Source organism: Dissulfuribacter thermophilus (assembly GCF_001687335.1).
In the GTDB taxonomy this organism is placed as follows: domain Bacteria; phylum Desulfobacterota; class Dissulfuribacteria; order Dissulfuribacterales; family Dissulfuribacteraceae; genus Dissulfuribacter; species Dissulfuribacter thermophilus.
Map to the genome: position 1 here is coordinate 1 of NZ_MAGO01000001.1, position 57,671 is coordinate 57,671.

Genomic DNA, 57,671 nt, shown 5'->3' on the forward strand with positions numbered 1-57,671 from the left:
CATTTCCATCTTTTTCAAACCATCTTCGATCATAGTGGGCCATGAGGCCTGTTTTAACCAGGTTCTAATTGATTCAATATCAAGATCTCTGATAAATGGTCTGATTTCCTCTTTTATCTCCAGAAGTTCTTGTATTGCCACTCGCTCCTTGTAGCCCAGGTAATTGCATTCCTTGCATCCGCTTTGAGATCGTTTAGATATTGTTTTAGGTCTATAAGAAAATTTTCCCATCCATTCTTTTTCAATATCTTCCATATCGTGAATTCCAGTCCTAGCACAAGCAGGACACAGACGTCTAAAAAGCTTTTGGGCCATTACACACAAAAGGGCCTCTGAAAGGTCAAGGCCAGTCACCCCCATATGACTCAGCCTAACCAATGCCTCTAGAGCACTTCCAGTGTGAAGTGTCGATAGGACTAGATGCCCTGTTAAAGCTGCCCTAACTGCAGTCTTTGCAGTTTCAGGATCCCGTATCTCTCCCACAAAAATGACATCTGGATCTGCCCTCAAAAAGGCCTTAAGCGCCTCTGAAAATCCAAAAGCCCTCGATGGCTGAATCTGAATCTGGCTAATCCCATCTTGTACTATCTCAACAGGATCTTCTGCAGCCCAGATCTTCAAGGTAGAATCCTTTTTGATAAACTCAATAGAGGCATGAATTGTGGTGGTCTTGCCCGAACCGGTTGGTCCAGAAACTATTATCAGGCCACTAGTCTTCTTTAAAAGCTTCTTCCATAAAGCTAAATTCTTTTCGGAAAGCATAAGATCATCTAAACCAATAACTGCTTCCCTCTTTAGTATCCTTAAAACCACATCTTCAAATCCGTCTCCTCTGGGTAGCGTGACAATGCGGACATCTACAGGCATCCCCTTGTAGCGAAACCGTAGGCGCCCATCCTGGGCAATCCTCTTTTCCGCTATATCAAGGCCTGAAATAATCTTATATCTGGCAACAAGCGGTCTAAAATACTTCTTCTTTATACTTAGTTGTGGCCTCATCTGGCCATCAATCCTAAACCGCACTCTGCCCCTTTGCCTTACAGGCTGAAACTCCACGTGTATATCCGATGCCCCAAGTCTCAAGGCGTCTAAAAGGATCTTCTGGGCAAGCCGAACCACAATATTGTCTTCAGATGAAACTTGCTCAGTGCCGTCATGTATTGGAAAGTTTGTATCTGAATCTGGTTCAGATACTGCTCGAATGGATTCGAGTTCAGAAGGACGGAGGAGTTCTTCCTTTCCGCCACCTTCAAAGCAACTTTCTATAAAACGTAATATTTCCGATGGAAGGGCTATCTTGATTTTTAGTTTTCTGTGGGGGAAAAGGCCAGTTAAAAGACTAGATATATCCTGAGTAATTGGATCAGAGACGGCTATTTGGACTTCATCTCCCTCACTAGATATGGGGACGACAAAGTGTTTTTTTAAAAACTTTGGATTTAAACGTCTAAAGTCCCCTTTCAGCCCTCTGGGATAATGGGAAGTCAGTGTTATGAATTCAAGCCCTGTCACCTTGGAAATCGCCTTTGATACCGTTCTTTGATCAATGCCATATTCCTTATTGAGGACTATGGTAATTGGAACACCCAGTTTGAAACTCGTCTTTAATGCGTGGTCATAACAGAACTGATCGATTAATCCTTGTCCCGTAAGCACCTGTCTTAATCTATCTTTGCGATCCCTTTCCTCAACAATTAATTTTATGTCATAGATGGCCTTTATCACATCAGAACCAAGGTCTTCTACCAGACTTAAGGTGTGACGAGAAAAACCATGCCTTTCTTCCTCAGAAAATAACAAGATGGCCCCTGGGCCCCTATCTGCTCTCTTTTCAAAAGGTGCTATAAGAATCGATCTCTTTGAAAGTATAGGGTAAATTAAAGACGCAAGCTCAGGGGGGATAAACGAATAGTATTTCTTTAAATCTTCAATTGTATTCAATAGGATATTCTTCCTGAGCAAAAAGAATAGTTTCTTTGCTTCATCTTTTCTAAAATCCTCGTATGCACCTGATTTAAATTCTTTGGAGTCCAAAATATCATTTATATTGGTCAAAATTAATATGGTATTGGCAGAAAAAAGCCGTCTAAGATGCGGAATAGCTGACATCTTTAGTTCTGCAAAAGACCTTGAAGTAAAAAGCCTCTTGGCTACCTCAAGAAGAATGGTCCTATTTTGAGTGAGAATCTCATAATTCTTATTAATGCCTTCATTATATGGATGGTCCTTTGAGCCATAGTGATATTCTAGAAATCTATGGAATCCACCTGCACCTTCAAGCCGTGGTGCCAGCACAGAATCATAGAACTCTAAAATATTTAAAAGCAGGTCCTGATAACTTAAAAATTTTGGGGCCCCTTTTTTTTCAAGGAATTCTCGTGATTCGTACTCATAAGCAGCTTCAAGCTCCTCCCAAAGATGCCCAAGTGAGGCCAAAATGTCTGGATGAGCGGCCTGAGAGAGCAGATCTGCTGAGGATACAATCCCGGAAACGATCATATCTTCAGGCCTTGCTGGCCTGAACTCTGGTGCATCTCCGTAAAGTGCTGTTGAAGCAATTGAGAAGATTACAGAACTAATGAGTGGTTGATCGGCATTGATGCTTTTTAAATATGAGGAAACAAAATCGATTCCACGTTGTATATGCCTAAAGGTCAAGGCCCCTTCTTTTAAGGGACGTTCCTCCTCTCCCCTTCTCAAAAAGCCAATATCGTGAAGGAGACTTGAGATGAAGACTGCAATGCGTGATTCACTGTCTATGGAAAACTCGCCGCTTTTTAAAAGCCCGTCTAATATTCGACCTGCTGTTTGCGCTGTAAAAATAGCATGATCAAAATTGGAATACGGGGCCTCACACGGCAAAAACCCTTCCTTTTCACCACGGAAAAATGCCCTCACATCGTTGAGTATCCCCTTTGCGAAGGCACATTCGTTCTCTTCCAAATGGTATAAACAAAGGAGTTCCTTTTGATCCAACCTATGGATTTTATTGAAATTATCAAACATTATCAAATCCTTTATCAAAAGTCTCATAACAAGACTTTGACTGGATGTAGCCCGACACCCTCTATCCCGTCTCTGAACAGATTAGGGACTGCCTTTCTCAAGATGTTTAAAGCACCGTTGATGCCTGAACCCACTCGATATGCTTCCTCGCTCCTGCTTAGATCCCTTTCAAGGTCTTGATGAAAACCTGTCTGGCACTATAGTTGAGCTAGGTGTAGAGATTCTTGGACTTCCAGCACAAAGCATCTATGACAATCCAATTAGGATTGGATTTCACCATGTAGTAAGTACTACACGCTCCATCTTTTGCCCAAATTTTTCAATATCCTGCAGGGCTCTTTGGGGTTCTCAAATGAAATCTCACTGACTACGTCCTGGTAAATCGGGTTGATTTTGCAGCTGTTTTGAAAGCAGAATTGTTTGAGAACGTGAACTTGGTTTTCAAGGCTTTTTTCTGCGTGCGGATGGGAACACCAGCAATAAATAACCGTCTGTCGCTAAAGATCTATGCATAATTATAATGATCGTTAGACATCTTAGTTGCCTTGATATAACTCTTTTTGACATACTGTCCGATGGTCAGTCCCGCTATTCCCAGTAATTTTCCAATTTAACTCGCTTTCATACTTAAAGCATAAATATGTTTTAATAAAAATAAAGAGATAGTTTTAATGTTTTAAGCTTTTAAATTAAACATATTGCCCGTAAGCACCATTGTCCAAACAGTGCCCTAAACCCTGAATTTGCGAACATCTTCTTCAAATTCACGGGCAAGCTGAAGAAGCTTCTTTATATTTTCAAGATTTTGTCTTGCACCCTCCACTGCACTCCTAGCGGCTTCAGCGGCGACTTTTGCCTCCTCTACGAGATTTTGTGCCCCCTGATTCTGTTCATCAACCTTTGAGGCAATATCGGTAATGACTGCGGTCTGTTCCTCAACTGCAGCAGCTATAGCACTTATCAACTCATTTATTTGACCTACTATCTCTATAATCTCTCCTGTAATATCTATAGCTGCCTGACTCTCTGTTTGAATGGCCCTTATCTTATTGGTTATTTCTTCAGTTGAATCCGCAGTCTGACGGGCAAGCTCCTTTACCTCGTTGGCAACTACAGCAAATCCTTTTCCTGCCTCACCGGCCCTAGCAGCCTCTATGGTGGCATTAAGAGCCAATAAATTCGTCTGCTCTGCAATATCGCCTATGAGCTTAATAATCCCCTGAATGTCTTCAGAAACTCTGCCAAGACGATTGATCGTATCCCCTGCTACCTGTGCTTTCTCCACGGCATTATTGACAATCTCATTGGCCCTTGTAGTACTCTGGCTGATCTCCTGGATCGCACTGGAGATCTCATTAATACTTTGCCCCTCCTCTATTATACTCTGGACAATACCTTCACTTACCATAAGCATCTTGCCTGCCCTATCAGCTGCCAATTCTCCCCCATGGGCAGCATTTTCCGAATAGGCTTCAACTGTTGCTGCTTCTTTCTCTATGACCTTGGCTCCATCAGATATCTTTTTGAGTAGTGGCCTTAAATTGCGTAACATTCCATTTATTGCATGAGCTACCTCCCCTATCTCATCTCTACCCTTTATTTCAATATCTTTGCTGAAGTCACCTTGAGCCAGGTGATTAATGCCCTCTTTAAGAGTAAGCACAGGCTTTGTAATAGACCTTGCAATCCAAAGCCCAAATACCACTGCTGTAAATAACATTAAAAAGTTGAGTGTTATGGAAAGGGTCCGCGTAATTGATGCCCACTTCGATGCGGCCAAAATAGCATCCTCAGCACGCTTATCGTAAATTTTTTCTAATCTATCTAAAAGCTCAAATACCTTTTTTGAGGTCTTATTGATGTCTCTGTTATAAATATCAGTCATGGCATCGAATACGTCGTCTACTTCAGCGCCGGGCCTAAAAAGGGCCTGCATTTTGTAAGCCCCTTGATGCATGTTTTCATGGATCGAACTCAATGAATTGAGGATTCTCTTTTCTTCTGGATCAGTGGCAGAGACTCGGTTTAAAAACTTGCCGAGTCTACACAATGATGGATTGACCTCTACCCTAGGCATCTTTTCATTTAAAATGGCTACCAATACATTTACCTTCCACCGTATGTGATCAGCAACGATTTGTTTCAATGTAAGTTGTTTCTCTACTGCATCATCGACTCTATGTTGAAGTACCTCCTGTTTCTGTTCTTGATACATTAGAATTATAAAATTCAGTATGTTAACCATTATGATCACAGAGAAGCCTACTGCAATCTTTTGCCATAACTTCATTGAACCCTCCGATAAATCGTGCCTTTATACCTTTATTAAGGCATCGGACAATTAAATTCTATACTTTAATCCTTTTTTCACATTTGCTAAATTAACAATTTGGCTTAAGCACAGCGGCTCCTCTGATTTTACCCTCTTTTATCTCTGAAATAGCCAAATTTGCGTCTTTTAGATCATACACCTTTATCTGTGTCCTCACTGGAACTTTTGGGGCAATGGCCAAAAACTCCGAAGCATCTTTACGGGTAAGGTTCGCAACAGACATGATCACCCTCTCGCCCCACAGAATGGAATAAGGAAATGATGGAATATCACTCATATGGATTCCAGCACAAACAACTATGCCACCCTTTTTGACAGCTTTTAATGCTTGGGGGACCAAAGGACCAGAAGGAGCAAATATGATGGCTGCATCAAGAGGAACGGGTGGAAGCTCATCTGATCCACCGCTCCACTTACATCCTAAATCTTTGGCAAAAGACTGCTTTTCAAGATCACCTGGACGAGTGAAACAGTAGACATCGTGACCTTCAAAAACTGCGACCTGGGCAATGATATGTGCAGCGGCACCGAACCCATACAGGCCGAGGTTCTTTTTTCCCCTTACCATTGAATAGGACCGATATCCAATAAGCCCTGCACATAAAAGAGGAGCTGCATGTTCTGGGCAGTAGCCTTTGGGCATGTGGAAGGCGAAACTTTCATGGGCAACAGTATATTCTGCAAAACCGCCTGGTCTTGAAAAACCAGTAAACTCAGGAGAGTCGCAGAGGTTTTCAAGGCCCCTATTGCAATATTCACATACCCCGCAGGTCTTCCCAAGCCAAGGCACCCCCACTCTGTCCCCTTCCCTAAATTTTGTCACTCCATCACCACACTTTGTGACTATCCCGACAATTTCATGACCCGGTATAACTGGATATGAGGGGGCAGTGAGATCTCCATCAACTATGTGTATGTCAGTCCTACATACCGCACACGCCTCTACCTTGATCAAGATCTCACCTTTCCCAGGTACTGGGGTGGGTAGCTCTTTTTGAACCAACTCTCTATTAGGGGAATCTAGGACCATGGCTAACATGTTAATTCTCCTTATTGCACCAACCTCTTTCAAAGTGTATATATTACATTCCTTATTTGACAAGCTAAATTCCAAATTATGTATCTTAAATGCCTGAGAAGAAGTACCCAAGTACGTCTGCGTACCCTCCGCCTTGCATCTTCGGCCAACTTGCGAGCTACATAATTTGGGATAATATTACCATTGAGTGGGGATGTAGCTCAGTTGGGAGAGCGCCACGTTCGCAACGTGGAGGCCGGGGGTTCGATCCCCCCCATCTCCACCATTTCTTTGAAACCAGCTAATATCCAACCCCTATAGGTGTCGAGTTTTCCAACGATGGATGATTATATACTTTTTTGGCATGACGGTGCGCTCGGAGACCTTTTAATCTCTGTCCCATGTATTCTTACAGTAAAAGAGTTAGAAAATAGTTTTAACTCCACCCTGATAGCACGTGGGGAACAGGCTCGTCTCCTCACTCAATTGGGCGTGGTAAAAGACTTTATTCCCTCTAACTCTAGCTGTCTCTTATCATTGTTTAATAATCAATCAAATGAAATTATCGAAGGAGCAAGGGCAGTAATCCTGTTTACAAGAAATCCGAATTCTGATCTATCAGCCACTTTAAAAAGATTAAAAGGAAGCAGTTTCAAAATTATAAATACAAATCCGTACACCTCAAATAATGGACCAAGGTCCCTGTATATTTATCAAATAGAACAGGCAAAGAGTCTCTATGGAATAAAAGATGGAAGGACTATATTAAATAGAGTGCCTTGTGAACGATCCCCTTCAAACAGCATCATTATTCACCCTGGAAGTGGAGGCAAAAGAAAGTGTTGGCCTTCAGAAAAGTTTAGAGAACTGGCTCTTGCTCTTAAAAGACATTTCATTGACATTAGAATCAAAATGATAATCGGGCCAACTGAGGAAGAAAGAATCCACGATTTCAGACCACTATTTGACATCACAGGTATAGAATTAATCAGGAATGCCGCTCTAATCGACATTTATAATGAACTAAAATCTTCACTCCTATACATAGGAAACGATTCCGGCATTTCGCATCTAGCAGCGTTCACCGGCATTCCAACAATCATCATATTTGGCCCTACTGATCCGGCTATTTGGGCACCACCGTATCCATGGGTAAAGATAGTCTCACTTAGAAACGCACACAATCTGGGCCAAATGCAAGAAAAAGGACCCGAAAGGCTGTCCCCTGGACCTCAAACGCCTTACCACCAAACAGATGGAACGCTATGTGAAGGCCCATGTCCCTTGGACTACTTTAATTGCCAGAATAGAGAATGCCTTTTAAACATCTCTGTAGAAGATGTGTTCAATGCGGCAATTAAAACCATTTCCATGTAGGAAGCCTTTTGCCGCGCTCATCAGGTTGCTCCACTTTAGCCTGCTCCCCACTTAGATGTCCTAGATCCTGTCTTGAAAATTCAGTTTCTTTTTTCTCAAATTCCTTCTTGGCCTTCTTTGTTTCTTTTTCTCTATGTTGTTCTAGCGCCATTAGCTCTTCAGGGGTAGGCACAGGAAGGTTTGACGTATAGGCAGGAAGGCCCTCAACATCTTTTGCCTTGGCTTTGTCTCTCCACTTAAACAGAGAAAAGATCCCCTCTGACTCTCTTAAATTTTTTTCGTCCTCAGGTGGCAGATCAGGCGAGAGCTCAATTTCCATCTCGCTAGGCCGACCTCTTTTCTCTACATGCAACTGAGATGATAATTCCATGGGCCTAGTCTCAACCTGCTTTTGAGAAGGCCCAGGGGGGATTGGGCCTTGGGAAAGATAGTCACGATCTGTCTCTAAATAGCCTACTATATCTTTTGAAAGCTCATCAATTGCCGTGATAAGACCGTCCTCACTTTCTACCTTCCTTTCAAACTCCCTCTCCACTGCCTCAGCATCCTTTTTTCCTAGCCTCCTCAAGACCAAATGGACCAGTAACTCTTTGTTCCCAACCTTTTTAAGATAGCCAGTTAGACTATATTCTGTCTCACTTGAAGTTTTTTCTGCCTTATAGGCCCTAATTCCAGCGCTTGACAGCCTTGAAAGCAAAATTTCTTGTATTCCCCTTGAAAGATAGGCCCTGTTAAGACCACCTTTCAAATCAATGGATTTGACCTCAATTGAAGAGGCATAGGCCATTGATTGCGAATAGAGCCCCAACAAGAAAACTGCAAAAATAAACATCATCATTCTTTTTAACTTCATATATGCCTCCTATGGCTGCGCAGAGCCTCTTAAACTCTCAAGAATGAAAAAACTACCCTTAGACCATTCCCAATTTTTTCATCTTCTCAATAAGGGTAGTACGTTTTAATCCAAGCAACTTCGAAGCCTTACTCTTAACCCCTCCTGTGCGTTCCAGTGCCTGTTTTATCATTGAAATCTCTAAGTCTTTGACAAGCTGTGGGAGTGAAATACCCTCTTCAGGCAAATAAAATTTTAAACCTCTTACATCTGTTGCATCATGGGTTTGACTATCTACTTCTTTGCCTTCATTAAATTCTTCATCATCCAAAGTCTCAGGCAAGGCTTCAAGTATACGAACTGGCAGGTCATTTGGACAAATGATATCCCCGTCTGTGAGCACTACCAGCCTTTCCATGGTATTTTCCAATTCTCTAATATTTCCCGGCCAATTATATGCCATCAAGGCCCTCAGGGCACGGTTATCTAGCCTGAGACAAGCTCTACCATTTCTCTTAGAAAAATGTTCAATAAAGTGTTGGCACAATAGCGGGATATCCTCTTTTCTATCTCGCAAAGGGGGCACTCTAATTGGAATTACATTCAATCTATAATACAGATCTTCTCTAAAACTACCTTCCTTTACGGCCTGCTCCAAATCCCGATTAGTTGCAGCAACCACCCTTATATCAATATTAATCTCCTTTATGCCACCAACCCTTTCAAAACATCGTTCCTGCAGCACCCTCAAAACCTTAACCTGGAGGTCGGGACTCATATCTCCAATCTCATCCAAAAACACAGTGCCACCATTGGCAATCTCAAATCTTCCAGGTTTGGTCCTATTGGCACCTGTGAAAGCACCTTTTTCATATCCAAAGAGTTCAGACTCTAATAGCTCCTTTGGAATGGCTCCACAGTTTATAGGTACAAAGGCCTTGTCTTTTCTAGGACTCAGCTGGTGTATCTTCCTAGCCACAAGTTCTTTGCCAGTACCGCTTTCCCCAGTGATCAGGACAGTGCTGTCTGATCTGGCGACTTTCTCTATTAATTGCAGAAGTTGTTTAATTTGAGGACTCTTACCTATCATAACTCCTAAAAGGTATTCAATTTCCACAAAAGACACAAGAAGGGTTTTATCAACGCAGAAAAAGAGTAAACTATAAATGAAAATTATTTTCAATAAGAGGTATTATATGAAACTCGTTAAAAAAGCCCGATTTACCAGGGAAGAAATGGCCGAATACCTTTCCAGGCTCTCACAGATGATTGCCAATGGCATTTTGGAATTCGAAACAGGTCCTGAAAAAATTGAGGAATTAGTATCTTTTGTCCTAGAAGTCAAAAGAAAAAAAGGGAGTTTAGAGTTAGAATTGTCATTTAAGTCTAAGATTCCAGATGAAAAAGAAGGCAAGATAGAGGGAAAACTTGAAAGATATGCCAATAAGAAAAAATCAGCCTCTAAAAGATACCGGCCATATAGGGCAAAGCTATTAAAAAAGACTCTGGCAGCAGTATGGAAAGAGTTTAAAAGGTCATCAACTAACGGAGAAATAGTGGATAGTGACCTTATGGATCAGCTAAGAGGGCTTTTAGCACAATATGACGAATTTGTAGAAGCCGAGTGGAAGGAACAGTGGGTAGCATGTAAAAACGCGGTAGAAAAGGCCTTAAATGCGGCTAAAACTCAAGATAACGATGCAATCAAGGCGTCTGTGTCACAGGTAGATGATTTAATAAAGGCATGTCACAAGGCATATAAATAGTGAAGCTATGGGAAAATTCGTCTTATCAGACTCTTTGCTCTTCCCTTTAATAGTCGAATAGGATTAAAACTCATAGACTTTAGCTTCCGTGGGAATGTGAAATCAATGGGCCTTAATTCCTCTGGCTTCAGCAGAGGGAAATCGATATTTTCAATGAAGGCCCCTCGTTCCCCCAATTCTCTCGATATGGACCACAGGGGGATCTCCTCAGGCCTTGCCCCAACCAATTCGTATACTGCTGTGTCCATTGAAAATGGATCCATGGACGCCCCAATAAAGCCAGTCTTTTTAGGGATGCCGCCACTGGGACCTGTTGCCGACATGGATAAGATACCGTCAAATATAGTCAAGACAGGCGGAAGTACCTTGGGTATATCCGCTATTATCTGCCCGAACAGATGATGATTTTCACCATGTAAAAAGTGAGCCAAGGCCTTTCTCATCCCCACTACACACCCGTAAAGATTTTTTACAGACCCTGTTATGCCAAATTGACAATGGGCCTTGAGTCTTGGCACATTGACAATGAAATCACACTCCAGGGCATAACGAGATAGACCAATCCTGACGCCACTAGGCAAATTTACCCTCTTGGCATCCTTTAAAGATTGAATCTTGAGACCACGGTGCTTCAGATACTGGAGGTGTCCATTTTTTTGGGCGACCCCTTCTGCCGATCCAAAGGCTGGACTATCTGCAATCATTATTGTCGCGCCCTTTGAGCAAAAAATCTCCACCACTGCCGCTAAAAACACCGGCTCAGTAGTAGCCAGCACCTCTCTCGGTTTTAAGAGATTGGGTTTTATTAAGACCTTCTTTCCCCTGACTTCAGGGAGATTTATAGGTCTAAGAAGTTTTTCTATAGAGTGCTTAAGCAGCTTGACACCTTGATAATCACACTGTTTTAAGAGAGAGACTGTATTATCCAAGGGTTGACACTAATGAAATTGTACTGATTCCTTCTCTAAACCTAGATCATGCAATTGGCAAGTTTGCCCAATAGAAAAAATCATTTTTGCCCCCTTTTGCAGTACATAATCTAGGATAAAGAGAGGTGAACAATGAGCTTTTTTGCTACCTTCCACTTATTTAAAGGGCTGATTATGTAAAGACCGTGAACAATCTTTAATATGGATTCCACCAAATTAAACGTCATTTCAAAGGCGACCTTCCTTTGGTCCTCTACCTTTTCATATCTCCAAAGCCTGTCCCTAATTGATTTGGGCACACTTATTCCCGGCACTTCATTGTGCAAAAACTCTGCGTTTCTAGCAGAAATTAGGGGGAATATACCAGGGAAAATCACAAGACCCATGTCTCCCACCAACTCCATCATGGATTCTATCTCTCCCTTGTCAAATAGAGGCTGAGTCATAACAAAGTGAGCCCCTTGATCACGCTTTCGTTTTAGGCGCTTCAGTTGTAGTTCAGGATTCTTGGGTCTGTAGCTGAATGCAACTCCAATGGAAAAATCTGTTTTTACCTTGACAGACCTACCTGCAAGATTGATCCCCCTATTGAAATTTTGAATCGTACGTACTAACCCAATTGAATCAAGATCAAATACCCCTGAAGTACCTGGCTGGTCACTAGCTGTTGCCGGATCGCCAGTAATTGCCAAAATTCCCTTTATCCCCAAAAGGTGTGCCCCCATTATCCTATTTTGAAGACCAAGGACGTTTCGATCCCTGCATGTCATATGGACTACAGTGTCAATCCCTGCCTTTTCCTGTATCAGTCTGGCAAGGGCAAGGTTATCTGTCCTCAATATTGCCAAAGGATTTTCTGCAAGGGTTACGGCATCTACACCAGCGGCCTTGAGTTCTTTTGCCCCCAAGATAATATCCCCACAATCTAGGTGTGTTGGAGGATCGAGTTCCACAAGGATGGGAATCCTTTTTTTAGGAAGACTTCTAATTAAGGCTCCAGGGGCGTTGCTTGCCGCCTTTTCTTCAACTCTATTCTCTTTTGTGCCAACAAAAATACTAGCACGTCTAGAGGGTCCTTTTAAATGGAGACGCTTTTTAAACTCTGCAATATGCTGAGGGCTAGTACCACAGCATCCTCCCACAAGCCTCGCCCCCATTTTTATCATTTCAGCAATTCCACTGGCCATATAAGAAGGCTGTGCAGAGTAAATTGTCCTGTGACCTACTATTTCGGGTAGGCCGGCATTTGGAAAGGCGGAAAGAGGTACCTCACCATTTAACGGTTCAAGGAGAGAAAAGGCCTCGAGCATTGATTTGACGCCTCTACCGCAATTCGATCCAAATCCATTGGCCCCTTCAGCAAGGGCCTTTTGTGCACAGAAAAAGGCATCATTTCCATCAACTGCAATTCCCCTTGAAGGGAACACCATCTGGGCAAAAAGTGGTATATCAGCTGATTGTTTACGACACGCCCTTATCCCTAGAAGGAGTTCTTCAAGAAAACCAAAGGTCTCAAGGAGGATGAGATCAACCCCTTCTTCAAGCAGAACACAAATCACTTCACTAAAACTCTCGAAGACCTCTTCCTTGGATACCTCACCTCCTTCTTCCATGGGAAAAGCACCAGTTGGTCCTATGGAACCGGCCACGTAGAGCCTTTCCCCAGCCACTTTTTTGGCGATCCTTACCCCTTGCGCAACCACGTCCTCCACACTGACCGTCTTTTCTACGTGGCCCTTCAATTTAAATCTATTGGCGCCAAATGTGTTTGTCTCAATGAGTTGAGATCCAGCTCTAACGTAGTCCTCGTGGGCACTGGCAACCAGATCTGGGTCCTGGAGATTCAAAAGATCCAGATTCGCGCTTAAGGGCACTCCATTTTCATAAAAATAGGTACCGAGCGCCCCATCTCCTAAAATCACTCTATGGGAAAGTAGCTCAAGAATTGACTCTTTCATAAAGGACATCATACAATAATTTCTAGGAAATTAAAACTATACTGGACAATTGCGCGCCCTAAGGCAGGGTCTTACTAGGGCTATGTCAAAGTTTTGAGTTTTGAGTGTTGAATTTTGAGTTGAAGGAAGAGAACTTTGCACCTTTAACTTTTTATAACGTCTTCGCCCTTCGGCATCTGGCTTTTGTGCATGCAGGGCTTGCTTCTTCCTTCTACCTTCTACCTGTTATATTAGGCAAATTAGCCCAACGGGTATTTTCACGGGAAAAATTTGATTCTAGTGGCCTTGCAATATTGAAACCATGACTTATGGTGAAACTTGGGAATCCTTAAAAGGAGGTTAGGAAGCCGTGCCCATACAGGCTGCCGTTACAGTTGGATTGATTGCATTTATTGTGCTCGTGGCATTTCTTATTTTTGCAATAATTAAAGTCAAAAATTTTCTAGAAAATGCTCAATTGGCACTTAATAAGGTTACGGACATATTAGACGATGCCAGAAGCGAGGTTAAATCGTTAACAGACAAGGCAGAAAATCTCCTTGATACCATTAACAATGAAATTAGCACATTAGAAAAAAGAATTGACATAATACAGACTGAAATATCAGGTACTATACAGGAAGTGAATTTGACCCTACAGAGTTCAAGAGAACTGGAAAAAACAGTGCAAGAAACCGTAAAGGGGCTTGAGCCAATTTTATCCAATGCACAGAATATTACTAAGGATCTCGAACTTCTAAGTTATGACATAAGAAAAAAGGTCGGACAGACATCTGACTTTTTCAACGCTGCTGAAGATGCTGCCAAGACAGTGAGGTCCGTCACCGGCATAGTTAGAAGCGGACTATCGGGGGTAGCAATTGAAGTGGCAAGCCTGGCCACCGGCGCCAAGGCCACAATTCAATATTTAACCAAAAAAATTGAAAAAGGAGGTAAATAAAATGAGTTGTGATGACGGAAGGTTTTCAGCAGGAACTCTTATAGTTTCTTTCCTATTGGGTGGGGCAGTAGGTGCAGCATTGGGCGCACTTTTAACCCCAAAATCCGGCCCTGAGACTAGAGAACGAATAAGAGAGCAGGCCTATTACGTTAAGGGCGAGGCTGCCAAGGTAGCAGACGAGGTTAAAGACAAGGCCTGTGAACTCCTTGAAAAGAGCAAGGAATTGGTAGAACAGAAAAAGGCCGTACTGGAATCGGCTCTCGAGGCTGGCAAAGAGGCAATGGAGAAAGAAAAAGAAAAACTTCTCTCTAAGATAAAAAAAGAGGCAGAAGAGGAGTCTGAAGAGGCTATTTCGGGGTAACCGTTCTCTGACACCAAGTTTTGTTTATTCCCGGGCGCTAGAAGGAAGGGTATAGCATCTGCGGACGCCCAATAGGGGAAAATTATGGGTCAGATTGATGTAAATGCCCTGCCCAGCCCAACTTTTCTCTTAAAATTTTAAAATAACCTGAAGATGGTGAACTTATAAGTTTTAAGTGCCCAGGGGCCCTTTTAACCACAAGTTTATATTTTGATTTTACACCATGGACAAGCTTTCCATCGATCTCAACATAAAAGGGTGGAGATTGGGCTGATGCACCAACTCCACCCTCACTACCAAAACCCTCCATACAAACTTCAAGTTCTGAATCCGCCGGCAAGATAATAGGCCTTGCACTCAATGCAAAAGGGCAGACTGGAGTAAGGATCATTGCCTCCATTCTTGGATGAAGAATTGGACCACCTGCAGACAGATTGTAGGCAGTTGAACCAGTTGGTGTCGAGATTATGAGACCATCCCCTCTATATGTGGTAAGAAAGGCCCCTTCGGCCCAGGTAGGTATATTTATGACCTTGCCATAAGATCCCCGTAGGATCGCCACTTCATTTAAGACGCAATACGTGGCACAACTTTTACACTCAGAATCCAACACCTCTACCTTAAGGAGCATCCTCTTTTCTAGATCTGCCACCCCCCTAATAGCGGACATGATAACTTTTTCTATTTCTTCTATCTGGATCTCAGTAAGATAGCCTAGTCCCCCAAGATTTACTCCAAGAATTGGTGCGTCAGCCCTATAAGCGCTTTCTGCTATATGAAGAAGAGTACCGTCACCCCCAAGGACTATTACCAAATCGCAGTCTTTTGGTACCGTTTCTTCAATAACTTTTATCCCTTGTCTCACAAGGAAAGAATGGACTTGCCTCCCTAGCTCTTGAGCACGTTTAGAGCCCCTTTTTTTTACGAGACTGACCACTCTGAGGTATTGGTGCATGTTATGGACCTACAGTTACAAGCACATAACTATCTTGACTCAAATATTTTTTAGCCACGCTCATACAGTCTTCAGCTGTAACCTTTGAAATGGATTGCACATATTTAGTGCTAAAGTTATACCCTAGCCCATATAATTCATTTAATGCCATGTCCATGGCCTGTGCGCCATTTGTCTGGAGACCAATTTCATAACGGCCTATTAGCCAGTGCTTGGCCCTCTCTAATTCTTCCTGACTGATTGGTTCAGAAAGTACCCTATAAATCTCCTTCCAAAGACCTTTTAAGGCCTTGTCTTTCTTCTCCGGAGCACAGGCAATGTACAGAGCAAAAGAGCCGTAATCCAGACCAAGACCCACCATTGAAGTCACAGTATAGGCTAAGGCCTTTTGTCCCCTTAGATCCTGAAATAGTCTTCCACCCATGCCAGAGAGGACGGCGCTCAATACTTCCATGGGATAACGGTCTAGCCCTGAAATGGTAGGACCAGCAAAACCAAGTACAATATGTGTTTGCTCCTTTTGTTCCCTCTTAATAGTGGAAATTTTGGGAGTTTCTAACGGATCTGGACTGGGAAGCTCTGGCAGGATTTCCAGTTCCTCTTTTCGCCATCCTCCCAAAAGGGTCTCTAGGGTTGCTATTAGTTCGTCGGCATTTACATCTCCTACAATGGCGAGTACGCCCCTAGAGGGAATGGCAAATTTTTCGTATGTTTCCTTTAAATCCTTGGATGAAACCCCCTGTACATTCTCTATGGTGCCAAGTGGATCCATAGCATAAGGATGGGGACTAAAGAGAAGCCTATTAAATGCCCTCATGGCCACAGAGGGCAGATAGTCATCTTGACGTCTTATTTGAGAAACAATAATTGGCTTCATCTTTTCCACTTCTTCCTGAGGGAATGTGGGAGTCATCAAAATTTCTGCGAAAAGATTCAAGCCCTTATCAAAATTTGAGCTCAAAAACCTACCCTGAAGGCCAAAGGTATTTTTCCCAGAAAAACCGCTTATTCCAGCTCCAAGCCCTTCAATCATCTCAGCGAGCCCCTCTGCACTATGAGTCTCTGTCCCTTTTGTCCATGTAGTCGCAAGAAAATGAAAGATCCCATTGTTTTTGGGAGTTTCATACCTAACTCCACCTGGAAAAACAATTCTCATGCCCACAGTGGGGACCTCTGGGACCTCGCGAATGAGGACCGTCAGTCCGTTGGAGAGCTCTACCTTTCTGACAAGTCGAACTGTACCAAACTCTCCTGTAGGACTAATCCCACCTGCCTGAAGTTCTGCCTCTTGAATCAAGAGAGATAGATCCTCTTTGTTGACAATTCCGCTTTTTCCTTCAGGCATAATCATAGAAATAGTTATATCTTTTGTCGTAAAAATTTTTGAGGCTACCCGCTTAATATCCTCAGGTGTGACAGATCTGACTTTTTCAAGATATTGACTCACCTTGTCTGGACTCCCTGCAAGGAATTCAAAGACACCAATCTTCCTTGCCTCCCCTTCCATTCGCTCCTGACCATAGACAAAATCGGTTTCTACCAGGGTCTTTGCCCGCTCGAGTTCTTCATCCAGGACTCCCTCCTCTCTCAACCTAAAAAGTTCTTGAAAAACCTGGCTTAGAGCATCTTTAACTTTATCAGGATCAAGGGTCATATTAATTTCGAAGAGTCCGTTTAATCTGGGAGTAAAGGCATATGCATCTATTGCGTTTACCAAACCCAGCCGGTTTTTTACCTGACGAACAAGCCTTGAACTTTCACCATCCCCTAAAATGGCCCCTAGCACGTCATATATTGGAGCGTCTTCATCAGAAAAACTTGGCACTCCATTGAAGGCTATGGCAACATAGCCTTCTTTTGTATCCATAGTATCGATTGCAAACCTTAGCCCCCTTGGATGCTTGGTTCCTGATGCTGGGGAGAGAGCTGAAGCTTTGGTAGGTGCTGAACGGACAAATGTCAAAAAATCCTCTTGAACTGCGGGAAAGACCTGTGAGCTTTCCACATCTCCTACTACGATTACTGCCATATTCTCAGGAGTGTATCTCTTTTGCACATATTTCCTTAAATCAGAACGGGAAAATTTGGACACTGTCTCAGGAAAACCTATTACTGGATGGCCATAGGGATGCTCTGGGCCGTATGCCTCTTTCATAAGCATCTTTGAGAGCCTCGAGGTGGGTTGATCATCGCGCATCCTGATCTCTTCAAGTACCACCTTCTTTTCTCTCTCCAATTCCTTTTGATCATAGGTGGCATGTAAAACCGCATCAGACAAAATATTTAGCGCTTTTCTCCAAAACTGTTTTGGCACTACACAATGATAAACAGTATAATCCAACGAGGTGTAGGCATTTATAGTACCGCCAACAGCTTCAATGGCCCCACCAATGTCTTCAGCTCCCCTAGTATCAGTTCCTTTAAAGATCATATGTTCGATCAAATGTGTGATACCCCACTCATCTTTGGCCTCATAGGAGCTTCCAGCCTTCACCCAAATCTGAATTGCCACAACCGGACTTCTAGCACTTTCTTTGACTATAACTGGTAATCTGTCTCCTATCTTTACCTTATATAATCCTGGAGCTAGCTCTCTAGACAGACAAACTCCATGCATTGAAAAACAGAAAAAAACGACAAAGAAAATCACCATAACAAGTTGGATTTTGGGGTAACACATAATGATTTCTCCTTTTTCAGCAGCATACCAGTTTTATTATTCTCTTACATAAGCCAGTAAATTTGTTAAATATCCTGGTGAATCCCCATTCATTTCAGGTCTTGACACCATAGGTGAATTTTGATACAGGGGATTAACGTGAACCGTTTCACACTATTATACTTGTAATTAGACTATTTTAAAAACTAGGTTCATGCAAGAGTATCAAACATAATGGAAAACTGAGGAGGGCTTATACATGGGTACATTCGCGGAAAAGGCAAAGAATCTGTACAAGAATCTGTGCCAGACAGAGTGGAATGCAACAGTTACAGGTGTCATTATTGCGATTCTTAGCATCTTGATAATGGCATGGTGGCGGCCATGGGGTGCAGTAGGTGCAGTTCGAAACTGGGGGGAATGGATCCTTTATGGTTTAGGAGTATTTGATACACCTCCTCCAAGTTTCATCATCAATTCTGGCTCTGTAATCGGCATAGGATTTGTAGCAGGGGCTTTTGTATCGGCATGTCTTGGAAATGACTTCTCATTCAAATTCCCACCACCATGGGAATTGTGTAAAGCCGTAATGGCTGGAATTCTCATGGGGATAGGCTCTGCATTTGCAGGTGGCTGTAATGTGGGTGGTATGTACAATGCTATAGGAAACCTTGCAGCCAATGGTTTCACCATGTGGATTGGCCTTGTTATAGGGGTCATTATGGGATTGAAGTACATCTACTGGGAGATGGAACACGTAACATGGGGGACCAGCGGAGGAAAAAATATTGACTTTCCATTCGCCTTAAAGATTATCTTGGCCATTATAACAATATTGGCCTTGGTTTGGGGCGCATATACTTATTCAGCTTCAGATGACTCATATGTCGCTTCCCTGAGTGGCATACTCCTTATATCTGCAGGGCTAGGCTATGCAATGCAGCGCGGAAGATGGTGCATGGTCCAGGCATTTAGAGAACCTCATATGACAGGTGATTGTACACTGGCCAAATCAGTGGCACTAAGCATTATGATAGTCGCTATCGGTGCCGCAGTTCTCAAATATGCTGTTCCCCAAAGAGGTTCTGCTGTAGCAGTAGAGACTACGGTAGTTTCTGCCCTTGAAGATCTTGATGTAGATGAAATTAGCGACGAAGAACTAGCTGATACCTTGGATGATGTCATTGAGGCAAGTCAGCAGGCAGTTCATGGAGCCCAAAGAGTACTTGACCCAGTAAATTATGTTCGCGGCACATTTGGCTGGGGCGGCATCTTGGGTGGCATTCTGTTTGGTCTCGGCGCAATGTTAGCAGGTGGTTGCGGTAGTGGAACCCTTTGGCGAGTAGGCGAAGGGCAGATGAAACTCTGGCTCGTAGTCCCATTCTTCGGAGTTACAAATGCCTTGATGGTACATTGGTTCAAGGCCATACATATGGAAGGTGTTGGGCCAATGCATGTGGGTAGCAAACTAGGTAAACACATTTATCTACCCGATGTGTTTGGCTACGGCGGAACATTACTTCTCATTGCAATTATTATGGGACTCTGGTATCTCATAGTTGATTGGAACGAAGATACCAACAAATTTATTGTAAACATGTAGACGTCACTTCCGCCTTAGACGGAAGAAATCATGAATAAAAATAAAATCATTAAGGAGGAACCATGAGTGACTTTAAAGTAGCCCCAGATGGTCTCGAAGTTGCTAGGACATTGGACGCTAAGGGCCTCAGCTGTCCAATGCCACTTCTAAGAACCAAAAAGGAAATCGAAAAGATCAACTCTGGCGAAATTCTTGAAGTCCTTGGTACAGATCCTGGCTCAAGAAATGATATCCCCGGATGGTGTGCAAGGGCCGGTCACGAGTATCTCGGAGAAAAAGAAGACGACGGTTTCATGAGGTTCTACATAAGGAAAAAGTAAACAGATATTGGAGTCAAAGTAGGTAAACTCCTCGTGTTGTAATCACTCGCAAGATACCCCAGATGCGAGCAGTGAGACTAAAGGCAGTCTCTACTGCACGCAGATGGGGTATTGTATGGGTGTCTACAAGAACTAACTAGTAAATTTCACTCTTTGTAGGAGGTATAAACGGATGGCTCAGGATCCGAACAAATTAGGTATATTTGTCACCTCCCCACAGCACATGAGGCACCTCTTAGGTATAGTCAGTGCTGCTGTTAGGGCAGGCAAAAAGGTAATGGTATTTCTTACATTCAAATCAATTCATCTTACAAAACACTCAGACTTTATTAAACTCGCCAATATGTGCGAAGTAGAAAATCTTGCCATCTGTGCAGATAGCTATACTTGCGAAGGTTATGATGTTGAAAAAGATGTGCCCAAAGGACTCACACCAAAACAGATGAGGACCCAGGCATTTCACGGTGGGATAATTGACGAATGTGGAAAGTACTTGGTTTTATAGGAGGGTCAGATGGAATCCAAAAAGATATTTATGCTACTTCCTAATCGTATGTATGCAGGGGATGGAATTCGCTCCACCCTTGGACTGGCAATAGAAAATCACTTTGCATATGCAGTCATAATGAATGGGGAATTCCCACGTTTCTCAGAATATGTCAAGGAAAACATAGACTGGATCAGAGATATGGAGGGAGACGTCTTCACCTGTGGAGCAGACGCTCCAGAGGGAGTTGAGCTCACACCTATTACCTTGGAAGAGCTCGGAGAGAAGATGAGAGAGGCCGATTTCATCATTCCATACGGCCTACCAAAGCAGAGCAAGACTCCACCACCTGCATGTGCAGAGGAATAAGGGAGGTTAACCATGAGTGAAGAAAAAAAGAAAATCCTGCACGTCTATAGGTCTGAACCCAACGAAGACGTAAAAAAGCTTGTAGAAATATTGAACCGCGACAGAGACGCTAAGGAATTCAAACTCTATGACGGAGATCCAAATTATGATCTCCTTGTGCAAATGATTTTTGAAGCTGATCAGACCATTAGCTGGTGGTAAACGGCGAAGAAAGCGGGGGCTGTTAAACTCTCTCAGCCCCCCTTTTCATATCTCAACCTCCAACTGCTCCTGCCATTTGAAAAATCGGAAGATACATCGCTATAATAATTGAACCTATTGTACCCCCCAAGAAGACAATCATTAGCGGTTCAATAGCACTTGTCAACGCGTCTACTGCAGCGTCAACTTCCTCATCATAGAAATCTGCTATCTTATTCAACATGTCGTCTAAGGCACCTGTTGTCTCTCCAACAGATATCATCTGGACCACCATATTAGGGAAAATACCACTTTCCAAAAGCGGCTGGGCAACAGTCTTACCTTCACTTATACTCGATCTTACCTTGTAAATGGCGTCTTCGACAATCTTATTACCAGCAGTGCCAGCTGCTACATTGAGGGAGTCAATAATTGGAACACCACTGTTCAACAATGTTCCAAGGGTCCTGGTAAATTTTGCAACGGACACCTTTCTTAAGAGAGGCCCTAGGACAGGCACCTTTAAAATAAACCTATCCAAAATCCTTGCCCCCTTTTCAGTTGAATGAAACTTTTTTAAGGCAACTATAAGGCCAATAAGCGCCGCTATAATGTGGAGTATATAGGCTTTAACAAATTCACTGATATCTATTACAAGCTGGGTAGGAGCTGGAAGGGCATGCCCTGATTCTTCAAACATCTTTTGAAAGACGGGTATGACGAAGATGAGGATAATGGCCAAAACAACCACTGCTATGGTGAGCACAATCGCAGGATACATCATTGCACCCTTGACTTTTCTTTTTAACCGCTCTGCCTTTTCCATATATGTAGCGAGACGTTTCATTACCTCATCTAGTATACCTCCGATCTCACCGGCCTGAATCATGTTACAATAAAGCCTATCAAAGATCTTAGGGTGCTTTTTCAGTGCATCTGCAAACGTAGAACCACTCTCCACATCCTGCTTGATCTCATGGAGGATCTTTTTGAATGTCTTATTTTCCTGCTGCTCAACCAGGGCATCAAGCCCCTGAACCAGCGGAAGGCCTGCATCTATCATGGTGGAAAGTTGTCTTGTAAAGACCACCACATCCTTTGTCTTCACCTTGGGCTGAAAAAAGCTGATATCAGCCAGTAAATCCCTGGGCTTTTTCTTTATTTTTGTAACCCTAATGCGCTGGCGTCTAAGAATTAACCGGGCAATTCGTTCGTCTTTGGCCTCAATCTCTCCCTTTTTCTTCTCTCCGGTTGAGGTTACGCCGTGCCAGACATAGACAGGCATCAGGGAAGTACCCCCTTGTCAATAAGCTTTTTTACATCCTCTAGCCCAACACCCTCTATAAAAAAGGTCTTTTTTCTGGAACTTTGACCTGCCTTCAGCAATATGTGCTTCTTGGGGACTCCAAATACCTTTGATATCACCTTGATGGCCTCTTCATTGGCCTTACCGTCAACAGGCGGGGCCTTTAACCTGAGCTTCACTGCATCACCATAAAGACCTGCGAATTCAGAGCGCGAGGCACGTGGCTGACAGTGTACCTCTATGAGAATACCACCTTTGTACCCCTTAAAATATCCCATTTTCTAACGCCCAAAACTCTGAACCTTTTTAAAAACCTCTATAAACCCCTTTCTGTCACCAGACTTAATGATGTCATAAAGTCTCATGGCATGATCCATAAAACCACCCAATGCCTCCAGGGTATGTGGATTAGAAAATTGAATGGTTGCATATAGCTCTGGATCTTGGAGTCTCAGTCTTTCAACGATGTTCATCTGACGCTCAAAACTTGGGGTCGCAAGCCCAAAGAGGGTTTCTTTATCAGTATATGAATCCTCAAGACTCATACCCAGCGTAACAAGTAGGAAATGATTTAAGGCCTGTACCCAGGCCATCACTGTATCGTGCTCCTCTGGAGACACAAAAAAGGTCTTGGCACCGGCATTTCGTAAGAGCTTGTCCCACCATTCAGTCCATTCCTCTCCCCTACCTGGACAAATTGCCAAGCGCCTACCTTCGATACTCTCTTCAAAAGGGCCAAATAATGGGTGAGTACCACAGACTTCACACTTAGTATGCTCCAGCATACATGCCACCTGGGTCTCTTTGAGAGAACATAGATCTGTCAAAAAACTGGACTCTGGGATGTGTGGACCAATTTCCTCAATAATTTTTGGAAAAACCTCCATGGGGACCGAGACCACAATTACGTCTGCCTCTTTTGCCACGTCCACAGATGTGACAGGAGTGTCTACATCTGAAATCATTGGCGCGTATCCCTGTTCCTTGAAGAAATTTGCAAACCACTGCCCCATCTTTCCCTTTCCGCCAATGATACCTATAGTCTTAGGCGTTTTTTCCATGCTGCTTACTCCACATGCTCTTCAGCTTTCACCTTTATCTCTTGGCCTGAGCATTTACCATTTGTCTAAGCAAATGATCTGCCAGCACAAGCCTTACCATAGCCTCACACACAGGCACTATCCTAGGAATTGCCGAAATATCATGCCTTCCACCAATCTTAATAGTTGTGGAGCGCCCCTCAACATCTATGGTCTTTTGCTCCTGAGCGATAGAGGGAATAGGTTTAACAGCAGCTCTCAAGATTATTTCTGCCCCATTAGAAATTCCCGCAAGTATTCCTCCTGCATTATTTGTGAGAAAACCTTGAGGAGTAATAGGATCATTGTTTTCTGAACCCAAAAGTGTAGAGGCCTTAAATCCCGCCCCGATTTCAACTCCTTTTACTGCTCCTATTGACATCACGGCCTTGGCAAGATCTGCATCTAGTTTGTCAAACACAGGATCTCCCAGCCCAGGAGGGACTCCTTTACACAAAACCTCCACAATTCCCCCAAGGCTATCTCCATCTTTTTTCACCTGAAGCACCCGCTCTTTCATCTTCTCAGCTGCATCTCTATCAGGGCAAAAAAATGGATTTTCCTTACAGACACTGAGGTCTCGCTCCTTGGCTTCAATGCCTCCAAGGGCGACTGTATAGGCCATAACATCGATTCCGTGTTCTTTTAACAGAATTTTTGCAACTGCCCCTGCGGCAACACGCGCTGCGGTCTCCCTGCCTGAGGACCTTCCCCCTCCACGATGATCTCTGATACCATACTTTTTAAGATAGGTTATATCCCCATGTCCAGGACGAAATATGTCCCTTAGATGGTCATATGCACCTGGTTTTGGGTCCTTGTTCCAGATTATAAGACTTATAGGCGTACCTGTAGTCTTTCCCTCAAACGTACCAGAAAGTATCTCTACACGATCAGGTTCACGCCTAGATGTCTCGGCAACGCCGCCCTTACCTGGCCTTCTCCTGTCCAATTCCTCCTGGATAACCTCAGGACTAATTGGAAGCCCTGGGGGACAACCGTCTATGACCGCACCTATTGCAGGGCCATGACTTTCTCCCCATGTCACAACTCTAAAAAGGGTCCCAAAGATGTTACCTGGCATAACTCAAAATCCTCTCTGAAATTTGCGCAGGGCTTAAATCATCCACGTCGATGGCAATGTGGCAAAACTCTCTGTAGAGGGGTTCTCTTTCTCTAAGCACTTCCATTACTTCGTTTATGGGATCACCCTGATCCGTCAAAGCGGGTCTCATATGGGCAGTGGCTGAATCCTTTGACATCCTTTTTTGAATGGTCTCTAGGCTAGCCCGAAGCCATACTGCTAGGGTATCCCCAGGAAGATCTGATAATATGTCCTTGTGTAAAACAACTCCGCCACCAGTTGAAACTACTAGTCTCTTATCATCGCTATCAAAAAGGATCTCTTTTAAGAGCAAGCGCTCTTTTGCTCTGAAATAATCCCATCCCTTTTCCCTAACTATTTCACTGATCTCTTTCCCCATGCGTTTTTTTAATTCTTCGTCCATATCTATAAAGCCCCAGCCAAGGCTACTTGCCAACAATCTACCACAGGTAGTCTTTCCAGTGGCCCTAAAGCCCACTAGGAGAATCTTATTGATTTGCTGATCAGGCAATCTATTTCTCTCCTTCTCCAAAGACCGCAACTCCGACTCTTTTAAAAGTGTTGAGTTTTGAGTTATGAGTTAACGGTGTCAAGTGTGTGATAGGGCCAGCCACGGTCCTGTCAAAGTCGTTGGTAACATCCTTAAAAGAATTACCTTTGTACAAGAAACCGCTGCGTAGACCGACCCTTACCATGTTTTTCCCCTTCAACTCAACACTCAACACTTCCAAAGTTCCTTTCCTTCAACTCAAAACTCAACACTCAAAACTTCTAAAAAGGTTTTGTCCCATAGCTCCCAAAAACCTGGAAAGGACTTTTTAACACAGCTTGGGTCTTCGATTTCAAGGCCTTTAACCTTTAACCCCACAACAGCAAAGCTCATGGCTATCCTGTGATCATCATAGGTTTTTATCCGCGAAGGTCTGAGACCTTTACCGCCACGGATTATTAGCCCATCGTCTAACTCCTCTACATCTGCACCAAGGCGGGCAAGCTCAGTAGCCATGGCAGCTAGCCTATCCGTCTCCTTAATCCTAAGATGAGGGCAATCTTTAATAACCGTTGTACCATTAGCAAAAGGGGCGATTGCAGCAAGCGTTGGAACCATATCCGGCATGTCCTTCATGCTGACCTCGACCCCCTTGAGCCCACCAACAGATGGACCCACTACAGTCGTCCCCTTTTGAGAACGCATGACAGTGCACCCCATCTTCTCAAGGAGATCCACAAACCTTGCATCTCCTTGAATGGAATCTTGAGGCAGATTTTCTACTGTCACTGATGAGCCTGTAATAGCTGCCCCTGCAAAAAAATAGGAGGCACTTGAAGCGTCTCCTTCAATTTGAAATTCTCTTGCCCTGTAACTGCCCTGAGGAACTAAAAAGGCCCCACTGTCTTCTTCGACCTTTATTCCAAAGGCCTCCATTACTGAAAGAGTTATTTTCAAATATGGACTTGATGCAAGGGGGCCAACAAGAGAAATCCTCGTAGGTATCTTTGTATAGGGCGCAATGAGTAAAAGTGCAGATAGATACTGACTGCTTTTTGAGGCATCTATGGTTACATCACCGCCTTTAAAGGAGCCATCAGGCACAATAACAACTGGAGGACAACCTGTATTGAACTTGCTTTTCACATTGGCTCCCATTGCCCTAAGGGCCTGAAGAAGTGACTCGATTGGACGAGCTTCCATCCTCTTGGTACATGTAAGTTCTATCTCTGGGCCTTTCTCTAGGAGACAGACCACAGCAGTAAGAAATCTGATGCCAGTCCCATTATTCCCCATAAAAATAGAACACTTCCCTTGGGCTGGAGCGAAATTCCCTCCTGTACCGTTAATGACCCAGTCATCTCCTTTTTCTTCAATATTGCATCCTAGGGCAACAAGGGCATCCTTTAGAAGTAGCGGATCTTCACTCCTTAACGGACCAACTATGGTTGAGGTCCCCTGTCCAAGCGCAGCTGTAACAAGGGCCCTTTGGGTTATACTCTTTGAACCTGGGACACAAATAGTTTTTTCCAACAAGGGCATAATCTACTCCCTCTACTCCAATTCGACCTAAATCCTGCAATTGGCGAGTTTGCCCAAGATGCAAGGCGGGAAAATCATTTTTTGTCTCCATTTGCCGTGCAGGATTTAGGTTATACTCTGTCAGCAACACTCAAACTTAAGCCCCATATATAGCATTTTTCATGACCTCTACTGGCGCCTTTTTTCCTGTCCATAGCTCAAACTGGCCAACAGCTTGATAAAGAAGCATTTTCAAGCCATCAATAGTAGTCTTTTTAAGGGCTTTGGCTGTCTTCAAAAGCGGTGTTTCGAGGGGGGCATACACTATGTCCATCACTACCTCTGCCTTTTTCACAACTTCAATTGAGACAGGCATGGTTGTATCCCCTCCCATACCACAGGTTGTGGCATTTATGAGGATGTCAAATGATAATTCCTCTGAGAGGCTGAGCCCTGAAAATGTAGCTCCAAAGCGGTCTGCTAGCTCTTTTGCCCTTGATTCAGTCCTATTTGCCACATGTACTGTGGCCCCTTTTAAGGTCAGACCGTAGACTATGGCCTTTGCAGAGCCTCCGGCGCCAACTACTAGGGCCCTTTTTCCAGCAATCGGGCATATCTCCTCTATGGCCCTGACAGCTCCAAGCCAATCGGTGTTAGTTCCATAAAGGAGCCCATCGTTGTTAACTATGGTATTCAGGGCCCCAATGCTCCGTACGTGTTGGTCTACCACGTCAATAAACTCAATAACCGCTTCCTTATGGGGCACTGTAACAGAAAGCCCCTTAACGCCTAAGGCCCTTACACCCTGAATGGCCCCCCTCAGATCAACCACATCAAAGGCAAGATACACAGCATTTATACCCAATGCCTTAAATGCGGCATTGTGCATATTAGGGCTGAGGCTATGGGCGACTGGATGGCCGATTATTCCGTAGAGCTTTGTACCTTTTCCTTCACCCAATTTAATAGCCCACCTTTTACTAGTATGTCACGATCTCTGTCTGAAAGCTCCATAACGGCCTGAACCGTCTTCCCATTATCCAGTAGAATTTCTATCTCATCCTTCCCTTCTAAGAGGGCAGAGCGAATCCCTTTAATGCTTAATTTCATCCCCTGTTCAAGGTGATCATAATCATTCGGGTCTTTAAGTACTAAAGGAATAATTCCAAAGTTGATGAGATTTGCCTTATGTATCCTTGCAAAGCCCTTTACGAGTTTTGCCCGCACACCCAAATACCTGGGAGCAAGGGCCGCATGCTCTCGCGATGAGCCCTGACCATAATTTTCCCCACCTATTACTACCCAAGGACCACCAGTCTTTGCCCTCTTTGCAAAATCCGCGTCTACTGCACTGTAACAGTATTCGCTTATAGCAGGACAGTTGCTCCTCAACGGCAATATCTTAGAACCTGCCGGCATTATGTGGTCAGTTGTAATATTGTCTCCAACCTTCAAGATGACCTCTAATTCAAGATCTTCTGGAAGGGGATCGAATTGAGGTAGGGGTTTGATGTTCGGGCCTCTAACTATCTCTACCTTTGAACCATCTTCCGGTGGAGGTATTATGCCTGAGTCGTTTATGATGTATTCATCTGGCTCAACCAGTTCTGGTGCCTCACCCAGGCTCCTTGGGTCTGTGATCTTCCCATGAATGGCAGAGGCCACAGCAGTCTCTGGACTCACCAAATAGACCTGATCAGGCTTTGTTCCAGAACGGCCAGGGAAATTTCTTGTAAATGTGCGGAGACTTATCGCATCTGTCGGGGGAGCCTGTCCCATGCCAATGCAACCAAGGCACCCTGACTGGTGAATACGAGCCCCTGCATGGATGAGATCTCTGAGTAAACCTTCTTTTTCCGCCATCTCAAGCACTTGGCGGCTTCCAGGATTGATTTCAAAACTCACATCCTGATGGATAAATTTCCCATGAAGTGCCTTGGACACCACCTGGATGTCTCTAAAAGAGGAATTGGCACATGATCCAACTATTACCTGGGCAACTGGCTTGCCTTCCAGCTCTTTTACCTTCACCACGTTGTCTGGTGAAGAAGGACAGGCTGCCATAGGCTCAAGGGTCGATAGATCTATTTCAATGACCTCTGAGTACTGTGCATCAGGCTCAGATATAAGCTCCTCCCACTGATCTTCCCTTTTTTGGGCCTTCAAAAACTTTAATGTGATTTCATCAGAGGGGAATACTGTTGAAGTTGCACCAAGCTCTGTACCGAGATTGGCTATAGCCGCCCTGTCAGGTACGCTCAAGGTCTTTACCCCAGGGCCGAAATATTCCATAACCTTCCCTATTCCTCCCTTGACACTCAGCCTTCTCAAGAGCTCAAGTATGACGTCTTTTGCTGAAACCCACGGGGAAAGCTTGCCAGTGAGGTGTATTCCCACTACCTCTGGCATCCTAAGATGAAATGGCTGCCCTGCCATGGCAAGGGCTACGTCCATACCTCCAGCACCGATTGCAAGCATTCCGCATCCCCCAGCTGTGGGGGTGTGACTGTCGGAGCCAAGGAGGGTCTTTCCTGGACGTGCAAACCTTTCTAGGTGCACCTGATGACAGATCCCATTTCCAGGCCTTGAAAAGTGAATGCCAAAGCGTGCCGCAATACTCTGTAGGAACCTGTGGTCATCAGCGTTTCTAAAATCTGTCTGAAGGAGATTGTGATCTACATAGCTCACAGAAAGCTCTGTTCTAACCCTATCAATTCCTATGGCCTCGAACTCGAGGTATGCCATAGTACCTGTTGCATCCTGAGTGAGGGTCTGGTCTATCTTTATTGCTATGGGAGTGCCTGGTTTGAGCTCTCCTTCAACCAAATGTCTTTCAATAATCTTTTCAGTAACAGTACCCTGTGCCATCTTCTCCTCCTAAAATTAAACCCTGTCTGATCTTACAAAACCGAGCATCCTTTCGGTCCGCTCATCTAGTTTATCTGCGTATTCCGAAATAGAATACGTCTTTGAACACCCCTTACACCTAAGGGCCACTCGCCTTCAGCGGACACATAGCTCCAAGTCAGAGCCACAGATCTTACATTTCAATCCCACTTCATTTTCTTTTTTCATAACTCCTCCTGTAAGCAGACCTCCGTCAAAGTAAAAAATTCAAAATAGGCAGGTTGTTCCTTCAACTTAAAACTCAACACTCAAAACTTAAAACTTTTTTAAGGCCTTGCATACTTCTTTTAAGCCTTCTAGATCCTCAAACTGGTATGTTTTGACTTGATCTAATGGTACTGATTTTTTTATCAAGTTAGTGAGTACCTTCTTAGGACCAATTTCAATAAAGACCTTGATACCAGAATCAAACATATTCTTTATTATAGGGTACCAGAGGACAGGACTCTTTATCTGATCTACCAAAAGATCCCTGATCACAGAGGGTTCTTGTTCGGGTAGTCCCGTGACATTACTATAATATGTCAAAACTGGCCTTTTGAACTCCACACCATCTACGGCCATTCTAAACTTCTCTGCTGCTTCTGCCATGAGCTCGCTGTGGTAGCCACCAGCTACCTTTAAAGGTATCACCCGTGCCCCCATATCCTTTAAGAGCTTAGATGCATGTTTTATAGCATTCTTTTCACCCGTAATAATGATCTGCTCAGGGCTGTTGTAATTAGCAAGTGATATAACACCGAGCGTTGAGGCGCTGTCCACAGCCTCTTCTATCTGGGGTCTCTCCAGACCTATCACAGCTGCCATGGCGCCAGGACGTTTTAGTGAAGCCTCTTCCATAAATGCCCCTCGCTTTGATACAAGGGAGAAGCAGTCTTCAAGGCCTAAAATCCCTGCTGCATAAAGCGCCGGATACTCGCCAAGGCTATGGCCTGCGCAGGCACAGGGTTGTATTCCTTCTTCTTTTAGAGCAAGAAAAAGAGAAATCTCAAGTGCAGTAAGTGCAGGTTGAAGGACTTCAGTCCTTGTGAGCTCTTCAATTGGACCATTTAACATGATCTCCTTTACAGGAAGCCCAACAACATCTTCACATTTGGAAAAGACCTCTTCAGCCCTGTCAAATCCCTCTAGAATTGATCGTCCCATTCCCACATATTGGGTCCCTTGCCCAGGAAAACAGATTGCAACTTCATTTCCCATCTATTAGCCTCCTATGGAGAAATCCGCCTCTAGTTAAATCAATTATCCCAAATTATGCAATTGGCGAGATTGGCCCAGATGCAAGGCGCATTGATTTGCCCCTTTCGCAGTGCATAATGTGGGTTTAAAGTTGAATGATTCAGTTTTTAACTGGAACAAATCTATCAAAGATCTGAAAGGCCGTCTTAACTACATCGCTCGATTCCTCGAGTTCAAGTAAGGGCCTTTGCTCTACCTCATAGGTAAAGACAGTTTCGCTCTGAGATATGTATCCTCCGAACACGAGATCTGTCTTTTCGGTCGCCTCACGCACCTGTTTATCTAATGCCTCTGGAACTTCCTTAGGAGCCTTATTCACTATTAGGACCTTCTTGCCTACCTCAACACCCAACGAAGAAGTCAAGGATGCAATTCGTGTAGCTGTAAGCACTCCCCTTGATGAGGCATCAGAGACCACAAAAAGTGTCTCAATATCTCGCAGGTTCAACCTGCTTAAATGTTCCATACCAGCCTCATTATCTACGATAAGGTACCTATAACTCTTCATCAATTTCTCTATTACCTGGGCAAGAATGGAGTTTGCCATACAATAGCAACCTGGTCCCTCAGGTTGTCCCATTACAATGAGATCAAAACCGGTCTCTTCTATGATGGCCTGATTAATATGCATTTCCATGTATTCATTCTTGGTCATGCCTGGAGGGGTCTCTGTCTTCATTCTGTCCCTGATCTCTCCCAGGGTAGTCTCTACCTCAACCCCTAGGAGTTCATTGAGATTTGCGTTGGCATCGGCATCCACTGCCAGTACAGGTGTGAGCTTTCTGGAAACAAGGTACTTAACAAGGAGAGCAGAGAGGGTTGTCTTGCCAGTACCACCCTTTCCAGCCATAGCAAGACACAAGGCTTTATTTGGTATATTTGTCATAGACTTTTCTCCTTCAACTCAAAACTTCTATTTTAATTCTTTCCTTCAATTCAAAACTCAACACTCAAACCTTCTGAAGCGCTAATGTGCATACTCTTTCAACACTTCAAAAACTGTTGGCAAAACTGGCCCATATGGCCAGAGCAGTTCTTCTCTGGAAAGAAAAAAACCCATTTCATTCCTGGCCTGTAAAATCTCAAGCGCCCTCTTTGGACCAACCCCTGGTATCAACTCGAGTTCCTCTTCTGTGGCGGTGTTCAAATCTAGGAGGACAGGAGTAAGCACCCTATTTGTCTCAATATCAGAGGGTATTTGATAAAAAAGGAGCCCGGGACCAGTTCCCTTGAATAACTTTCTAGCCTCTTCTTCCAATACTCGGCTATCTTGTGAGATAAATTGTTGCATCCCCCATTTTACATACGAAAATGCATTAAAAAACACTATGATCATCAAAATAAACAGAAAAAAATAGCCGTCTCCCCTGCCTTCAACCTCTTGCTCCATATTCTCACCAACGTGACTGCTGTTGAGTTTCGCTATTCTGCCGGGATCAGGCCTTGAATTTGACAATTTTAAAAGCTTTTTTCCTCCAACTCAAAATTCAACACTCAAAACTCAACACTTTTTCATAAGCTTATAAGTGATACTATCCACAAGTGCCTGCCAACTGGCCTCTATGATATCATGTGAAACGCCAACAGTGCCCCATTTTTCTTCTTTGTCTCTGGATTCTATAAGGACCCTTACCTTTGCCCCAGTACCTGGACGTCCTGGAAGAACTCGCACCTTGTAATCAACAAGACTCATCTCTTTTAGTTCTGGATAAAAGGTCTCGAGGGCCTTCCTAATTGCATTGTCTAGGGCATTTACAGGCCCCTGGCCACATGCTGCTGTGTGCTCGGTCCTCCCTCCTACTCGAACCATTACAGTTGCCTCTGCCTGCGGAGGGTCTTCTTCCCTGCACTTTTGGTCAATGACCCTAAATGCAAGAAGGTCAAAGAATTTTTTGATCTGTCCCATGGCCTTTCTCATGAGGAGCTCAAAAGATGCCTCAGCGCCTTCGAACTGAAAGCCCTGGGCCTCGAGTTCCTTCAGCTTTGCAACTATCTCCATGACCACAGGATCTCTACTTTCAATGTCAAGGCCAAACTGCTTGGCCTTGGCAAGGACGTTGCTTTTTCCTGCAAGATCTGAAATCAATATCCGCTGTACATTTCCAACCAACTCAGGACGAATATGTTCGTAGGTTTCAGGATTTCTCTGAACAGCGCTAACGTGCACTCCTCCTTTATGGGCAAAGGCACTTTCACCAACATAAGGCTGATACTTATTAGGGGATAAGTTTGCTATTTCTGACACAAATCTCGATACTGAAGTGAGCATTGAGAGTTTTTTTCCGGCATTACACTCGTATTTCATCTTCAAGACAAGCCCAGGTATGATGGAACAAAGATTTGCGTTTCCACACCTTTCCCCAAAACCATTTATTGTGCCCTGGACATGAACGACCCCAAACCGAACTGCTGCAAGGCTGTTTGCCACAGCAAGCTCTGAGTCATTATGACAGTGAATTCCAAGCCTAATATGGTCGACCTCTTTAATCACCCTTTGAATAATCTGAGTAATCTCCTCAGGGAGAGTCCCGCCATTTGTATCACAGAGGACAATGCAGCTGGCCCCTGCCTCCCATGCCGTCTTAATGGTTTTTAAGGCATATTCTGGATTTGCCTTAAAGCCGTCAAAAAAGTGTTCTGCATCATAAAATACAGTCCGCCCCTGCTCCTTGAGCCACCTTACAGATCCGCCGATTAACTCGAGATTTCTCTCTAGGCTAATCCTCAGCGCATCTCTCACATGAATGTCCCATGTCTTGCCAAAGATAGTCACATGGGTGGTTTCAGCTTCTACAAGGGCTCTAAGAATAGGATCTTCACCTGGTTCAGAATATTTAGCCTGGTGGGTACTTCCAAAGGCAGTTATTATAGCGTGTTTGAGTGTATAATTTTTGATCTCTTTAAAAAAGGCCTCGTCCTTCGGATTTGAACCTGGCCATCCCCCCTCGATGTAGTCAATCCCAAACTCATCTAATTTTAAGGCAACTCTGACCTTGTCCTCTAAAGAAAGATTAAAATTCTCTGCCTGGGTCCCATCTCGGAGGGTGGTATCATAGATTTCAATCATCGCTCCTCCAGCCCAAAGCCCTCATGAAGGGCCCTTACTGCAAGCTCTGTATATTTTTCATCTATGACACATGAAACCTTTATCTCTGAGGTGCTGATCATGAGTATATTGATCCCGTGATTTGCCAGAATCTCAAACATCTTGCTAGCTACACCTGCATGATTCCTCATACCAACGCCTATTATAGACACCTTAGAGATGTCTGTGTCACCTTGGACCTTTTCAGCACCAATTTCCTTTGCAACACGTTTGACAATGTCAAGGGCGGTCTCATAATCTGGTTTTGGCACTGTAAAGGTCATGTCTGTTAAATCCCCTTCCCGGGTGTTCTGAATGATCATGTCCACCACTATATTTGCATCACTTATGGGTGTAAAAATCTTTGATGCTATACCAGGTCTATCAGGGACCTTGTTTATAGTGATCCGTGCTTCATTTTTACTATATGTAACCCCTGAAACCAGTATGGACTCCATGCTTTCATCCTCCTCTACTACCATGGTCCCTGGAGCATCTGTAAAACTGCTCCTGACGTGTATTGGCATGCCATATCGCATGGCAAACTCTACTGAGCGTATCTCAAGGACTTTTGCCCCAAGACTTGCCATCTCCAACATCTCTTCATAGGAAATCTTATCGATCTTTTTGGCCTTTGGGCAAATATTGGGATCAGTCGTAAACACCCCTTCAACATCTGTATAGATCTCGCACACATCTGCTCCAAGGGCCACTGCAAGGGCAACGGCAGTGGTGTCAGAACCACCGCGTCCTAGGGTAGTAATATTCTCACCCTCGGTTACCCCCTGGAAACCTGCAATCACAGGTATTATGCCAGACGCTAAGGCCTGTTTCAGTTTTTCTGCCTTGATATTCTCAATCCTCGCCTTTGTATGGGCCGAATCTGTCTCAATGGGCACCTGAAACCCAAGAAAAGACCTTGCCTCTACCCCTCTCTCTATACAGGCCATAGAAAAAAGGGCAATACTCACCTGTTCACCTGTGGCCATGAGGACATCAAGTTCTCGAGGATCGGGATGGGGTTGAATCTCTTTTGCAAGAGAAATGAGCCTGTTTGTCTCCCCTGCCATGGCAGAAAGGACTACTACTACATCATTGCCAGCCTCTTTAGTCTTAATTACCCTTTCCGCCACTCGCTTAATCCTCTGAAGGCTACCTACTGATGTCCCACCATATTTTTGAACAATAAGCGCCATTTATCTCTCAACCTCCTCGAGTTCTACCCCAAACTGGATCACTTCCAAAATGATGGAACCACCATTCCTCATCTGTCATTCCATCCTCATTTTTTGTTAGATCCATCTGGTATCTATCTGCAAAGTCCATTAGAAGTCTATATGCACTATTGATCCTCTGGAGTTCCTCCTCCAGGTCCCTTTTACCTGTATGGTCTGGGTGAATCTCTCTACATTTTTTCCTATAGGCCTCCTGTATCTCAATCCTACTTGTCTTAGGAGGAAGTCCTAGAAGCCTTCTCGCCTTTTCAATTTCCTTCCACCTTTGATCCAAATCCATAATTATTCTTCTCTCAACTAGCCATCCATCTATGTTCAAGGTTCAACATTCTGCGTTCCCAGGCAGTAGCATTTTAATTGCTCTTTGTGCCCGAAGGGCATGGCCGTTTATCCAACTCTGCCTTTGAATTCTTTTTAACCGAAATCGTGCAGTTGGCAAGTTTATCTACTAGGCCGACCCTGATTTTTTTAGTTTTTAGTTTTGAGTTTTGAGTGTTGAGTTTTAAGTTGAAGGAATAGGGTTATTAAACGTCGTTTACTCTAACTCACAACTCAATACCTCAACTTTCTGTGTTTGCATAATATATTGAAATCAAAAATGAAATATTGGTATTAAATCCGTAAGCGGTATTGTTGGGTTTCGCTTCGCTCAACCCAACCTACATAACTATAACTTCCTTCAACTCAAAACTCATAACTCAAAACTCAACACTTATAATAGGCCCTTTCCTTTTTTAACTATGCATAATAATATGTTTATCTATGGCGGGAAAATCAGCTCGATACATAATAGGAATAGATCTAGGGACAACCAATTCTGCTGTAGGCTATGTTGATCTTGCAGATGCAAGCCCAGAGGCCATTCACATAAAAAGTTTCGAGATCCTACAACTTGTAGGTGAAGGCCATATAGGCAAAAGATTCACACTGCCGTCTTTCTTGTACTTGCCTGATGAAAAAGAAAGGTTGTCAGGCACACTTTCCCTCCCCTGGGACAAGACCCCCAAACATATCACTGGTGAGTTTGCAAGGACCCGCGGACTCGACCTTCCTGGTCGCATGGTGTCATCTGCAAAAAGTTGGTTATGTCACGGAGGAGTTGAGCGCAAAGCAAAAATACTACCGTGGGGGGTAGACGATGTAGTAGAAAAGGTATCGCCAGTTGAGGCATCAAGTGCCTACCTTCATCACATGCGCAAGGCATGGAACCACGTAATGGATGCACCTATGGAGGAGCAGGACGTGGTTCTAACAGTTCCAGCCTCGTTTGATGAAGTGGCAAGAGAGCTGACTCTAGAAGCAGCCAAAGAGGCTGGATTAAAGAACGTCACACTTTTGGAAGAACCTCTGGCAGCTTTCTATGCCTGGCTGTCCTACAACGAAGATCGCATTGAATCCCTATTAAAAGAGGGAGATCTCATACTGGTCTTTGATGTTGGCGGTGGTACAACGGACTTCACTCTAGTCCGTTGTAATATTTCACAGGGTAAAATTCAGCTTGAACGTCAAGCTGTAGGTGATCATCTCCTCTTAGGAGGTGACAACATTGATCTTGCCCTCACTGCCAAGGCTGAAAAGGCACTTGGTAAAGAGCTGAAACCCTTAGAATGGCAGGGCCTCCTCAATCAAATCCGAGCCATTAAGGAACGATTACTAGAAGATCCCAATAAAGAGTCAGAGTTGGTGAGGATTGCTGGGCGTGGAAGGGGCCTGGTTGCTGGAACCTTAACCGCTGAAATTAAGAGGACAGAGGTTTTAAAAGATATACTCGAAGGCTTTTTCCCAGAAATACCCTTTGACGAACCATTGGATACAAAGAAAGAGGCTGCCCTCAGAGAAATGGGGCTCCCTTTTGAGAGTGACCCTGCAGTCACTCGACACCTTCTTAGATTCATAAAGATCCATGGCCAAGGAGTGCTTCCCAACTATGTCTTATTCAACGGTGGTGCACTCAAACCAGAACCAATCAGGGAAAAACTACTTAATGTGATTTCTTCTTGGGCTGGGACTAAAGTTAAGGCCCTAACAAGTGAATCTTTAGACCTTGCCATCAGTAGGGGGGCTGCCTATTACGGCCTTTCAAAATTGGGGCTTGGACTAAAAGTTGGCGGGGGGATTCCACGGGCATATTACATTGGGGTTAAAGGGGATAAAGGAGAATCAAAAAAGGCTGTTTGCGTACTAGAGCGTGGGACTGAAGAGGGGAGCGAAGTAGAGGTACCCCGAACTTTTAAGGCCATTACAAATCAGCCAGTCTCCTTTAAACTTTACAGTTCCACCACTAGGAAGGGGGATTCAATAGGAGCAGTGGTAGAGGCTGGTGAACTCCACGAGCTTCCCCCACTAGTTACTGTATTAAGATATGGGAAGAAAGGAGCCCAAAAAGAGATACCAGTCAATGTAAGAGCGACTGTTACAGCTATAGGCACCTTGGAACTGTTTTGTGTGTCATCTCAAAGTCCACATCGATGGAGACTCCAGTTTGATCTGAGGGCACAGGAAAAGGCCAGAGCCAAAACCATGCCCCAAGAAAATGTTATAGAGGGAGTAAGAGTAAAGCAAAAACAGTCAACCCAAGAAGAGGCTCTCTCACCTGCAGACAAAAAGGCAATAGAAGAGGCAGAAAGAGTCTTAAAAGAATTTTTTGACGGTTCTAAAAAAGGTATGTCCCTAACAAAGGTCCTCCAGGATTTAATAGGGATGGAAAAGAATCTTTGGACGCTCCCTTTGCTTAGGGCCATTACCGACATACTTTTAAAACTTGAAAAAAAGAGGGCACTCAGTCCCTCGCTCGAAGCTCAGTGGTTTAATTTAACAGGTTATACCTTGAGACCTGGGATTGGAGACTCCGTGGATCCATGGCGAATCAAATCTATTTGGCCTATCTGGTTTAAAGGACTTTATTTCCCAAATGAATTGTCAGACCGGCTACAGTGGTGGATCTTTTGGAGAAGGGTCTCTGCAGGATTAACTCCTGGTCAACAGGAACAGATCTTCGGGCAGATTTCTAAGGTACTTTTTTCAAAGACCAAGGGGAAAAGGGGAAAGAGGGGACCTAAGACACCAAAGCTTTCAAATGAAGAGAAAAAGGAAATTTTGTTCCTAGTAGGGGCCCTGGAAAAAATTGGCCCACAAAACAAAGTCAATGTAGGAGAACTTATCCTTGAAGAACTTGCCAAGAAAAAGATAATTAGACCACAAGATCCCCATGTCAAAGCAAAAATCTGGCTCCTTGGAAAGATTGGGGCGAGATCACTATTTTATGGCCCACAGGAACGTACGGTTTCACCAAACATTGTCTCAAGGTGGCTCAAAAGACTTAGGACCTTTAATATCGAACCCTCACAGTCCTTTTTCAGAGCAATGGTCTCCATGGCCAGATTTACAGGAGACAGAGCACGAGACCTCACAAGAGAAGACAGGGAAGATACACGCCTGTGGCTACAGGCTCTTGGGGCAAATGATGAGTTGACGCGACCAATCGTAGAACTAGTTCCCCTTGAAGAAGAAGATAGATCTTACTCTTTTGGTGAAGAATTACCCCTAGGACTGGTCCTCGAAGACTAAAATTTAACTGTTAATAGGGCTAATTGATAGGCAGTTGCTGTAAAACAGCTCTTCTTTAAAGGACGGACAGGCTGTCCCAGATGCTGGATAAAAGATGTCAAGACCCTCAATTGAAGTAAAATAGGCCATGTTAGCACTTACTCTAAATTAGGTGGTGATCTATGGCATATAAGATCTTTTCATTTTTATTTTTAGCTGTGGGAATTTGGGCCATTATGGATGGAAGCATTCGAGCATTAGAGGGCATTAAGGCAAAATCGTGGCCTATTGCGAAGGGGAGAATTCTCATATCACGATATGAACAATGGCGGACCACAAAAGACGTTCGTGTTGCAGGACTTTGTATAGATATTCAGTACCTCTACCAAGTTGGAGATAAAATCTTTGAAGGCAATAGACTAAATACGGGATGGAGATGTTTTGGAAACCAAAGGCACATTGAAGATGTGTTAAAAAAATATCCCTCGGGAAAGGAAGTAACTGTTAGATACAACCCAGATGATCCTGAGCAGTCACTACTTGAACCTGGTATTGATTGGACGTGTTTTTTTCTTTGGGGAATCGGTTTAATATCTATATCAGTTGGATTGCCTCTCTTTCGGCGCTCAATCAGACGCTAATCAAGCATTGTACTTTCTACTTACCTTTTCTTACCGTAAAAATACCCGTTGGGATAATTCGCATGGTACATTATGCAGTAACAGGTAGAAGGCAGAAGGTAGAAGCAAGCCCTGCATGGACAAAAGCCTGTGGCTGAAGGGCAAAGACGCTATATAAACTTCAAGGTTCAAAGTTCTCTTAATTCAACTCAAAACTTCTATAAAGGTCTTTCTTCCTTCAACTCAAAACTCAAAACTTTTATACAGGGTGACAACTTTCATTCGTCATGAAAGTTTACCGTAAAAATACCTCTATCACCCTATGCAGGACCGAGAGAGCCCCTTCTAACTCCCCCACAGGCAATTACGTTTCATCTAAAACTTCTCTAATCTTTTTGGCCAATGATCTAAAGTCAAATGGTTTGTGGATGAAATTGACCCTCTTTTCCAAAACCCCATGGCGTGAAATGACATTCTCAGTATAACCAGAAGTAAATAATACTTTGATATCAGGGATATTTTTTCTTATATTTTCATACAAATCCTTTCCATTTGTCCCTGGCAGTACTATATCTGTAAATAAAAGATCTATATCTCCTACATGCATGTTTGCTATTTCAGTGGCTTCCTGAGCATTCCTTGCCCTTAACACTTTATAACCAAGGCGCTCAAGTAGGCCTGACACCGTATCGAGCACAAAGGAGTCATCTTCTACTACTAGCACTGTCTCTCCTCTGGAGCAGGCAACTTCCTTGTCATTTTTCAAGTCATTGACATCTGAAATACCTTCATCCATTGGTATTGTAGGCCAATAAATTTTAAATGTAGTACCCTTTCCCTGGTCACTGTACAGCCTTATATGGCCTCCACTTTGTTTTACAATGGAATAGACCATAGACAGTCCTAGTCCTGTCCCTTTTCCCTTGGGTTTGGTGGTAAAGAAAGAATCAAATACGTATGGAATTATCCTTGGATCAATCCCCTCCCCAGTATCAGAGACTATCATTATAACGTATTCTCCTGGCTCAATACCAAGCTTTGCTGAGACTGTTTCATTTTCTATAATGGTCTTTCCAGTCTCTATCTGTAGGACTCCACCGTTTGGCATTGCATCACGGGCATTTATTGCCAAATTCACTAAAATTTGTTCAACTTGGCCCTTGTCTGCATAAATTAATCCAATATCAGGATTCAAAAACGTCTTGAGATAGACATCTTCTCCTAGAAGCTTTTTCAGCATGTCCTCCAGGCCTAAAACCACCTTATTGAGATTTACTGGCTCCAAACGAACCATCTCATTTCTACTAAAAGTCAGTAACTGCTTAGTCAGCGCACCCGTCCTTTCTACGGCAGCCAAGATTCTCTTCAAATTTTTTCTTGTATTTTCTTGATCTGACAAATCAATTAGGGCGAGTTCAGCTCCACTTCTCACTGCCGTAAGGAAATTGTTTATATCATGAGCAAGGCCCCCCACCATACGTCCAACTGCCTCCATTTTTTGGGCCTGGAAAAGTTGTTGTTCAAGCCTCCTCATATCAGTGACGTCAATTCCCATACACAAGACAAGAGTCTTTCCCTGAAGTCCCTCCACCTGTATGCAATTCCAAATTATTTGCCTCAAACGGCCCTCTTTGGTCTTGAGAGAAAATTCTACCCCTGGAGCAAAGTTACCCTCTTTTACGATCTTACAATGATCTTGGATCCTAGCTTGTTCTTCTTCGGGTATAAATAGTTCGATAAAATCTTTCCCCAATACTTCATCTCTTTTATACCCAGAAACCTTTTCACATTGCTCATTGAATAGCTGAATTTTTCCGTCTTCAATTCCGAGAATTATCATTGGAGCGTGCTGGACTATTGATTCAAGAAACTTTGCACATTTTTCAACTGTCTCTTCGACTTCTTTTTGGCTTGTAATATCTGTGAGGATACACAAACACCCTATTTGGCCTTCCCCTAAGTCAATGGGAGATGTTTTGATTGAATACCACTTTTTCTCCAGCTCATTATAGGCCTCGACCTGATTGGTCTCGCCAGCAAATGCCCTGTCCATATGACACCAGGGACACTGTCTATCTCTACCATAGAGGACCTCAAAACATTTCTGACCCTCCACATCGAGGCCCCTTGCATCCCTTAATGCCTTATTTGCAAATAGGATTCTCTTTTCAAGATCGCACACCATGCAATAAGAACTTACTATGTTTATAATATCACGAAAAAAATTTTTACTATCTAGCAAAACAACCCCCAAAATATCATCAATCTCTCTATCTCATGATGCTATTTTCGGAAGAAATTAAAATTTCTTTAGTGCACCTTAATATTATTTTTAAGGAATTTCTAGTTTGGTGATTTTTTTAACGAAGAGAGGAAGGCGTCTTTACAGGTATGACTGCAAAAATAATAGTATTTCCCTTTTAATTTCAAAACAATAGCATCTTTTTTGGGGATATATACTCCACAGATTGGATCTTTCACAAGTTCATCAACGAGGGCATCACTGCTAGCAGTTGTACCATTTTTACCATAATAATCAGCTTCTTTTCTTTTAGAAGTTAACTGAGACGAAAGAATTTTAACAGCATAGTAACACAGAAATAAAAGCGCCAGAAATAAGATTAGCCTCATGAAATCTCCTCAATGCCCCTTAAATCGATATCTTTCATAAGATCAGTTATGCTTTTACCCCAGGGCCTCAGAACAAGGCCTCCAGCGATCTCGGACCATGGCACCAATACAAATGCCCTTTGCGAAAGCCTTGGATGGGGAATCTTGAGATCATACTCCCAAATTATACAATCTGAATAATACAGAATATCTACATCTAATTCTCGGTCTTTTCCCCGTGCTCTGTCCCTTCCGAAGGCCCTCTCAAGGTCCAGACAAAGCTCAAGCAAGCTCCTTGGCCCTAACTCTGTTCGTATTTCACACACAGCATTTACAAACCAGTTGAGCGAATCCATTCCAACTGGTGCTGTTTTATAGAGTCTAGAGTGTGAAGAGAGATCTGTTAGAGGGAGACTTCCAATTCTTGAAATTGCAGACAACACATTCTGTTTTGGATCTCCAAGATTTGATCCTAGGCCAAGATAACATAAATGAGTCCTTCCCATGAATACCTCTTAAACGCTCACAGGGCGCACCATTTGCCTCGTGATTGAGGTCTAAACATCAAGATGTCCTACTACTATTTTCAAATGGGCTCACATCTGTTAGGCCCTGCAAGCGCGTAAAGCTAGGCCTTTACAGGCGCCATGGCCCTGACCGCTGGTTTGTCTCAGAGAACCTTACGTAACCTGTCTCCCACCTCTTTCATGCGTTCCTTTGAAACCGTAAGGGCCATGCGCACAAATCCCTCTCCAGGATCTCCAAAACCATTTCCTGGAGTGCAAACTATACCCGCTTCATCTAATAACAGAGATGCAAAGGACTGAGAAGTATGACCATTTGGCACTTTCAACCATAAATAAAACGTAGCCTTTGGCATGGGTGGGTTCAGTCCAACACCTTTAAGTGATTCCACAAGCGCGTTTCGCCTCTCCTCATAAATCTTCCTCATTTCCTCCACACAGGACTGATCACTCATAAGAGCAGTTGCTGCTGCAGCTTGAATAGCCTCAAACTGACCTGAATCAGCATTGGATTTAACGGTTTTAAGCCCTCTAATGAGCTCTTGATTTCCAACAGCGAAACCTATCCTCCAACCAGTCATGTTGTATGTCTTAGAGAGAGAGTGAAACTCTAAACCAACATCCATTGCCCCTGGTGTCTCAAGAAAACTCGGGGCCTTGTATCCATCAAAGGTCATCTCTGAATAGGCGGCATCATGACAGACTATTATCTTGTGTTGCTTGGCAAAGGAAACCACCCTCTCAAAGAACTCTGGAGTTGCCAGAGCTGCTGTTGGGTTGTTGGGATAATTTAGCCAAAGTATCTTGGCACGTTCGAGGATGTCTTGTGGAATGGAATCAAGATCAGGCAAAAATCCATTTTCTTCATAAAGAGGTAGATAGTAGGTCTGTCCTCCTGCAAATAATGTCCCTATATGATAAACAGGATAGCCAGGAGTCGGGACGAGGACCACATCCCCAGGATTTAAAAATGCCATAGGGAAGTGAAATATGGCCTCCTTTGAACCAATAATGGCAGTAATCTCTGTATCAGGATCTAGATCAAGACCGAAGCGCCTTTTTACAAAAGTGGCTGCAGCCTCTCTAAAGGACTGCATTCCATTAGAAGAGGGATATCTATGATAAGATGGATTTTTGACGGCCTCCATCATCTTTTCCACAATAAATGCAGGCGTTGGGATATCAGGATCTCCAATGCCCAAATCAATAACGTCTACGCCCCGCTTAATTGCCTCATTCTTTTTTCTATCCAGTTCTACAAAAAGATATGGTGGAAGTTTTTTTAGCCTATCTGATTGCGTAAATTCCATAAGCTACTCCTCTTTTACCTTGTTTTTTAACTCTCCGATTCCCTCTATCTCTACAGTTACTTCATCTCCTGGCTTTAGTGCCGAAACTCCCTTTGGTGTCCCAGTTGCAATAATATCTCCGGGTTCTAAGGTCATAATTGAGGAAATAAAGCTTAATAAGCTTTGTGGAGAATGAATTAGGTTAGAAAGTGTGGAATCCTGCTTGATCTGGCCGTTTACTCGACAGCGAACCCCTTGATTTTTGGGCTCAAATTCAGTTTCAATCCATGGACCAATAGGACAAAATGTATCGAAACTCTTTGAACGCGTAAACTGTATATCTTTTTTTTGCAAATCTCTCGCTGTAACATCATTTAGGCACGTAAATCCCAAGACATAATTCATTGCCTCTTCTGGACTTACGTCTTTTGCCCTTTTGCCTACTACCACTGCAAGCTCTGCCTCGTGATCGACCCTTTGGGACTGACGTGGAATCACTATCTCTTCGTAAGGGCCAATTACCGACGAAGGGGGTTTAAGAAAAATAAGGGGTTCTTCTGGTAGTTCCATACCCAGCTCTTTGGCATGATCCCTATAATTTAGGCCTACGCAAACAATCTTTGAGGGAACACAAGGGGCAAGGAGGGTGACCTCATCCAGGGGATAAGTTTCTGAGGTCCCGACTATCATACCTACAAAGGGATCAGCAACGATCACCCTGACATAATCCCCGCGATGTAACCCATATTTTGGCGTTGAATTTTCTTTGATATGGAATCTAACTATCTTCATTAAACCGCCCTCAACGGTAGTTTTGAGTGTTGAATTGAAGGAAAAGAACCTTAAAAGATTTTATTCCTTTAACTCAAAACTCATCACTCAAAACTCAACACTTTTAAACGGTCTTAAGTATGTGCTAAGACCAGCTCATGTTTGCCAGGCTCCAGTCAGAGCCTCCTGCTATTTCAACCCTAATACATCATGCATATCATATATGCCTGGTTCTTTGCCAACTATCCACATGGCAGCCCTTACAGCACCCTTTGCAAAGGTATCGCGGCTAGAGGCCCTATGGGTTAGCTCTATCCTCTCGCCAATACCGGCAAAAAGCACTGTATGTTCACCCACTATATCCCCTCCGCGAATGGTTTGGACTCCAATTTGCTTGGAAGGCCTTTCTCCAATAATACCTTCTCGACAAAACCTCGCGCATTCCTCTGTATCCCAACCCATAGCCTTGGATGCAACATCCAGGAGCTTTATTGCGGTTCCGCTCGGGGCATCCTTTTTCATCCTGTGGTGGGCCTCGATTATCTCAATATCATAGCCTTCGCCCAGGACCTTTGCCGTAAGCTCCACTAGTTTATAAAGGAGATTTATGCCTGTACTCATATTATAGGCCTGGACCAGGGGGAAATTCTCCTTTGCAAGACCATGAATTTCATCAAGTTCTTCCTTGCTAAAACCAGTGGTACCTAAGACCATTGGCTTTTTATTGTGAGCTGCAATCTTGACGTGGTTTAAGGATGCCTCATGGAAAGTAAAATCTATTATCACATCTCCTTTTTCTATAACCTTTTCCAGGGAATCCTCAATCCTCACTCCAATCTCACCAATTCCAGCCACTACCCCTGCATCCTTGCCTACATCCTGACTTTCTGGATGTTCAAAGGCGGCCCCCAGTTCAATCCCTTCTGTGTCATTGATTATGTTGATTATCCTTCCCCCCATTCGACCAGCTGCACCCGCTACGATCGCCTTAATCATTACAGTCTCCTCCTTTCTTTTAGAGATTAAACCCAAATCTTCAACAATCCGTAGTCAGTCGTTATATAAGCTTATACTGACTCAAAACTGCTTTTAACTTCTCCACGTTCTCTTCCTGCATGGGGGCAAGGGGAAGCCTTACTTCAGGGCTCTCTATCTTGCCCATGAGATACAGGGCCTGTTTTGCTGGTACGGGATTCGTTTCGATAAAAAGGGCGTTAAACATGTCAAAGAGTTTATAGTGAAGTTTTTTGGCCTTCTCCCACTCTCCAGCAAGGCATGCATCCATCATACGTGCCATTTCCTTTGGCATTACGTTAGAAGTCACTGATATGACTCCTTTGGCCCCAAGAGCCATTGTTGCATAACTTGTTGGATCATCTCCTGAAAGGACTATAAATTTGGAGCCGCAGAGCTTTATGACTTCAGAGACCTGCTTTAGATTTCCACTGGCCTCCTTTATGCCCACAATGTATTTCAACTTTGACAGACGAGCAACCGTTGAAGGTAAAAGGTTTACGCTTGTCCTGCCAGGAACATTGTAGAGAATTATTGGTATTTTCACCTCTTCTGCTACGGTCTTGTAGTGTTGATAGAGGCCCTCTTGAGTGGGCTTGTTATAATATGGGGTTACCATAAGGATGGCATCTGCCCCAGCCTTCTTAGCAAATCTTGCAAGATCAAGGGATTCCTCAGTATTGTTTGAACCTGCACCCGCTATTACTGGCACTCTCCCCTTCACCTGGTCAATGCATATTTCAATAACACGTTTATGTTCATCATGACTTAGAGTGGCAGACTCACCTGTGGTTCCAACTGGTACAATGGCATGAGTACCACTTTTTATATGCCAGTCTATCAGTTCCCTATATGCCTTTTCATCAATCTCGCCATCCTTAAATGGAGTAACAATGGCTACTATTGCCCCCTTTATCTCCTTTTTCCCTTTGGAATTAGACTTTTTGGCCCCTGTTTTACAACTACGTTTGGCACAGCTCATGACAAATCCTCCTCAATATTTTTACCTGAATCCTGAAATTACCGAGCCTGTCAATGAGACGAGGCGAACATATCGCGATCTATCCTACAGGATCCAGGTTTTAAACCTAAACGATCATATCTCCATTTAACTCTCCAGAATATACAATTATGGCCTCTCCCTCAAGAAATACATCCTTTACACCTTCTTGTGTCAGCTCAAAAAAGACTTTTAACTTTTCTCCACCCCATGTCTCCACTGTAATAGGGGGCACGCATTTCATGGACAGAGCACAACTTATGGCGCTGGCAACCGCCCCAGTACCGCAGGCATGGGTTTCGTCCTCCACGCCCCTTTCGTAGGTGCGCACAACAATGTAGTTTTCCTTCCTAATCTCAACAAAATTACAGTTTGTACCCTGTGGCTGAAACTTCTTATGGTGACGAATTAGGCGTCCAATTTCATAAACTGGTACTGCCTGGACGTCTTCAACAATCTGGACAAAGTGGGGGACTCCGGTATTCAAAAAACTGCCTGTAATAACCTGATCCCTGACATCTAGAGTCAGTTCTCTTTCCAATATTTCTGGAGTAGGCAGCTCAAGCTTCACTCTTTTGCCATTGATGCTTGCGTGAATTATTCCCGCTAAAGTCTCAAAAGAGAGTTCACTTCCAGCTATTCCCGTCTCAAAGGCAAACCTTGCAGCACATCTACCCCCATTGCCACACATCTCTGCCTCGCTCCCATCAGCATTATAGAAATACCACTTGAAATCCGCTTGCTCTGATTCACAAATAAGGATTAGGCCGTCAGCACCAACACCAAATTTTCTCCTACAAAGGATCTTTGCAACCTCATTTGCCTTTTCAAGGGGGACGACCATGGAGCGATTGTCTACTAGGATGAAGTCATTTCCACTACCGTGCATCTTTTTAAAAGAAATTGGCTTATTCATGGAAAAAGGTCTCTCCTCTAATAAGATCATCAAAGGTCTCGCGCCTTCTCACCACCTTAAACTTATCTCCATAGACCATTACTTCTGCCACCCTTGGTCTGGAATTATAATTTGAACTCATGGTAAAACCATAAGCCCCTGCGCTCCTTATGGCCAAGAGATCTCCCGGATTTACCTCTGGCAAAGACCGTGATCTCGCAAAAAAATCTCCTGTCTCACATATTGGCCCTACCACATCGAAGGTAGACATTTTTGCATCCTGCTCCACTACTGGTACTATCTCATGAAAGGCCTTATAAAGGCTTGGCCTGGCCAGATCATTCATTGCGGCGTCTACCACCAAAAAGGCCTTCTTAGGTGTCTTTTTCTTATATAAAACTTTGGTGACCAAAATGCCTGCGTTGCCGCAGATACTCCTTCCTGGTTCAAGAATCAATTTTAAATCCCTCGAACCTATGGTCGTCTTCAATGCCTTGACATATTCCTCTGGGAGCGGTGGGCTCTCATTGTCATATTTGATGCCAAGTCCTCCGCCCATGTCGAGGTATTCTATCTTGATACCCTTTTTCTCCAATTCATCCACGAGACTCAATACCCTCTTCAAGGCATCAACAAAGGGACTTACTTCAGTAAGCTGGGATCCAATATGACAACTTATCCCCCTTATGAGAAACTCCTCATTCCTAGAGGCATACTCGTAAGCCCTTCTTGCCTCATCTACTGGCAACCCAAACTTATTTTCTTCAAGACCTGTAGATATATATGGATGAGTTTTTGGATCTACGTCAGGATTCACTCTAAAAGAAATTGGGGCGGCCTTTCCAATTGTCCTGGAAACCTCTCCGATCTTTTCAAGTTCACCAGTTGATTCCACATTAAACATTAAAACCCCTGAATTAAGGGCCTCTTTTATCTCCTCTCCAGTCTTGCCAACCCCTGAATAAACAATCCTCGAAGGACTGATACCTGCCTTGAGTGCCCTAAACAACTCGCCACCAGAGACTATATCTGCCCCTGCTCCAAGTTCTCCTAAGAATCTCAAGACAGCTAGGTTGCTATTTGCCTTAACTGCAAAACATACAAGGTGAGGAATGCCATGAAGGGCGTCTTCATACGCCTTAAAATGCCTTTCCAGGGTCTTTGCACTGTATAAATAAAACGGAGTGCCAACCTCTTTTTCAATATCTAAAACTCTACAGTCCTCACAATATAGTTCCCCATTTTTAAAATCAAAATAGTCCATACGCCTCAATCCACCTCGAGCTTAACTCTATTTGAGGGAGGCCCTTCAATAGGGTGAGGTCCTGAACTCACAATTGTCACCCAATAGGTATATGTACCTTTTGGGAGCTTGGTAGTGTCTTTGAATTGATTGTATCTTAAGGGTTCTCGATTCAAGACCTCAACAAGTCCTTTAGGCCCCCGCCTATAAACTCTGAACCCCTGCCCTTCACCTAGTTTTGCCTCCCAGTGAAGCTCTATACCATCTTTTCTTGGCACTGCAACTAGTTCCTCTGGAACAGCAATTTCACCTTTGGACTGTTCCTCAAGGGCAATCATCTCCAGTGACTCTAGTCCTGGAATAGGGGTCTGGCCAAATTTAAATATTGGCTCTATCTTATAAACATAGTCTTCATTTGAGCTCACATTTCTATCAATAAAATGAGTTGATTTATAATCTTCTTCTAAAAGCCTCCAATTTTTTTCATTTATTCTCCGCCTAAATATTTTATATACGAGCCTTGAAAGTTCTTTCTGGCCAACGAGTGTCCCATCTTCAAAATAGACCGGAGGTCGCCATTTGATTTCTACCACCCCATCTTTTCTATCAACGCCAATGGCTATGGGAACACTTGGCGGCGGATGCCATGAAAAGCTCACCTCATTTGAGAATTCACTCTTTGAAAACAACCCCTTAACTGTCCTAACCTTATAAAAATATCGGCCTCCACGGACCAGAGTTCGATCCTCATAGGCCATTGTAATACCCCTTTTAAGCTTGCCCTTAAAGGGAATCCAAACCGGATTTTTAAAACGTCTAGGACATTCTAAACAACTATTGTCAGCACCAAAGGCCTTAAAAACCTCAAAGCCCTTTAATCCAACGATAGGACTTCCGTCTACATTCTTTACGGGCACTCCCCATGAAAGCACTACTCCATCCTTAGTTATAGTGTACTTAACGTCTTTGGGAGGCATCGGCTTTAAAGTGCCTGGTGGTACAGGAGGACTTTTCCTTCCACACCCCGGTGTCACAGCCAGAAGTAATGCAATTAATACATATATCCTGACAGGAGGTGCTAGAACTCTGCCAGCCAACGCTCTGCCTCCTCAATGGCCTTTAACACCTGATCAGGAGAGGTACCTCCGTATGAATTCCTTTTTTTGATAGAGCCATCAATACTCAAACGTTCAAAACAGTCCTCTTCAATCACTGAAGAAAAAGACCTGAGCTCATCTAAATCTAAGTCCCATAGCTCTTTGTTGTTCTCTATACAATAGGCCACTACACGCCCTACTACCTCATGAGCAGTCCTAAAAGGAACCCCTTTTTCTACCAAATAGTCTGCGAGATCAGTCGCTGTAAGATATCCGCTTTTTAACGCCTGGTTAAGACGTTCTTTTTTGGGAACCATCCCCCTCAAGACCCCTTCCATGACCTCTACACACGATCTCACTGTATCGCATGCATCAAAAAGGGGCTCTTTGTCCTCTTGAAGATCCCGGTTATATGCCATGGGAAGCCCCTTTATGAGGGTCAAAATGGCAACAAGGTCCCCTATAACCCTGCCGGTCTTTCCTCTAATGAGTTCAGGACAGTCAGGATTCTTTTTCTGAGGCATGATGCTCGAACCAGTACAAAAACTATCAGGTAGCTCAACAAAAGAAAATTCTTCACTACTCCAAAGAATAAGTTCTTCTGAAAGCCTGCTTAAATGAATCATTATGAGGCTCGCACAGAAGATAAACTCTGCCACAAAATCCCTATCAGATACTGCATCCATACTGTTACGAGTCAATCCAGAAAACCCTAATTCTTCCCGAACATATTCCCTATCGATTGGAAAATCTGTTCCTGCTAGTGCTGCAGAACCAAGAGGGCACACATCAACACGCTTCAATGTATCCCTTAAGCGTTCTCTGTCTCGTCTGAATTGTTCAAAATAGGCCATCATATGATGCGACCACAGGACTGGTTGTGCGTGCTGGAGGTGAGTAAAGCCAGGCATTGCATATCCCATATATTCCTTGGCCTGATAAAGAATAGCACCTTGCAACGAGGCCAAGGCCTTATCCAGGGAGTTTATCTCATCTTTGAGATAAAGTCGGATATCAGTTGCTACCTGATCATTCCTGCTTCGAGCTGTATGAAGTCTCTTTCCAGGCTCTCCTATGAGCCGTGAGAGCTCTGCCTCAATGTTCATGTGAACATCTTCAAGTTTTTGATCCCAATGGAACTCGCCTTTGTCAATTTTTTCTTTGATGACACTGAGCCCCTCAACAATTCGCTCAGCATCATCCTTTGAGATGATGCCCTGTTTGGCCAACATCCTGGCATGGGCCATACTGCCTTTTATGTCCCACCTATAGAGCCTTTTATCAAAGCTTACACTTTCAGTAAACCTTTCCACAAGTTCATGAGTCGATTCTTTAAACCGCCCTCCCCACGGCTTTTTTGCCATAAAAGCCCCCTTTCAAAATAATGGTTATTATTCCAGAGAATCAATTTATCAACAAGAGAAAATCCTTATGGACATAAAAAAGCCTGCCCAATCATTTCAAAAGGACAGGCCTTTTTAGCCCTTTTAACTTACATAGTTTTATAAAAGCCTATATGGATAGGCCCTCTTTGTCCACTCGCTGTCTGGAAAATTTTTTGTCAAATCTTCATAAGCCTCTTTTAACGGCTTTGGATCTTGAGTCAACTTATACTGAACAACGCCCTTTAAAAATAGCGCTTCAGGAGTAAAATCACTTTTTGGATATTGAATCACTATGTGTTCAAACCATTTCAAGGCCTCTTTCAGTTCATCTTTCTCAAAATAGCCCTTCCCAATTCCAAGATTCAATGATGGAATGAGCTCTTCTGAAGAAAGAAATCCCACTGTTCGGTGGTGCTCTTTCCCTGAATCATCAAGCGTAATTATGGTAGGGGTCCATTTCACATTGAATTCTTCTGAAAGTGGTTTTGCATCAAAGGCTATTCTTACCGGTATAAAATTTGATTCAATAAATTCTACAACCTTATTATCTGGAAACGTAACTGCCTCCATCTGTTGACAACCAATTCATCCAGGATTAAAAAAATCCAGGAGCACAAACTTTCCTTCATTTTTGGCCATCTCCAAGGCGTTTTCCAAGGAATCTTGCCATGAGACCACTTTTGACATAACTGCCCTCCTAATTTTATTTGCTATAAAAAATTATATATTTCACTTTATGAGAGTCAACAAATATGACTGTCTGTTTTATGAGAACGGAATTTTTAATATAAAAGATATGCCTGTCGCATCTCACAAAAGGCTTCCTGATCTCGTCTAAGGACCTCTCTCAATCCAGTAGAATCCATACCATCCTCAACTAGCATTCTTATCTCCTGTTTTCCAATGAGGAGGTCCATTGGAAGCCTTTCAAATTCGTACTCATAGGGAGGGAGTTTATATGAAAAATCATCTTTAAAATGTCTCATGACAACGGATAATAGTGTAAGTGTGAACAAATAAGGTTCAAACTTATACCTATCTATCACATGAATTTGAACGCCCTTACAAGTTTCTCCGTGCCATTTATGAAAAGTGGGCTCAAAGTATTGAGGTCTCAAATAAAAACCTTTTAGATCAGAACCTTCCATTTCTCTCGAAATTACCTTGATATCAAGATACGGTGCACCAAACACCTCAAAAGGCCTAGTCGTACCTCTACCTTCTGAAAGATTAGTGCCTTCTAAAAGCACCTGCCCTGGGTAAACCAAAGCAGTATCAAGAGTCGGCATATTCGGAGAAGGCCATACCCACGGAAGTCCTGTTTCGTCAAAATACATTCGCCTATTCCATCCAGCCATTTTGATAACTTTGAGATCAAGATCCAGGCCGAATTCCCTTCTTAAATAGAGTGCGATCTCTCCAATAGTCATGCCGTGGCGCATGGGGATCTGGGCCATCCCTACGAAAGAAAAGAAATCTGGGCTAAGCAGATTGCCCTCTACCCTTTCGCCTCCTAAAGGATTTGGCCTATCAAGGACCACCACCTTAATACCAGCCTTTGCTGCCTCCTTCATGCAAAGACACATGGTCCAAATATAGGTATAGACACGAGTACCCACATCCTGAAGGTCTATTATAAGACAGTCAATATTTGAAAGACTGTCAGTACTGGGTTTACGCCTCTTTCCATACAGACTAAACACAGGGATACCCAAATCCTCATCGATCATGTCTTCTGACTCCACCATATTATCCTGCTTGTCTGCATAGAGACCATGCTGCGGCGAAAAGAGGCACTTTAAATCCTTACCAAACAATTCAAAAAGGATATTTTTTGCCTGCCTTAGTCTAGAGTCTATTGAGGCCTGGTGACACAAAAGACCTATTCGTAGACCTTTTAATGGTCTTGGATCTAAAGCCAAACTCTCAAGTCCTGTTACAACCTTTGCCATCTCTCTTTGCACCTTTTTTTAATAATCCCAAATTATGCACTGCAAAAGGGGACAAACTGAATTTTTCATATAAGGATATGCAAATTCGAAATTCGAAGCACGAAATCCAAAACAGGGGGCAGCCCAGCAGACCAGTGGACGGGCAGTGGACCCCCTGTGGGACAAGGCCTCACTAGACGGACATGCTCCGCTAGGCCGAGCCTAATTTTTTTAGTTTTGAGTGTTGAGTTTTAAGTTGAAGGAATAGGGCTATTAAACGTTGCTTCCTCTAACTCAAAACTCATAACTCAAAACTCAACACTTTTAAATGGATGCCAGCTAGTCCGGCCAAGCGGAGCGCTGAGGAAAAAGCGAGACCATGTTCCGTTTGGAGCGCCTCCGCCATCCCATCCAACGCCATTCCAGCCACCCCAATCCCATCTAATTTCATCCCATCCCATTCGTTACTGATAATAAAATCTAACCGACCACAGGACACTCAAGATACAAGGGAAAGGACGCCAAGACTATTATCCCGGATTATGCACTTCAAATGCCTGAAGAAAGTAATTTCTATGAATTATTGCATAGTTAACATGCATCGATTCCCGTTGTGCCTTCACTCAAAAGGTAAAGTTCAATCCGTGATAAATCCTCAGGCATTTGAAGCCGCTAGGGGCTCGCAATTTTACCGAATCTGCTTTGTTGTCGGGCACTTGAAGTACCAAAGTACGTCTGCTGCCCTCCGCCTCGCATCTTCGGCAAACTTGCGAGCTGCATAATCCGGGATTATGGCGCTTTGTTAAAATTGCCGTTTGTTATATTAAATATCCAGATTTGCCTCTTTTGCCGTGCAGAATTTAGGTTAAAATAAAGAACCTTATAGAGGTCTCTTCTAATTACCTAAATACAATGCTAAACTAGCTTAAATGATTAAGAGCTTAAGACGCCTATTAAAACACTCATTCAATCTTAAACGATGGTTTCAGTATAGAAGAGTCCTTATTCTTGCAATCCCAACAGGCATTGTAGCAGGGCTTGGTTCAGTACTATTTTATTGTTCCCTTGATCTTGCCCATAAAGTATTCCTCGACTTTCTCGCTGGTTACAGGCCAGAAGGTCCCATGGGTGAGCATTCCATTTTCCCTCCAACTGCCACCCCCTTTAATCGCTGGGCCCTTGCAATAGTCCCTGCCATCGGAGGTCTTATATCAGGCTGGCTCGTCTACACCTTTGCGCCTGAGGCAGAAGGACATGGCACCGATGCCGCAGTCGAGGCATACCACTTCAAAAATGGAATGGTGAGAGCAAGGATCCCTATAATCAAAACTATCGCATCTGCCATAACTATCGGATCTGGCGGTTCAGGTGGACGCGAAGGCCCAATTGCCCAGATAGGTGCAGGCTTCGGATCTATACTGGCCCAATGGCTTTCTTTGACCCAAGAAGAAAGACGCATTCTCATGATGGCTGGAATGAGTGCCGGGATTGGCTCCATCTTTCATGCTCCACTTGCTGGGGCAATCTTCGCCGCTGAAATTTTATACAGAGACATAGACATGGAATACGAACTTCTTGTCCCATCTGCCATAACATCTGTAGTTGCATATTGTGTGTTCTCTCTCTTTTTTGGCTTTGGAAATCTATTCTATACCCCGCCAAATTTTACATTTGCCCACGCAAAAGAGATATTACCTTACACGGTACTTGCAGTTATAGTAGCAATTGGTGCCAATCTACATTCCAGACTTTTTTACTTCATAAGAGATCTGTTTTTAAAACTGCCAGTACTTCCTCATATTAAGCCCGCCATCGGAGGACTCTTTACTGGGATTATTGGCTATTTCATCCCCGATGCCATCTATACTGGCTATGGTCTTTTGCAGAACGCCTTCTTTGGCAAATGTGGCCTTATGCTCCTCCTTACTGTGGCAATAGCCAAGAGTTTTACAACTGCCTTTAGCATCGGATCTGGCGGAAGTGGAGGTGTATTTGGACCAAGTGTAGTCATAGGAGGGGCCTTGGGCGGCGCAGTTGGAATGGGTCTCCACCACTTTTTTCCTTCTTTTGTCCCTGTACCGGAGGCCTATTGCATTGTTGGCATGGCAGGCTTTTTTGCTGCAGCTGCCAGCACCCCATTTTCCACGGTAATTATGGTAAGCGAAATGACTGGCGGTTATGGTCTACTTCTTCCAGCAGTGTGGGTATCCACCCTTGCTTTTCTATTACGGGGCAAAGTTGGACTTTACGAAAAACAGATCACTACTCGTTTTGATACTCCTATACATCATGGAGATTTCCTAATAGGAGTGCTTGGTAAACTCACTGTCCACGAGGCATTGAAACGATTTAAAAAAGAGCAGCCTGCTCCCGTCTTATCTAACACTACGCTACCAAAACTCCTAGAATACATGTCTAGGTATCCTCATTCAGTATTCCCTGTCATGAGCAAAAAGGGAGAATTCTTAGGGGTGGTACCAGCAATAAAAGTCAGAAAGACTGTCTCGCAAAATGGACTTTCAAGCTCTGTCTCGGCAGTAGATCTCATAGAAACGAGACCAATAGTATATTCCTGGGATGCACTCAGCCTTGCCCTTAAGCGTATGGCAGAAGAAAATGTAGACGAAGTTGTAGTGCTTTCCTCAAGAGGAGATGAAAAGCATTTCAGCGGTATCTTAACGAGATCCGACATTTTGAAGGCCTATGAAAATCTACTTTCCAACATGAGCGACTCAAAAGCCCCCATTATCTAATCTGGGCCCAAGCCTTGACCTTTTCTAGCCAGTGTCTACTATGAAATTATGAGTCATCTAAATCCTTCTCTGCCAAAGAGGACAAAAATTGAATGGCCACATTTTTTGTCCCATTTGGCAGCCCTTCGGGATTGGCGATTTTATCCGGGTCTCTGCGTTGTTCAAGTTTTCAAGTACCTAAGTACATCTACGCTCGTAACACCTTACATCTTGGACAAACTCGCCAATTGTAGGATTTAGGAGTCACAAAAAAAAACAAGGAGTCGTCTATGTACAAAAGTCATCATGGAAGGGCAGATCGTCTCATTCAAGAAAAAGACCATGATCCCTACAGAGAGAGAGAAAAATGGCCAGAAAATACCACATGTAAGGTCTGTGGACTTGTTTTTACAGGAGGAAGATGGACCTGGCCCAAAGAGGAGATGATCCCCATTGAACTGACCGAAGGCGTTCAAGAGGCACTTTGTCCAGCATGTCAGCGCACTAAAGATGATTTCCCTGCTGGTACCGTAGAAATCAAGGGTCTCTTTTTTAAAAAACATGAACAAGAAATCTTGAATTTAATAGCTAATGAGGAGGAATCAGAAAAAAAAGACCATCCATTGGAAAGAATAATGGACCAAGAATACCTAGAAGACTCCCTTGTAATTAAAACTACTGGCATTCACATTGCAAGGAGACTCGGTGAAGCCTTGAGGAACGCCTATCAGGGAGTGCTGGAAATGAGATATGGCGATGCCGAAAAAAGCATTAGAATAACCTGGAACAGAGATTGATAAATTTAGTCCCCCATATAATAGGGCTAAAGTCCTAGAGGCAATCACACCCTTGGACTTTAGCCCACCATCCACTACGGTATCTTCAATACTTGCCCCACTGAAAGACAGTTTGATCGAAGGCCGTTGGCTTTTTTGATAGAAGTAACGCTAGTATTGAATTTTCTTGCAATAAGCCATAGACTATCTCCTCGTTGCACTACATAGCGCTTAAACTTCTTTTTCTTCTTAGCGTATAATTGCCTTGGGATATTAGGCCCTTTGCCTGTCAATGGGACCTTTAGGGTTTGACCCACCCTTATCAAATTTCTATGCCTTATATTATTGGCCAATTCGATATCTCGAATCCTTGCTCCATATCTTAAGGCTATTGAAGAAAGCGTCTCGCCGCGTCTAACCTTATGATACACAAAGGCCTTCTTTGGGAGACTCCAAGAATCGATTTCCTCTAGTTTGGCTAACAGAACCTCTTTTTTCCCCACTGGCACTCTCAAGGCATAAGAACCTGGTGGAGTTATCTGGTATCTAAGTTCTGGATTGAGCTCTTTTAATACCTTTTTTGAGACCCCTATTGCTTCTGCAATTTGAGCAAGATGGAGCTGCTTTTTTAGTTCTACCTTTTCAAAGGTAAGAGCAGGTTCTGGCTCACCAAGGGTAAAACCAAATTTTTCCGGCTCTTTTACAATGAGAAGTGTGGCAATAAAGCGTGGAACATATCTTACTGTCTCTCTCGGCAGCATTTGATAGAGATCCCAAAAGTGATCGAGATAATTAATTCTCTGTTTTCGAATAACACGAAGGACTGTGCCTTCACCGCAATTATAAGCTGCAAGCACAGTCATCCAATCACCAAATATTTTATGAAGTTCTGTTAGGTATTGTATTGCAGCCCTCGTAGATTTTTCTGGATCAAGTCTCTCATCAATCCAGGTATTCCTATTGAGTCCAAATTTATAGCCAGTGCTTGCTATGAACTGCCAAAGTCCTAGGGCCCTTGCCCTTGACAAGGCCCTAACCTTAAAACCACTCTCAATAAGTGGTAGCCATGAAAGCTCTTCAGGTAGTCCCGCCTCTTTCAATGCCTTTACGATCATGGGCCTGTAACGACCTGATCTGCGATAGGCAGCTAGAAAAAATGAACGCTCTGGCCCTTGAAAC

51 protein-coding genes and 1 tRNA gene (1 of these 52 running past the window's edge) are annotated in these 57,671 nt (G+C 43.5%); 14 read left to right on the plus strand and 38 right to left on the minus strand.

Going from position 1 to position 57,671, the window contains the following annotated elements:
- The 3 genes from DBT_RS00005 to DBT_RS00020 all read right to left on the minus strand — a co-directional run.
- The coding region (locus DBT_RS00005) for a GspE/PulE family protein (RefSeq protein WP_161939869.1) at nt 1–3,006 on the minus strand (3,006 nt) is incomplete at its 3' end.
- A 730-nt stretch (nt 3,007–3,736) separates the two neighbouring features.
- On the minus strand, nt 3,737–5,296 hold the full coding sequence (locus DBT_RS12025) for a methyl-accepting chemotaxis protein (RefSeq protein WP_067615191.1): 1,560 nt from the start codon (nt 5,294–5,296) through the stop codon (nt 3,737–3,739).
- Nucleotides 5,297–5,387: 91 nt separating this feature from the next.
- Nucleotides 5,388–6,377, minus strand: coding sequence for a zinc-dependent alcohol dehydrogenase family protein (locus DBT_RS00020; protein WP_067615193.1), 990 nt, complete (start codon nt 6,375–6,377; stop codon nt 5,388–5,390).
- A gap of 189 nt (nt 6,378–6,566) precedes the next feature.
- Here DBT_RS00020 and DBT_RS00025 point away from each other — a divergent pair.
- A tRNA-Ala gene (locus DBT_RS00025) sits at nt 6,567–6,642 on the plus strand.
- Between the two features lie 53 nt (nt 6,643–6,695).
- Complete coding sequence (locus tag DBT_RS00030) at nt 6,696–7,733, plus strand: glycosyltransferase family 9 protein (RefSeq protein WP_067615195.1); 1,038 nt, start codon at nt 6,696–6,698, stop codon at nt 7,731–7,733.
- Here DBT_RS00030 and DBT_RS00035 read toward each other — a convergent pair.
- Both DBT_RS00035 and DBT_RS00040 read right to left on the minus strand, forming a co-directional pair.
- Nucleotides 7,714–8,586, minus strand: a complete 873-nt coding sequence (locus DBT_RS00035) for a hypothetical protein (RefSeq protein ID WP_067615197.1) — start codon at nt 8,584–8,586, stop codon at nt 7,714–7,716. The two genes, DBT_RS00030 and DBT_RS00035, sit on opposite strands and share 20 nt — an antisense overlap.
- A gap of 58 nt (nt 8,587–8,644) precedes the next feature.
- Nucleotides 8,645–9,655 (minus strand): sigma-54 interaction domain-containing protein, encoded by a 1,011-nt coding sequence (locus DBT_RS00040; protein WP_067615199.1) that lies wholly within the window; start codon nt 9,653–9,655, stop codon nt 8,645–8,647.
- A gap of 106 nt (nt 9,656–9,761) precedes the next feature.
- Here DBT_RS00040 and DBT_RS00045 point away from each other — a divergent pair, with 106 nt between their 5' ends.
- Entirely contained in the window at nt 9,762–10,331 is a 570-nt protein-coding gene (locus tag DBT_RS00045) for an amphi-Trp domain-containing protein (protein ID WP_067615201.1), read from the plus strand.
- Nucleotides 10,332–10,336: 5 nt separating this feature from the next.
- Here the strand turns inward: DBT_RS00045 and DBT_RS00050 are convergent, their stop codons facing one another.
- Together DBT_RS00050 and DBT_RS00055 are read right to left on the minus strand one after the other, a co-directional pair.
- Nucleotides 10,337–11,260, minus strand: coding sequence for a DUF362 domain-containing protein (locus DBT_RS00050; RefSeq protein ID WP_067615203.1), 924 nt, complete (start codon nt 11,258–11,260; stop codon nt 10,337–10,339).
- A 110-nt stretch (nt 11,261–11,370) separates the two neighbouring features.
- Nucleotides 11,371–13,218 carry a bifunctional homocysteine S-methyltransferase/methylenetetrahydrofolate reductase gene (locus DBT_RS00055; protein ID WP_067615205.1) on the minus strand — a complete coding sequence of 616 codons (1,848 nt, stop codon included), beginning with the start codon at nt 13,216–13,218 and terminating at the stop codon, nt 11,371–11,373.
- A 349-nt stretch (nt 13,219–13,567) separates the two neighbouring features.
- Here DBT_RS00055 and DBT_RS00060 point away from each other — a divergent pair, with 349 nt between their 5' ends.
- Both DBT_RS00060 and DBT_RS00065 read left to right on the plus strand, forming a co-directional pair.
- Nucleotides 13,568–14,158: a DUF948 domain-containing protein gene (locus tag DBT_RS00060; protein WP_067615209.1), complete on the plus strand. Its 591-nt coding sequence runs from the start codon at nt 13,568–13,570 to the stop codon at nt 14,156–14,158.
- Nucleotide 14,159: 1 nt separating this feature from the next.
- Nucleotides 14,160–14,519, plus strand: a complete 360-nt coding sequence (locus tag DBT_RS00065; protein WP_067615211.1) for a YtxH domain-containing protein — start codon at nt 14,160–14,162, stop codon at nt 14,517–14,519.
- Nucleotides 14,520–14,601: 82 nt separating this feature from the next.
- Here the strand turns inward: DBT_RS00065 and DBT_RS00070 are convergent, their stop codons facing one another.
- Together DBT_RS00070 and DBT_RS00075 are read right to left on the minus strand one after the other, a co-directional pair.
- Nucleotides 14,602–15,474, minus strand: coding sequence for an NAD(+)/NADH kinase (locus DBT_RS00070; protein ID WP_067615213.1), 873 nt, complete (start codon nt 15,472–15,474; stop codon nt 14,602–14,604).
- Nucleotide 15,475: 1 nt separating this feature from the next.
- On the minus strand, nt 15,476–18,154 hold the full coding sequence (locus DBT_RS00075) for a M16 family metallopeptidase (RefSeq protein WP_067615215.1): 2,679 nt from the start codon (nt 18,152–18,154) through the stop codon (nt 15,476–15,478).
- 238 nt (nt 18,155–18,392) lie between these two features.
- Here DBT_RS00075 and DBT_RS12310 point away from each other — a divergent pair, with 238 nt between their 5' ends.
- From DBT_RS12310 to DBT_RS00100, 5 genes are all read left to right on the plus strand, one after another.
- Complete coding sequence (locus DBT_RS12310; RefSeq protein ID WP_067615217.1) at nt 18,393–19,736, plus strand: YeeE/YedE thiosulfate transporter family protein; 1,344 nt, start codon at nt 18,393–18,395, stop codon at nt 19,734–19,736.
- 62 nt (nt 19,737–19,798) lie between these two features.
- The gene (locus DBT_RS00085) at nt 19,799–20,056 is read left to right on the plus strand and encodes a sulfurtransferase TusA family protein (protein ID WP_067615219.1); all 258 of its coding nucleotides are present in this window, start codon (nt 19,799–19,801) and stop codon (nt 20,054–20,056) included.
- Between the two features lie 172 nt (nt 20,057–20,228).
- The gene (locus DBT_RS00090) at nt 20,229–20,561 is read left to right on the plus strand and encodes a hypothetical protein (protein ID WP_067615220.1); all 333 of its coding nucleotides are present in this window, start codon (nt 20,229–20,231) and stop codon (nt 20,559–20,561) included.
- Nucleotides 20,562–20,570: 9 nt separating this feature from the next.
- Entirely contained in the window at nt 20,571–20,912 is a 342-nt protein-coding gene (locus tag DBT_RS00095) for a hypothetical protein (RefSeq protein WP_067615222.1), read from the plus strand.
- Nucleotides 20,913–20,924: 12 nt separating this feature from the next.
- The gene (locus tag DBT_RS00100) at nt 20,925–21,113 is read left to right on the plus strand and encodes a hypothetical protein (protein WP_067615224.1); all 189 of its coding nucleotides are present in this window, start codon (nt 20,925–20,927) and stop codon (nt 21,111–21,113) included.
- 52 nt (nt 21,114–21,165) lie between these two features.
- Here DBT_RS00100 and DBT_RS00105 read toward each other — a convergent pair whose 3' ends face one another.
- The 15 genes from DBT_RS00105 to DBT_RS00175 all read right to left on the minus strand — a co-directional run bounded on the left by DBT_RS00105 (nt 21,166) and on the right by DBT_RS00175 (nt 35,339).
- Nucleotides 21,166–22,377 carry a type II secretion system F family protein gene (locus DBT_RS00105; RefSeq protein ID WP_067615226.1) on the minus strand — a complete coding sequence of 404 codons (1,212 nt, stop codon included), beginning with the start codon at nt 22,375–22,377 and terminating at the stop codon, nt 21,166–21,168.
- Nucleotides 22,377–22,676 (minus strand): DUF167 domain-containing protein, encoded by a 300-nt coding sequence (locus DBT_RS00110; protein WP_067615228.1) that lies wholly within the window; start codon nt 22,674–22,676, stop codon nt 22,377–22,379. The genes DBT_RS00105 and DBT_RS00110 overlap by 1 nt, the downstream gene beginning before the upstream one ends.
- 3 nt (nt 22,677–22,679) lie before the next feature.
- The gene (locus DBT_RS00115; protein WP_067615231.1) at nt 22,680–23,459 is read right to left on the minus strand and encodes a prephenate dehydrogenase/arogenate dehydrogenase family protein; all 780 of its coding nucleotides are present in this window, start codon (nt 23,457–23,459) and stop codon (nt 22,680–22,682) included.
- 34 nt (nt 23,460–23,493) lie between these two features.
- The gene (aroC, locus tag DBT_RS00120) at nt 23,494–24,561 is read right to left on the minus strand and encodes a chorismate synthase (RefSeq protein WP_067615233.1); all 1,068 of its coding nucleotides are present in this window, start codon (nt 24,559–24,561) and stop codon (nt 23,494–23,496) included.
- Nucleotides 24,551–25,093 carry a shikimate kinase gene (locus DBT_RS00125; protein WP_161939870.1) on the minus strand — a complete coding sequence of 181 codons (543 nt, stop codon included), beginning with the start codon at nt 25,091–25,093 and terminating at the stop codon, nt 24,551–24,553. Before DBT_RS00125 ends, aroC begins: the two co-directional genes overlap by 11 nt.
- A 237-nt stretch (nt 25,094–25,330) precedes the next feature.
- A complete protein-coding gene (gene aroA / locus DBT_RS00135; RefSeq protein WP_067615236.1) occupies nt 25,331–26,614 on the minus strand; it encodes a 3-phosphoshikimate 1-carboxyvinyltransferase in 1,284 nt (427 codons plus the stop codon).
- 136 nt (nt 26,615–26,750) lie between these two features.
- Nucleotides 26,751–27,554, minus strand: a complete 804-nt coding sequence (locus tag DBT_RS00140; protein WP_067615238.1) for a shikimate dehydrogenase — start codon at nt 27,552–27,554, stop codon at nt 26,751–26,753.
- Nucleotides 27,518–29,461: an aconitate hydratase gene (locus DBT_RS00145; protein ID WP_067615240.1), complete on the minus strand. Its 1,944-nt coding sequence runs from the start codon at nt 29,459–29,461 to the stop codon at nt 27,518–27,520. The genes DBT_RS00140 and DBT_RS00145 overlap by 37 nt, the downstream gene beginning before the upstream one ends.
- Nucleotides 29,462–29,476: 15 nt before the next feature.
- A complete protein-coding gene (locus DBT_RS12800) occupies nt 29,477–29,590 on the minus strand; it encodes a dual CXXC motif small (seleno)protein (protein WP_425248290.1) in 114 nt (37 codons plus the stop codon).
- Between the two features lie 165 nt (nt 29,591–29,755).
- Nucleotides 29,756–30,700 carry an ACP S-malonyltransferase gene (gene fabD / locus DBT_RS00150; protein ID WP_067615242.1) on the minus strand — a complete coding sequence of 315 codons (945 nt, stop codon included), beginning with the start codon at nt 30,698–30,700 and terminating at the stop codon, nt 29,756–29,758.
- Nucleotides 30,701–30,839: 139 nt separating this feature from the next.
- Nucleotides 30,840–31,625 carry an ATP-binding protein gene (locus tag DBT_RS00155; RefSeq protein ID WP_067615244.1) on the minus strand — a complete coding sequence of 262 codons (786 nt, stop codon included), beginning with the start codon at nt 31,623–31,625 and terminating at the stop codon, nt 30,840–30,842.
- A gap of 81 nt (nt 31,626–31,706) precedes the next feature.
- A complete protein-coding gene (locus DBT_RS00160) occupies nt 31,707–32,195 on the minus strand; it encodes a ComEA family DNA-binding protein (RefSeq protein ID WP_067615246.1) in 489 nt (162 codons plus the stop codon).
- Nucleotides 32,196–32,240: 45 nt separating this feature from the next.
- Nucleotides 32,241–33,806 (minus strand): citramalate synthase, encoded by a 1,566-nt coding sequence (cimA, locus tag DBT_RS00165; protein ID WP_067615249.1) that lies wholly within the window; start codon nt 33,804–33,806, stop codon nt 32,241–32,243.
- A complete protein-coding gene (locus tag DBT_RS00170; protein ID WP_067615251.1) occupies nt 33,803–35,020 on the minus strand; it encodes an aspartate kinase in 1,218 nt (405 codons plus the stop codon). Before DBT_RS00170 ends, cimA begins: the two co-directional genes overlap by 4 nt.
- A gap of 7 nt (nt 35,021–35,027) precedes the next feature.
- Nucleotides 35,028–35,339, minus strand: a complete 312-nt coding sequence (locus tag DBT_RS00175) for a J domain-containing protein (protein ID WP_067615253.1) — start codon at nt 35,337–35,339, stop codon at nt 35,028–35,030.
- A 482-nt stretch (nt 35,340–35,821) separates the two neighbouring features.
- Here DBT_RS00175 and DBT_RS00180 point away from each other — a divergent pair, with 482 nt between their 5' ends.
- The gene (locus DBT_RS00180) at nt 35,822–38,626 is read left to right on the plus strand and encodes a hsp70 family protein (protein ID WP_067615255.1); all 2,805 of its coding nucleotides are present in this window, start codon (nt 35,822–35,824) and stop codon (nt 38,624–38,626) included.
- A 161-nt stretch (nt 38,627–38,787) separates the two neighbouring features.
- On the plus strand, nt 38,788–39,246 hold the full coding sequence (locus tag DBT_RS00185) for a DUF3592 domain-containing protein (RefSeq protein WP_067615257.1): 459 nt from the start codon (nt 38,788–38,790) through the stop codon (nt 39,244–39,246).
- A 343-nt stretch (nt 39,247–39,589) separates the two neighbouring features.
- Here DBT_RS00185 and DBT_RS00190 read toward each other — a convergent pair whose 3' ends face one another.
- The 13 genes from DBT_RS00190 to DBT_RS00250 form a co-directional block, all read right to left on the minus strand.
- The gene (locus tag DBT_RS00190; protein WP_067615259.1) at nt 39,590–41,467 is read right to left on the minus strand and encodes a hybrid sensor histidine kinase/response regulator; all 1,878 of its coding nucleotides are present in this window, start codon (nt 41,465–41,467) and stop codon (nt 39,590–39,592) included.
- Between the two features lie 101 nt (nt 41,468–41,568).
- The gene (locus DBT_RS00195) at nt 41,569–41,856 is read right to left on the minus strand and encodes a YHS domain-containing protein (RefSeq protein WP_067615261.1); all 288 of its coding nucleotides are present in this window, start codon (nt 41,854–41,856) and stop codon (nt 41,569–41,571) included.
- Nucleotides 41,853–42,341 (minus strand): 2-amino-4-hydroxy-6-hydroxymethyldihydropteridine diphosphokinase, encoded by a 489-nt coding sequence (gene folK / locus DBT_RS00200; RefSeq protein ID WP_067615262.1) that lies wholly within the window; start codon nt 42,339–42,341, stop codon nt 41,853–41,855. Before folK ends, DBT_RS00195 begins: the two co-directional genes overlap by 4 nt.
- A gap of 164 nt (nt 42,342–42,505) precedes the next feature.
- Nucleotides 42,506–43,669, minus strand: coding sequence for an LL-diaminopimelate aminotransferase (locus tag DBT_RS00205; protein ID WP_067615264.1), 1,164 nt, complete (start codon nt 43,667–43,669; stop codon nt 42,506–42,508).
- A 3-nt stretch (nt 43,670–43,672) separates the two neighbouring features.
- The gene (locus tag DBT_RS00210; RefSeq protein WP_067615266.1) at nt 43,673–44,440 is read right to left on the minus strand and encodes a fumarylacetoacetate hydrolase family protein; all 768 of its coding nucleotides are present in this window, start codon (nt 44,438–44,440) and stop codon (nt 43,673–43,675) included.
- A gap of 168 nt (nt 44,441–44,608) precedes the next feature.
- A complete protein-coding gene (dapB, locus tag DBT_RS00215; RefSeq protein WP_067615268.1) occupies nt 44,609–45,415 on the minus strand; it encodes a 4-hydroxy-tetrahydrodipicolinate reductase in 807 nt (268 codons plus the stop codon).
- Between the two features lie 61 nt (nt 45,416–45,476).
- A complete protein-coding gene (dapA, locus tag DBT_RS00220) occupies nt 45,477–46,415 on the minus strand; it encodes a 4-hydroxy-tetrahydrodipicolinate synthase (protein ID WP_083186510.1) in 939 nt (312 codons plus the stop codon).
- 106 nt (nt 46,416–46,521) lie between these two features.
- Nucleotides 46,522–47,349 carry a diaminopimelate epimerase gene (gene dapF / locus DBT_RS00225; RefSeq protein ID WP_067615270.1) on the minus strand — a complete coding sequence of 276 codons (828 nt, stop codon included), beginning with the start codon at nt 47,347–47,349 and terminating at the stop codon, nt 46,522–46,524.
- Nucleotides 47,342–48,592, minus strand: coding sequence for a diaminopimelate decarboxylase (lysA, locus tag DBT_RS00230; RefSeq protein WP_067615272.1), 1,251 nt, complete (start codon nt 48,590–48,592; stop codon nt 47,342–47,344). The genes dapF and lysA overlap by 8 nt, the downstream gene beginning before the upstream one ends.
- A gap of 5 nt (nt 48,593–48,597) precedes the next feature.
- A complete protein-coding gene (locus tag DBT_RS00235; RefSeq protein WP_067615274.1) occupies nt 48,598–49,668 on the minus strand; it encodes a fibronectin type III domain-containing protein in 1,071 nt (356 codons plus the stop codon).
- Entirely contained in the window at nt 49,650–51,032 is a 1,383-nt protein-coding gene (gene argH, locus DBT_RS00240; RefSeq protein WP_067615276.1) for an argininosuccinate lyase, read from the minus strand. The genes DBT_RS00235 and argH overlap by 19 nt, the downstream gene beginning before the upstream one ends.
- Nucleotides 51,033–51,170: 138 nt before the next feature.
- On the minus strand, nt 51,171–51,623 hold the full coding sequence (locus DBT_RS00245) for a tetratricopeptide repeat protein (protein ID WP_067615278.1): 453 nt from the start codon (nt 51,621–51,623) through the stop codon (nt 51,171–51,173).
- A 212-nt stretch (nt 51,624–51,835) separates the two neighbouring features.
- On the minus strand, nt 51,836–53,005 hold the full coding sequence (locus DBT_RS00250) for an exo-beta-N-acetylmuramidase NamZ family protein (protein WP_067615280.1): 1,170 nt from the start codon (nt 53,003–53,005) through the stop codon (nt 51,836–51,838).
- 908 nt (nt 53,006–53,913) lie between these two features.
- On the opposite strand from DBT_RS00250, the gene DBT_RS00255 reads away from it, so the two are divergent.
- Together DBT_RS00255 and DBT_RS00260 are read left to right on the plus strand one after the other, a co-directional pair.
- A complete protein-coding gene (locus DBT_RS00255) occupies nt 53,914–55,737 on the plus strand; it encodes a chloride channel protein (protein WP_067615282.1) in 1,824 nt (607 codons plus the stop codon).
- Nucleotides 55,738–56,006: 269 nt separating this feature from the next.
- Nucleotides 56,007–56,513, plus strand: a complete 507-nt coding sequence (locus tag DBT_RS00260; protein ID WP_067615284.1) for a BCAM0308 family protein — start codon at nt 56,007–56,009, stop codon at nt 56,511–56,513.
- Between the two features lie 74 nt (nt 56,514–56,587).
- On the opposite strand, the gene DBT_RS00265 is transcribed toward DBT_RS00260, so the two are convergent.
- Nucleotides 56,588–57,671: the 3' portion of a LysM peptidoglycan-binding domain-containing protein gene (locus DBT_RS00265; RefSeq protein ID WP_067615286.1), read on the minus strand. The gene runs 584 nt beyond the window's last position; only the last 1,084 of its 1,668 coding nucleotides appear in the window; the start codon falls outside the window, past its right edge; it ends in the stop codon at nt 56,588–56,590.

Coding starts and splice junctions, on each gene's coding strand:
- DBT_RS12025 (WP_067615191.1), bottom strand. CDS start 5,296: ATGAAGTTATGGCAAAAGATTGCAGTAGGCTTCTCTGTGATCATAATG.
- DBT_RS00020 (WP_067615193.1), bottom strand. CDS start 6,377: ATGTTAGCCATGGTCCTAGATTCCCCTAATAGAGAGTTGGTTCAAAAA.
- DBT_RS00030 (WP_067615195.1), top strand. CDS start 6,696: ATGGATGATTATATACTTTTTTGGCATGACGGTGCGCTCGGAGACCTT.
- DBT_RS00035 (WP_067615197.1), bottom strand. CDS start 8,586: ATGAAGTTAAAAAGAATGATGATGTTTATTTTTGCAGTTTTCTTGTTG.
- DBT_RS00040 (WP_067615199.1), bottom strand. CDS start 9,655: ATGATAGGTAAGAGTCCTCAAATTAAACAACTTCTGCAATTAATAGAG.
- DBT_RS00045 (WP_067615201.1), top strand. CDS start 9,762: ATGAAACTCGTTAAAAAAGCCCGATTTACCAGGGAAGAAATGGCCGAA.
- DBT_RS00055 (WP_067615205.1), bottom strand. CDS start 13,218: ATGAAAGAGTCAATTCTTGAGCTACTTTCCCATAGAGTGATTTTAGGA.
- DBT_RS00065 (WP_067615211.1), top strand. CDS start 14,160: ATGAGTTGTGATGACGGAAGGTTTTCAGCAGGAACTCTTATAGTTTCT.
- DBT_RS00070 (WP_067615213.1), bottom strand. CDS start 15,474: ATGCACCAATACCTCAGAGTGGTCAGTCTCGTAAAAAAAAGGGGCTCT.
- DBT_RS00075 (WP_067615215.1), bottom strand. CDS start 18,154: ATGTGTTACCCCAAAATCCAACTTGTTATGGTGATTTTCTTTGTCGTT.
- DBT_RS12310 (WP_067615217.1), top strand. CDS start 18,393: ATGGGTACATTCGCGGAAAAGGCAAAGAATCTGTACAAGAATCTGTGC.
- DBT_RS00085 (WP_067615219.1), top strand. CDS start 19,799: ATGAGTGACTTTAAAGTAGCCCCAGATGGTCTCGAAGTTGCTAGGACA.
- DBT_RS00090 (WP_067615220.1), top strand. CDS start 20,229: ATGGCTCAGGATCCGAACAAATTAGGTATATTTGTCACCTCCCCACAG.
- DBT_RS00095 (WP_067615222.1), top strand. CDS start 20,571: ATGGAATCCAAAAAGATATTTATGCTACTTCCTAATCGTATGTATGCA.
- DBT_RS00100 (WP_067615224.1), top strand. CDS start 20,925: ATGAGTGAAGAAAAAAAGAAAATCCTGCACGTCTATAGGTCTGAACCC.
- DBT_RS00105 (WP_067615226.1), bottom strand. CDS start 22,377: ATGCCTGTCTATGTCTGGCACGGCGTAACCTCAACCGGAGAGAAGAAA.
- DBT_RS00110 (WP_067615228.1), bottom strand. CDS start 22,676: ATGGGATATTTTAAGGGGTACAAAGGTGGTATTCTCATAGAGGTACAC.
- DBT_RS00115 (WP_067615231.1), bottom strand. CDS start 23,459: ATGGAAAAAACGCCTAAGACTATAGGTATCATTGGCGGAAAGGGAAAG.
- aroC (WP_067615233.1), bottom strand. CDS start 24,561: ATGCCAGGTAACATCTTTGGGACCCTTTTTAGAGTTGTGACATGGGGA.
- aroA (WP_067615236.1), bottom strand. CDS start 26,614: ATGCCCTTGTTGGAAAAAACTATTTGTGTCCCAGGTTCAAAGAGTATA.
- DBT_RS00145 (WP_067615240.1), bottom strand. CDS start 29,461: ATGGCACAGGGTACTGTTACTGAAAAGATTATTGAAAGACATTTGGTT.
- fabD (WP_067615242.1), bottom strand. CDS start 30,700: ATGGGAAATGAAGTTGCAATCTGTTTTCCTGGGCAAGGGACCCAATAT.
- DBT_RS00155 (WP_067615244.1), bottom strand. CDS start 31,625: ATGACAAATATACCAAATAAAGCCTTGTGTCTTGCTATGGCTGGAAAG.
- cimA (WP_067615249.1), bottom strand. CDS start 33,806: ATGATTGAAATCTATGATACCACCCTCCGAGATGGGACCCAGGCAGAG.
- DBT_RS00170 (WP_067615251.1), bottom strand. CDS start 35,020: ATGGCGCTTATTGTTCAAAAATATGGTGGGACATCAGTAGGTAGCCTT.
- DBT_RS00175 (WP_067615253.1), bottom strand. CDS start 35,339: ATGGATTTGGATCAAAGGTGGAAGGAAATTGAAAAGGCGAGAAGGCTT.
- DBT_RS00180 (WP_067615255.1), top strand. CDS start 35,822: ATGGCGGGAAAATCAGCTCGATACATAATAGGAATAGATCTAGGGACA.
- DBT_RS00185 (WP_067615257.1), top strand. CDS start 38,788: ATGGCATATAAGATCTTTTCATTTTTATTTTTAGCTGTGGGAATTTGG.
- DBT_RS00195 (WP_067615261.1), bottom strand. CDS start 41,856: ATGAGGCTAATCTTATTTCTGGCGCTTTTATTTCTGTGTTACTATGCT.
- folK (WP_067615262.1), bottom strand. CDS start 42,341: ATGGGAAGGACTCATTTATGTTATCTTGGCCTAGGATCAAATCTTGGA.
- DBT_RS00205 (WP_067615264.1), bottom strand. CDS start 43,669: ATGGAATTTACGCAATCAGATAGGCTAAAAAAACTTCCACCATATCTT.
- DBT_RS00210 (WP_067615266.1), bottom strand. CDS start 44,440: ATGAAGATAGTTAGATTCCATATCAAAGAAAATTCAACGCCAAAATAT.
- dapB (WP_067615268.1), bottom strand. CDS start 45,415: ATGATTAAGGCGATCGTAGCGGGTGCAGCTGGTCGAATGGGGGGAAGG.
- dapA (WP_083186510.1), bottom strand. CDS start 46,415: ATGAGCTGTGCCAAACGTAGTTGTAAAACAGGGGCCAAAAAGTCTAAT.
- dapF (WP_067615270.1), bottom strand. CDS start 47,349: ATGAATAAGCCAATTTCTTTTAAAAAGATGCACGGTAGTGGAAATGAC.
- lysA (WP_067615272.1), bottom strand. CDS start 48,592: ATGGACTATTTTGATTTTAAAAATGGGGAACTATATTGTGAGGACTGT.
- argH (WP_067615276.1), bottom strand. CDS start 51,032: ATGGCAAAAAAGCCGTGGGGAGGGCGGTTTAAAGAATCGACTCATGAA.
- DBT_RS00245 (WP_067615278.1), bottom strand. CDS start 51,623: ATGGAGGCAGTTACGTTTCCAGATAATAAGGTTGTAGAATTTATTGAA.
- DBT_RS00250 (WP_067615280.1), bottom strand. CDS start 53,005: ATGGCAAAGGTTGTAACAGGACTTGAGAGTTTGGCTTTAGATCCAAGA.
- DBT_RS00255 (WP_067615282.1), top strand. CDS start 53,914: ATGATTAAGAGCTTAAGACGCCTATTAAAACACTCATTCAATCTTAAA.
- DBT_RS00260 (WP_067615284.1), top strand. CDS start 56,007: ATGTACAAAAGTCATCATGGAAGGGCAGATCGTCTCATTCAAGAAAAA.